At 60.2% G+C, this 55,225-nt stretch carries 56 protein-coding genes and 1 tRNA gene (1 of these 57 running past the window's edge); 26 read left to right on the top strand and 31 right to left on the bottom strand.

Going from position 1 to position 55,225, the window contains the following annotated elements; all coding sequences use genetic code 11:
- Window positions 1-66: 66 nt before the first annotated feature.
- The gene (locus tag ACILSO_RS15135) at window positions 67-885 is read left to right on the top strand and encodes an NYN domain-containing protein (RefSeq protein WP_395738269.1); all 819 of its coding nucleotides are present in this window, start codon (window positions 67-69) and stop codon (window positions 883-885) included.
- On the opposite strand, the gene ACILSO_RS15140 is transcribed toward ACILSO_RS15135, so the two are convergent.
- Window positions 886-2,109, bottom strand: coding sequence for a bifunctional folylpolyglutamate synthase/dihydrofolate synthase (locus tag ACILSO_RS15140; RefSeq protein WP_395738270.1), 1,224 nt, complete (start codon window positions 2,107-2,109; stop codon window positions 886-888).
- 86 nt (window positions 2,110-2,195) lie between these two features.
- On the opposite strand from ACILSO_RS15140, the gene ACILSO_RS15145 reads away from it, so the two are divergent.
- Window positions 2,196-3,812: an ArnT family glycosyltransferase gene (locus ACILSO_RS15145; protein ID WP_395738271.1), complete on the top strand. Its 1,617-nt coding sequence runs from the start codon at window positions 2,196-2,198 to the stop codon at window positions 3,810-3,812.
- Window positions 3,809-4,414 carry a phosphatase PAP2 family protein gene (locus ACILSO_RS15150; protein ID WP_395738272.1) on the top strand — a complete coding sequence of 202 codons (606 nt, stop codon included), beginning with the start codon at window positions 3,809-3,811 and terminating at the stop codon, window positions 4,412-4,414. The genes ACILSO_RS15145 and ACILSO_RS15150 overlap by 4 nt, the downstream gene beginning before the upstream one ends.
- Before the next feature lie 14 nt (window positions 4,415-4,428).
- Here the strand turns inward: ACILSO_RS15150 and bioD are convergent, their stop codons facing one another.
- From bioD to cdaA, 4 genes are read right to left on the bottom strand one after another with little or no spacing between them, the layout of a single operon-like run.
- Window positions 4,429-5,052 (bottom strand): dethiobiotin synthase, encoded by a 624-nt coding sequence (gene bioD / locus ACILSO_RS15155; protein WP_395738273.1) that lies wholly within the window; start codon window positions 5,050-5,052, stop codon window positions 4,429-4,431.
- Window positions 5,052-6,413 carry a phosphoglucosamine mutase gene (gene glmM, locus ACILSO_RS15160; protein WP_395738274.1) on the bottom strand — a complete coding sequence of 454 codons (1,362 nt, stop codon included), beginning with the start codon at window positions 6,411-6,413 and terminating at the stop codon, window positions 5,052-5,054. The genes bioD and glmM overlap by 1 nt, the downstream gene beginning before the upstream one ends.
- Window positions 6,414-6,447: 34 nt before the next feature.
- A complete protein-coding gene (locus ACILSO_RS15165) occupies window positions 6,448-6,759 on the bottom strand; it encodes a hypothetical protein (protein WP_395738275.1) in 312 nt (103 codons plus the stop codon).
- Entirely contained in the window at window positions 6,737-7,543 is an 807-nt protein-coding gene (cdaA, locus tag ACILSO_RS15170) for a diadenylate cyclase CdaA (RefSeq protein ID WP_395738276.1), read from the bottom strand. The genes ACILSO_RS15165 and cdaA overlap by 23 nt, the downstream gene beginning before the upstream one ends.
- Before the next feature lie 105 nt (window positions 7,544-7,648).
- Here cdaA and priA point away from each other — a divergent pair, with 105 nt between their 5' ends.
- From priA to ACILSO_RS15215, 9 genes are all read left to right on the top strand, one after another.
- Complete coding sequence (gene priA, locus ACILSO_RS15175) at window positions 7,649-9,982, top strand: primosomal protein N' (protein ID WP_395738277.1); 2,334 nt, start codon at window positions 7,649-7,651, stop codon at window positions 9,980-9,982.
- A 74-nt stretch (window positions 9,983-10,056) separates the two neighbouring features.
- Complete coding sequence (locus tag ACILSO_RS15180) at window positions 10,057-10,551, top strand: hypothetical protein (RefSeq protein WP_395738278.1); 495 nt, start codon at window positions 10,057-10,059, stop codon at window positions 10,549-10,551.
- A gap of 11 nt (window positions 10,552-10,562) precedes the next feature.
- Window positions 10,563-11,099 carry an STAS domain-containing protein gene (locus tag ACILSO_RS15185; RefSeq protein ID WP_395738279.1) on the top strand — a complete coding sequence of 179 codons (537 nt, stop codon included), beginning with the start codon at window positions 10,563-10,565 and terminating at the stop codon, window positions 11,097-11,099.
- 39 nt (window positions 11,100-11,138) lie between these two features.
- Complete coding sequence (locus ACILSO_RS15190; RefSeq protein WP_395738280.1) at window positions 11,139-12,587, top strand: GAF domain-containing SpoIIE family protein phosphatase; 1,449 nt, start codon at window positions 11,139-11,141, stop codon at window positions 12,585-12,587.
- Window positions 12,588-12,617: 30 nt separating this feature from the next.
- On the top strand, window positions 12,618-13,184 hold the full coding sequence (locus ACILSO_RS15195) for a nucleotide exchange factor GrpE (RefSeq protein WP_395738281.1): 567 nt from the start codon (window positions 12,618-12,620) through the stop codon (window positions 13,182-13,184).
- Window positions 13,185-13,202: 18 nt separating this feature from the next.
- On the top strand, window positions 13,203-14,357 hold the full coding sequence (gene dnaJ, locus ACILSO_RS15200) for a molecular chaperone DnaJ (RefSeq protein ID WP_395738282.1): 1,155 nt from the start codon (window positions 13,203-13,205) through the stop codon (window positions 14,355-14,357).
- Window positions 14,358-14,363: 6 nt separating this feature from the next.
- A complete protein-coding gene (cyoE, locus tag ACILSO_RS15205) occupies window positions 14,364-15,266 on the top strand; it encodes a heme o synthase (RefSeq protein ID WP_395738283.1) in 903 nt (300 codons plus the stop codon).
- Window positions 15,267-15,277: 11 nt separating this feature from the next.
- Window positions 15,278-15,991 (top strand): SCO family protein, encoded by a 714-nt coding sequence (locus tag ACILSO_RS15210; RefSeq protein WP_395738284.1) that lies wholly within the window; start codon window positions 15,278-15,280, stop codon window positions 15,989-15,991.
- 3 nt (window positions 15,992-15,994) lie between these two features.
- Window positions 15,995-16,429 (top strand): DUF420 domain-containing protein, encoded by a 435-nt coding sequence (locus ACILSO_RS15215; protein WP_395738285.1) that lies wholly within the window; start codon window positions 15,995-15,997, stop codon window positions 16,427-16,429.
- Window positions 16,430-16,555: 126 nt separating this feature from the next.
- Here the strand turns inward: ACILSO_RS15215 and ACILSO_RS15220 are convergent, their stop codons facing one another.
- The 7 genes from ACILSO_RS15220 to ACILSO_RS15250 all read right to left on the bottom strand — a co-directional run bounded on the left by ACILSO_RS15220 (window position 16,556) and on the right by ACILSO_RS15250 (window position 22,250).
- Window positions 16,556-16,864 carry a putative quorum-sensing-regulated virulence factor gene (locus ACILSO_RS15220; protein WP_395738286.1) on the bottom strand — a complete coding sequence of 103 codons (309 nt, stop codon included), beginning with the start codon at window positions 16,862-16,864 and terminating at the stop codon, window positions 16,556-16,558.
- Window positions 16,865-16,927: 63 nt separating this feature from the next.
- Entirely contained in the window at window positions 16,928-17,812 is an 885-nt protein-coding gene (locus ACILSO_RS15225) for an alpha/beta fold hydrolase (protein WP_395738287.1), read from the bottom strand.
- 19 nt (window positions 17,813-17,831) lie between these two features.
- Window positions 17,832-18,872, bottom strand: coding sequence for a 3-deoxy-7-phosphoheptulonate synthase (locus ACILSO_RS15230; RefSeq protein WP_395738288.1), 1,041 nt, complete (start codon window positions 18,870-18,872; stop codon window positions 17,832-17,834).
- Between the two features lie 34 nt (window positions 18,873-18,906).
- Window positions 18,907-20,286 carry an APC family permease gene (locus ACILSO_RS15235; RefSeq protein WP_395738289.1) on the bottom strand — a complete coding sequence of 460 codons (1,380 nt, stop codon included), beginning with the start codon at window positions 20,284-20,286 and terminating at the stop codon, window positions 18,907-18,909.
- Between the two features lie 112 nt (window positions 20,287-20,398).
- The gene (locus ACILSO_RS15240; RefSeq protein ID WP_395738290.1) at window positions 20,399-20,779 is read right to left on the bottom strand and encodes an Hsp20/alpha crystallin family protein; all 381 of its coding nucleotides are present in this window, start codon (window positions 20,777-20,779) and stop codon (window positions 20,399-20,401) included.
- 48 nt (window positions 20,780-20,827) lie between these two features.
- Window positions 20,828-21,265 carry an Hsp20/alpha crystallin family protein gene (locus ACILSO_RS15245; protein WP_395738291.1) on the bottom strand — a complete coding sequence of 146 codons (438 nt, stop codon included), beginning with the start codon at window positions 21,263-21,265 and terminating at the stop codon, window positions 20,828-20,830.
- Window positions 21,266-21,476: 211 nt separating this feature from the next.
- Entirely contained in the window at window positions 21,477-22,250 is a 774-nt protein-coding gene (locus ACILSO_RS15250) for a TerC family protein (RefSeq protein ID WP_395738292.1), read from the bottom strand.
- 119 nt (window positions 22,251-22,369) lie between these two features.
- Here ACILSO_RS15250 and ACILSO_RS15255 point away from each other — a divergent pair, with 119 nt between their 5' ends.
- Entirely contained in the window at window positions 22,370-23,392 is a 1,023-nt protein-coding gene (locus ACILSO_RS15255; protein WP_395738293.1) for an NAD-dependent epimerase/dehydratase family protein, read from the top strand.
- A gap of 8 nt (window positions 23,393-23,400) precedes the next feature.
- Complete coding sequence (locus ACILSO_RS15260; RefSeq protein WP_395738294.1) at window positions 23,401-23,919, top strand: hypothetical protein; 519 nt, start codon at window positions 23,401-23,403, stop codon at window positions 23,917-23,919.
- 99 nt (window positions 23,920-24,018) lie between these two features.
- On the opposite strand, the gene ACILSO_RS15265 is transcribed toward ACILSO_RS15260, so the two are convergent.
- Together ACILSO_RS15265 and pyrR are read right to left on the bottom strand one after the other, a co-directional pair.
- On the bottom strand, window positions 24,019-24,945 hold the full coding sequence (locus ACILSO_RS15265; RefSeq protein WP_395738295.1) for an aspartate carbamoyltransferase catalytic subunit: 927 nt from the start codon (window positions 24,943-24,945) through the stop codon (window positions 24,019-24,021).
- Entirely contained in the window at window positions 24,942-25,493 is a 552-nt protein-coding gene (gene pyrR / locus ACILSO_RS15270) for a bifunctional pyr operon transcriptional regulator/uracil phosphoribosyltransferase PyrR (protein ID WP_395738296.1), read from the bottom strand. Before pyrR ends, ACILSO_RS15265 begins: the two co-directional genes overlap by 4 nt.
- Before the next feature lie 135 nt (window positions 25,494-25,628).
- On the opposite strand from pyrR, the gene ACILSO_RS15275 reads away from it, so the two are divergent.
- Genes ACILSO_RS15275 through ACILSO_RS15285 form a run of 3 tightly spaced genes read left to right on the top strand, consistent with a single transcriptional unit; the run spans window position 25,629 to window position 27,897 of the window.
- Window positions 25,629-26,291 (top strand): hypothetical protein, encoded by a 663-nt coding sequence (locus tag ACILSO_RS15275; protein ID WP_395738297.1) that lies wholly within the window; start codon window positions 25,629-25,631, stop codon window positions 26,289-26,291.
- 11 nt (window positions 26,292-26,302) lie between these two features.
- A complete protein-coding gene (locus tag ACILSO_RS15280; protein ID WP_395738298.1) occupies window positions 26,303-27,325 on the top strand; it encodes a murein hydrolase activator EnvC family protein in 1,023 nt (340 codons plus the stop codon).
- Between the two features lie 41 nt (window positions 27,326-27,366).
- Window positions 27,367-27,897: an RDD family protein gene (locus ACILSO_RS15285; RefSeq protein WP_395738299.1), complete on the top strand. Its 531-nt coding sequence runs from the start codon at window positions 27,367-27,369 to the stop codon at window positions 27,895-27,897.
- 11 nt (window positions 27,898-27,908) lie between these two features.
- Here ACILSO_RS15285 and ACILSO_RS15290 read toward each other — a convergent pair whose 3' ends face one another.
- The 6 genes from ACILSO_RS15290 to hemL form a co-directional block, all read right to left on the bottom strand.
- Entirely contained in the window at window positions 27,909-29,126 is a 1,218-nt protein-coding gene (locus tag ACILSO_RS15290) for a redoxin domain-containing protein (protein WP_395738300.1), read from the bottom strand.
- Between the two features lie 8 nt (window positions 29,127-29,134).
- Window positions 29,135-29,458, bottom strand: a complete 324-nt coding sequence (locus ACILSO_RS15295) for a putative signal transducing protein (protein ID WP_395738301.1) — start codon at window positions 29,456-29,458, stop codon at window positions 29,135-29,137.
- 46 nt (window positions 29,459-29,504) lie between these two features.
- Complete coding sequence (locus ACILSO_RS15300) at window positions 29,505-31,031, bottom strand: hypothetical protein (protein WP_395738302.1); 1,527 nt, start codon at window positions 31,029-31,031, stop codon at window positions 29,505-29,507.
- Between the two features lie 17 nt (window positions 31,032-31,048).
- Window positions 31,049-31,396 carry a cupin domain-containing protein gene (locus tag ACILSO_RS15305; protein ID WP_184339700.1) on the bottom strand — a complete coding sequence of 116 codons (348 nt, stop codon included), beginning with the start codon at window positions 31,394-31,396 and terminating at the stop codon, window positions 31,049-31,051.
- Between the two features lie 46 nt (window positions 31,397-31,442).
- Complete coding sequence (locus tag ACILSO_RS15310) at window positions 31,443-31,727, bottom strand: hypothetical protein (RefSeq protein ID WP_395738303.1); 285 nt, start codon at window positions 31,725-31,727, stop codon at window positions 31,443-31,445.
- A gap of 475 nt (window positions 31,728-32,202) precedes the next feature.
- Window positions 32,203-33,489, bottom strand: coding sequence for a glutamate-1-semialdehyde 2,1-aminomutase (hemL, locus tag ACILSO_RS15315; protein ID WP_395738304.1), 1,287 nt, complete (start codon window positions 33,487-33,489; stop codon window positions 32,203-32,205).
- A 106-nt stretch (window positions 33,490-33,595) separates the two neighbouring features.
- Here hemL and ACILSO_RS15320 point away from each other — a divergent pair, with 106 nt between their 5' ends.
- Window positions 33,596-34,321: a hypothetical protein gene (locus ACILSO_RS15320; protein ID WP_395738305.1), complete on the top strand. Its 726-nt coding sequence runs from the start codon at window positions 33,596-33,598 to the stop codon at window positions 34,319-34,321.
- Between the two features lie 13 nt (window positions 34,322-34,334).
- Here the strand turns inward: ACILSO_RS15320 and ACILSO_RS15325 are convergent, their stop codons facing one another.
- The 3 genes from ACILSO_RS15325 to ACILSO_RS15335 are packed head-to-tail and all read right to left on the bottom strand — an operon-like array spanning window position 34,335 to window position 36,354.
- A complete protein-coding gene (locus ACILSO_RS15325; protein ID WP_395738306.1) occupies window positions 34,335-34,733 on the bottom strand; it encodes a hypothetical protein in 399 nt (132 codons plus the stop codon).
- Window positions 34,730-35,593: a tRNA glutamyl-Q(34) synthetase GluQRS gene (gluQRS, locus tag ACILSO_RS15330; protein WP_395738307.1), complete on the bottom strand. Its 864-nt coding sequence runs from the start codon at window positions 35,591-35,593 to the stop codon at window positions 34,730-34,732. The genes ACILSO_RS15325 and gluQRS overlap by 4 nt, the downstream gene beginning before the upstream one ends.
- A 2-nt stretch (window positions 35,594-35,595) precedes the next feature.
- Window positions 35,596-36,354, bottom strand: a complete 759-nt coding sequence (locus ACILSO_RS15335; protein WP_395738308.1) for a hypothetical protein — start codon at window positions 36,352-36,354, stop codon at window positions 35,596-35,598.
- 38 nt (window positions 36,355-36,392) lie between these two features.
- On the opposite strand from ACILSO_RS15335, the gene ACILSO_RS15340 reads away from it, so the two are divergent.
- From ACILSO_RS15340 to ACILSO_RS15365, 6 genes are all read left to right on the top strand, one after another.
- Entirely contained in the window at window positions 36,393-37,148 is a 756-nt protein-coding gene (locus ACILSO_RS15340; protein WP_395738309.1) for a Nif3-like dinuclear metal center hexameric protein, read from the top strand.
- 3 nt (window positions 37,149-37,151) lie between these two features.
- On the top strand, window positions 37,152-37,754 hold the full coding sequence (locus ACILSO_RS15345; protein ID WP_395738310.1) for a DNA-3-methyladenine glycosylase: 603 nt from the start codon (window positions 37,152-37,154) through the stop codon (window positions 37,752-37,754).
- 138 nt (window positions 37,755-37,892) lie between these two features.
- Window positions 37,893-37,979 (top strand) — tRNA-Ser (locus ACILSO_RS15350).
- Window positions 37,980-38,083: 104 nt separating this feature from the next.
- A complete protein-coding gene (locus ACILSO_RS15355; protein WP_395738311.1) occupies window positions 38,084-39,862 on the top strand; it encodes a DUF6538 domain-containing protein in 1,779 nt (592 codons plus the stop codon).
- A gap of 160 nt (window positions 39,863-40,022) precedes the next feature.
- The gene (locus ACILSO_RS15360; protein ID WP_395738312.1) at window positions 40,023-41,084 is read left to right on the top strand and encodes a hypothetical protein; all 1,062 of its coding nucleotides are present in this window, start codon (window positions 40,023-40,025) and stop codon (window positions 41,082-41,084) included.
- A gap of 179 nt (window positions 41,085-41,263) precedes the next feature.
- A complete protein-coding gene (locus ACILSO_RS15365; protein WP_395738313.1) occupies window positions 41,264-42,808 on the top strand; it encodes a hypothetical protein in 1,545 nt (514 codons plus the stop codon).
- A gap of 215 nt (window positions 42,809-43,023) precedes the next feature.
- Here ACILSO_RS15365 and ACILSO_RS15370 read toward each other — a convergent pair whose 3' ends face one another.
- A complete protein-coding gene (locus tag ACILSO_RS15370) occupies window positions 43,024-43,911 on the bottom strand; it encodes a kappa-carrageenase (protein ID WP_184208837.1) in 888 nt (295 codons plus the stop codon).
- A gap of 93 nt (window positions 43,912-44,004) precedes the next feature.
- Between ACILSO_RS15370 and ACILSO_RS15375 the strand changes: the two genes are divergently transcribed.
- Complete coding sequence (locus ACILSO_RS15375; protein WP_395738314.1) at window positions 44,005-44,691, top strand: recombinase family protein; 687 nt, start codon at window positions 44,005-44,007, stop codon at window positions 44,689-44,691.
- Window positions 44,692-44,900: 209 nt separating this feature from the next.
- Window positions 44,901-45,506 carry a hypothetical protein gene (locus ACILSO_RS15380; protein ID WP_184208840.1) on the top strand — a complete coding sequence of 202 codons (606 nt, stop codon included), beginning with the start codon at window positions 44,901-44,903 and terminating at the stop codon, window positions 45,504-45,506.
- A gap of 250 nt (window positions 45,507-45,756) precedes the next feature.
- Here ACILSO_RS15380 and ACILSO_RS15385 read toward each other — a convergent pair whose 3' ends face one another.
- The 7 genes from ACILSO_RS15385 to ACILSO_RS15415 all read right to left on the bottom strand — a co-directional run.
- Window positions 45,757-46,572 carry a LuxR C-terminal-related transcriptional regulator gene (locus ACILSO_RS15385; protein WP_395738315.1) on the bottom strand — a complete coding sequence of 272 codons (816 nt, stop codon included), beginning with the start codon at window positions 46,570-46,572 and terminating at the stop codon, window positions 45,757-45,759.
- 327 nt (window positions 46,573-46,899) lie between these two features.
- Window positions 46,900-48,918, bottom strand: a complete 2,019-nt coding sequence (locus ACILSO_RS15390; RefSeq protein ID WP_395738316.1) for a dynamin family protein — start codon at window positions 48,916-48,918, stop codon at window positions 46,900-46,902.
- A 24-nt stretch (window positions 48,919-48,942) separates the two neighbouring features.
- Entirely contained in the window at window positions 48,943-50,433 is a 1,491-nt protein-coding gene (locus ACILSO_RS15395; RefSeq protein WP_395738317.1) for a hypothetical protein, read from the bottom strand.
- A complete protein-coding gene (locus ACILSO_RS15400; protein ID WP_395738318.1) occupies window positions 50,430-52,895 on the bottom strand; it encodes a dynamin family protein in 2,466 nt (821 codons plus the stop codon). The genes ACILSO_RS15395 and ACILSO_RS15400 overlap by 4 nt, the downstream gene beginning before the upstream one ends.
- Before the next feature lie 40 nt (window positions 52,896-52,935).
- Window positions 52,936-53,160: a hypothetical protein gene (locus tag ACILSO_RS15405; RefSeq protein ID WP_395738319.1), complete on the bottom strand. Its 225-nt coding sequence runs from the start codon at window positions 53,158-53,160 to the stop codon at window positions 52,936-52,938.
- A 67-nt stretch (window positions 53,161-53,227) separates the two neighbouring features.
- Window positions 53,228-55,129 carry a protein kinase domain-containing protein gene (locus tag ACILSO_RS15410; RefSeq protein ID WP_395738320.1) on the bottom strand — a complete coding sequence of 634 codons (1,902 nt, stop codon included), beginning with the start codon at window positions 55,127-55,129 and terminating at the stop codon, window positions 53,228-53,230.
- A gap of 8 nt (window positions 55,130-55,137) precedes the next feature.
- Window positions 55,138-55,225: the final stretch of an RNA polymerase sigma factor gene (locus tag ACILSO_RS15415; protein ID WP_395738321.1), read on the bottom strand. 629 nt of this gene lie beyond the right edge of the window; the window shows 88 of its 717 coding nt (coding positions 630-717); its start codon lies beyond the right edge, outside the window; its stop codon occupies window positions 55,138-55,140.

Genomic DNA, 55,225 nt, shown 5'->3' on the forward strand with positions numbered 1-55,225 from the left:
GGCCGTGAGCCTAGCTCAACGACATCAAGGGTTGACCAGTCATGCGTATGAAGGGAGTCTGCCACCATGGCATCCCCCACCGACCGCACTCATACCATCGCAGTTTTTTGTGACTTTGAAAATCTCGCCATCGGAGTGAAGGACGCGCAGTACGACAAGTTTGACATGAGCAAGGTGCTCGACCGTCTGCTGCTGAAGGGAAGCACCGTCGTGAAGAAAGCCTACTGCGACTGGGAGAGGTACAAGAGCTTCAAAGGCGCCATGCATGAAGCGTCGTTTGAACTCATCGAGATCCCGCACGTGCGCCAGTCAGGCAAAAACTCCGCCGACATCCGCATGGTGGTGGATGCGCTCGACCTCTGCTACACCAAGCCCCATGTGGACACCTTCGCCATCGTCAGCGGCGACTCTGATTTCTCCCCGCTGGTGAGCAAACTGCGCGAGAACAACAAGACCGTCATCGGCGTGGGTGTGAAGCAAAGCACCAGCGGCCTGTTCATCGACAACTGCGACGAGTTCATCTTCTACGACGACCTCGTGCGCGAAGAGGAAAAGACGCGCAGGCGCTTCGCCCGTGCCAAGCCAGCGCCTGCCACCGCCGCCAGACCTGCCGCGCAGGAGAAAAAGGCCGGCGGCGATCCTGAGAAAGCCATGCAGATCGTGGTGGAGACTGTCGAGGCCATGCTCAGCCGCAGCGGCAATGATACCGTCTGGGCGGGCCCGGTGAAGCAGGCCATCCGCAGGCGCCAGCCACAGTTTGACGAGCGCTTTTACGGCTTCAGCTCCTTCAGCGTGCTGCTGGAGGCAGCCGCAGACCTCGGCCTGATGAAGCTCGAGAAAAACGAAAACGGCTACCGCATCAAGATGATCACGCCGGAGGAGTAGTCACTGCGCACTGCGCTCGAAAGCCGCCGTCTTGTTTTCGAACAGCGCGAGCGCCTCGCCCGCCAGATAGAGCGATCCCGCAATCAGCACGCGTGCGTTCGGCTTCGTTTCCTGCAAGGCATCGCTGATGCGGGCATGCGTGGTCACAGGGCGCGGCTCGCACCCCAGCCCCTGCCAGATTCCCGCCAGAGCTTCCGCAGCCAGCGCGCGCGGCGAATCAAAGCCTGTAAAATGCCAGCGCGCGGAGATGGGTGCCAGTTCACGCATCACGGCCGCGGTGTCTTTGCCGGCAACTCCACCGAAGATGATGTCAGCTTTCTGTTCTCCAAACTGCTCGCTCCACGTTTGGGCAAGCACCCGCGCGGCGTCCACATTGTGTGCCCCATCGATGATGCATCCGCCGGCTTTTTGAAAACGCGCGGGCCATTGCACCTCGCGCAATCCGCGTGAGATCACATCGTCATCCAGCACAAAGCCCGCGGCCTTCAGCGCAGCCACCGCCATCGCGGCGTTCCATCGCTGATGCGGCCCCGCGAGTCCTGTCTTGCCATCCCAGGGTGAATCAACCACAGTCAGTCGCGCACCTCGTTCTTCCGCGGCTCTCGCAATGACATCCATCACCTCCGCATCCTGCCGCATCGTCACCACCGGCACGCCAGGCTTGATGATGCCAGCCTTCTCCACCGCGATCTTCGCCAGCGTGTCTCCCAGCATCTCCATGTGATCCCAGCCGATGGGTGTGATCACGCTCACCTCGGGAGTGATCGCATTCGTGGCGTCCAGTCTTCCCCCGAGACCTGTCTCCAGTACGACCCACGGATTCCCCCGCTGTGCAAACCACTCCAGCGCCAGGGCCAGCGTGAGTTCAAAGAACGTGGGATGCGGCTCCCACCCCGCCACCCGCTCTCGCAGCCGGTTCACGCCTGCCGCGATCTCCTCCGGCGTGATCATCCGTTCCGCATCGCGAATACGTTCGCCGAAATGGATCAAATGAGGCGACGTGAACAAGCCGGCATTGATGCCCGCAGCTTTCAAAATCGAGTGCATGTCGGCGCAGGTCGAACCCTTGCCGTTCGTGCCGGCCACGTGGATGAACTTTTGCCCCGTCTTGGGCAGACCCAGTTGTCCCAGCAGACGACGCACGTTGTCCAGCCCCAGCTTGATGCCGTAAAACTGCGTGCTGTAGAGCCAGTCGATTTCTTTTTGCGCGGTACTTTGGGTCATGGGGTGCGGATAAGTGTCCACGAAAGGGCCAGGAAACAAGATCAACCCCCTGGATTCTCATTTCCCACCCGGCAGTCACGGCTATCATGCACACGATGGCTGTGAACCCCGCTTCTGACTCCCCGACCTGGATTAAACGCTTCTGGTGGCTGCTGGCTGCTGTTTTCATCGCGCGCGTCGTCCTGATGCTCCTGTTCGTGGCCCGGGTGGATCTGATCGGAGACGAAGCCTACTACTGGGACTGGGGCCGCAGGCCAGACTGGTGCTACTACAGCAAGCCGCCCATGATCGGCTGGATGATGGGCATCATCGGCTGGATCACAGGCAATGCCGAGTGGGGCATCCGGTTTGCCTCCCTGCTGCTGGGGACGGTCACGCTGGTCATCATCCACCGCATCGCACTGCTGTTGTTTGACGCCCGCACCGCCTTTCTCACAGCCGTGCTCGTGCTGCTGACCCTTGCCAATGCCGGGCTGAACCTGCTGTTTACCATCGATGCGCCGCTGCTGCTGTTTTGGACGCTGGGACTGCTGCTCTTCTGGCTTGCCGCGCAGAAGCCCGAGTCAGCCATGCGCTGGCTCGCACTGACCCTCGTGATCGGCTTTGGCACGCTGAGCAAGCAGATGATGCTGGCCTTCCCGGCCCTCATGCTGGTCTTCGCCTTCGCTTCGCGCGAGGACCGCGCGCTTCTGGGCAATCCGCGCATGTGGCTCGCCATTTTCTGCGGCATGTCCTTCATCATTCCCGTGCTGCTGTGGAATCAGGAGCACGGCTGGATCACCCTGGAGCACACCAAGCACCACTTCGACGCCAAGAAGGATCTAGACTTCGAAGACTGGCTGGGCCGCACGGGCGAAAACATCGGCCTGCAGGCACTCATTTACACCCCGGTGACGTTTGTCGCACTGTTGGTTGCGATGATCGTGGCGGTGAAACAGCGAAAGCAGCTGACACGCCCCATGCGTTTCGTCCTGCTGGCTTCGGCTCCAGGGCTCGCCTGCTTTGCGCTGCTGGCTCTGCGTCAGCGCATCAATCCAAACTGGCCCGCCGTCTTTTTCGTGCCGGCTTTCATTCTGGCCGCTGCATGGCTGCGTGGCATGGCACCGTTCGTGGCGCATCCGGGCTGGGAGCGCTGGTCCTTGCGCATTGGCAGAACCCTCACTTACACCTGCTACATCCTTCTCATCGGCCTCATCTCCGCACCGGATTCCTTCTGGGATGCAGCGTTCCAATTTTCCCGCTCCCGGTTTGGCGATCAATTCACGGACAAGGCACTGGGCTCCATCCACAAACTCGAAGACATGCTCGGCTGGCGCGAGGCCGGCATTGAAGCGCAGGAGTTCTTCGACTTGCTCCCGGAGCCCGAAAACACGTTTGTCATGGCACTGGGCCATCGCTACAGCGCGGCGGAAATGGGTTTTTACATGCCGTCGCACCCGCACGTCTATCGCTGGGAGCCGAGCGGCGCGGTGATGTCCCAGTATGAAATCTGGCCCGGGCCGGAGGAGCGCATTGGCTTTGATGCGCTCATCATTGATCCAGGCCACGCCGAGGTCCTGCTGCAAAACCCCGTCTTCACCAACGCCTTCGAAAAACTGGAGTATCGCGGCAACATCCGCATTCCGCTGGGCATGGGCACGCGCGAACTCAGCGTCTATCTGGGGCGAAACCTCAAGAGCTGGAAACCCATCCGCGCGCAATGAACGCCTGGGACATCAGCCTGCTCCATCAAATCAACACCGCATGGTCGCATCCGGTGCTCGACTGGCTCATGCCAGCGCTCTCCGCCATCGAGGCATGGCTGCCGCTCATCATCGTGGCCGTGCTGATCACGTTCTGGCGTGGCGGCAGGCGCGCGCGCGTCATGCTGCTGTGCGTGGGAGTCGCCATCGGACTCGGCGACGGCGTCATTTCCAACACGCTGAAAAAGACCATCGGCCGCGTGCGCCCGCGCGATGCCCGGGGAGACGTCATCATTCGTGATCTCGGCAACGGCTCTCCCGCCTTCATGCGCTTGTTTACCAGGCCCGTGGTCAAATCCAGCGAACCGAATGGCGCCACCCATGGCAAGTCCTTCCCCTCCAGCCACACGGTCAATCTCTTCGCCGTCGCAACCGTCATCGCCTCCTTCTACCGGCGCGCGGGAGCGCTCATGTATCTGCTTGCCGCTGCGGTGGCGTATTCGCGCATTTACTGCGGCGCGCACTGGCCCAGTGACATACCGCCCTCCATGGCGCTGGGCGTACTGGTGGGTCTCGCGGTGGTCGGCGCTGCACGCCGAACGTTCTTAAAAAATCTGACCTGAAAAACACCCGTGTTTCAGAGCGGCCAGTCCATCTCCGTCTCGCCGTGCATGATTTCGCCCAGCACCGGCACATCCAGGAAATGCTCCAGCACCATGCGGTTGCTGATGCTGGCGGCGTCACGCTCCTCCTGCACATAGTTGAGTATGACGCCAGCGCACGTCATTCCCCGGGCCTGAATGTTGCGCACGGTCAGCAGCGTGTGGTTCAGGCAGCCGAGCTTGTTGTTCACCACCACGATCACCGGCAGCGCCAGACGCTGGGCGAAGTCCGCCATCGTGGAAAACTCATTCAGCGGCACCTCCCAGCCGCCCGCACCTTCGACGAGCACATGATCATGCCGTTGCGCGATTTCCTGAAACCGCTCGATGACATCATTCAGCTCAAACCGGCGGTTCTCCATCATCGCCGCTGCATACGGCGCGGCGGGCACCTTGAACCAAACCGGATTCACCTCCTCCACAGTGAGTCCTTCGCTGCTGGCATTGGCCAGATGAATGGCATCATCCCGCTGACCGCAGACGAATGGTTTGAAGCCTGCGGCGGTTTTGCCCTCACGCTTCAAAGCCTCCAGCAGCAGGCAGGTGACGTAGGTCTTGCCTGCGTCAGTATCGGTGCCGGTGATGAAGTAGTGCGACATCAGCCGATCTGGGCAAGAACTGCAGACGCGATCTTGTCCGCCTGTGCTTCGAGGTATTCCACGTCACGTCCTTCCACCAGCAGGCGGATGAGCGATTCGGTGCCCGAGTAGCGCAGCAGCACACGGCCGTAGTCACCGAGCTTCTTCTCCGTCTCCTTGATGATCTTCTGCGCCTCGGCGAGTTGATCGACCGGAGGCTTGGTGCGCACACGAAGATTGCGCGAGCACTGCGGGAATTTTTTCAGGCACTTGCGCAGCTCGCTCAGCGGCTCGCCGGTTTCCTTCATGATGCGCAGAACCTGCAGGCCCGAGATGAGCCCGTCTCCAGTGGTGGCCCAGTCGCCAAAAATGATGTGTCCGCTCTGCTCGCCGCCGAAGTTCAGCCCGCGCGCGCGCATTTCCTCAAGCACGTAGCGATCTCCCACACCGGTGCGGATCACCCGTCCGCCCAGGCGGGAAACGAGATCGTCGAGACCGTAGTTGCTCATCACCGTCACAGCCAGGGTGTTCTGCTTGAGCGTGCCTTTGCGGAGCATGGACTCCGCCGCGATGGCCATCAGTTCATCCCCGTCCAAGGCGATGGCCTGCTCGTCGCACAGCGCGCCGCGGTCCGCATCTCCATCATGGGCGATGCCCGCCTGCGCCTGGCACTGGCGCACGATGCGCTCGATCTCTTCCGAATGCGTGCAGCCGCATTCTTCGTTGATGTTAAAGCCGTCCGGTTCGGAGTGGAAAACCTGCACGTCAGCACCGAGCTGCTCCAGCGCAAGAGCACTGGTGAAAGAAGAGGCTCCATGCGCATTGTCCAGCGCCACGCGCATGCCATCCAGGCGTATGCCGCCCATGGAGGCGACTGCATGCGCCACGTAGCGGTCCACGCCATCGGCCAGTTTGGTGATGCGGCCGATGCCACGGCCTTCCGGACGCGGCGTGTCTTCCGTACCGAGCACCAGTCGCTCGATGGCGGACTCCGTCTTGTCGTTGAGCTTGTGCCCGTCGCCATGCACCAATTTGACGCCATTATCCTTGAAGGGATTGTGGGAGGCGGAAACGATGATGCCGAAGTTCGCCCCGAGCTGGGCGCTGAGCATGGCCACCGCCGGGGTGGGCACCTGGCCCGCGAGGATCACGTCCACACCGGCGGAATTCAAACCGGCGGCGATCGCTGACTCCAGCATTTCTCCGGAGGCCCGGGTGTCACGGCCCACGACAACCTTGGGGCGTTCTCCCCCCTCCTGTTTGCCGCCAAGCACGACGGCAGCCGCCTGCGCGAGCCGCATGACGAACTCTGGGGTCATTGGGTGACGATTGGCCACGGCACGAACGCCGTCGGTGCCGAAGAACTGACGCTTTTCAGACATAGGACGGCGGCTTTAGCGCAGGACTTCCTAAGTGTCAAAGACCGGCGGCACCGCCGATGGCCTCCGCCGGCTTGCCCGCCGGTTTCGTGGAGGCATTGGGCGGGGAAAGGGTGGGTTCCAGCTCGGAGGGCACCTGGACCGGCGGCGGGATCACGGGCGTCAGCTGGGAAGGCGCGGGCGAGGAGGAAACCGGGATCCGCGGCGGCGGCGGCATGGTATAGGTCGGCGCATAGCGGGCATCCTGCGCCTTGATCATGAACCAGAACAAAAACGCCAGAACCAGAGAAATGATTTTCTCCCGCCAGTTCAGGGTGAAAAGCTCCTTAATTTGATGCCCCCAGTTCATGACTGCCCTCCGTTGCGGTTTCCTCTGCGCCGGCAGAACCGCCAGTGAGGATTTCATTGATGCGCTGGCGCAGCTCCTCAGGTTCCAGGTCGTGCTCCAGCTTGCCCTGGAAGCAGAGGGAGAGCGCACCCGTCTCTTCAGAAACCACCAGCGCGATCGCATCCGTCTCCTCGGAGATGCCCATGCCGGCGCGATGGCGCAGACCGATGGCACGGTCCTGGATCTCCCTCTGGCTCACGGGAAAAACGCAGCCCGCCGCCGAGATGCGCCCCTGGTCAATGATCGCCCCGCCATCGTGCAGCGACGTCTTGGGCTGGAAAATCGTGGTCACAAGCTCGTTTGAGATCACCGCATCCAGCTCCACTCCGGACTCCGCATACGGCTTGAGGTCAATGCCCCGTTTCAGGGCAAACAGCGCGCCGCAGCGCCGGGAGGAGAGCTGCTGCATCGCCTCCATCAGCACATCCAGCGCTTCGGGATCGGGACGATTGAAGGAAAAAATGCGGCTGCTGCCCAGCTCTGCCAGCACACGGCGCAGCTCCGGCTGGAAAATGATGACCAGTGCGATGGCCAGGAAGACCGAAAAGCGCTGCAGCAGGCTGCTGATGACCGAAAGCTCCAGCAGCAGCGAGATGAGCGCCAGGCTCAGCAGCAGCACCAGCAGACCCGTCAAAATGCGCGCGCCACGTGTAGCGCGGAAGAACAGATAGCCATGATACGCCAGCGCGGCGAGGATCAAAATCTCCACGCCGTCGCGCCAGTGCTCTGTCAGAAAGTTCCACATGCCGTTCGCTCCGTGCTGCTGCGGGGAAACACTCGCACGGGGCGGATTGTTTCTCAAAAGAAGAATCGTTTTGGCCTGTGATTGACGACGGCTAGGGTGCGGCGCATGCCCCCCTCCAGTCCGAATCCCGCTTCCCAGCCCGGCCAGACCGATCTGTTCGGCACGCCTGTGGCCGCGGTCGTCTCGGAGCAGCCGGTCAGGCGGGTCGCCCGCGTGCAGCTCGAAGGGGCTGCGGCCATGGAGCTGGACTACGCCATTCCGGAGAATCTGGCGCACTCTGTCGTTGTCGGCTCACGCGTGATGGTGCCGCTGCAAAACCGGCGCATGAATGCGGTCGTGCTGGAGCTGCTGGACAAGTCACCGCACCGCGGCCGGCTCAAGGAAGTCGCCAGCGTGGTCGCGAAGCGGCCCATGTTCACACCGGCCCTGCTCAGGCTGGCACGCTGGATCGCCGAATACTATCTCGTCTCCGTCCACACCGTGCTGCGCACCATGCTGCCCCAGGCCGTGCGGGACAAGCCGGGCAGCTTCGTCATGGACAGCCACCTCAAGCTGCTGCGCGAGCCGCCGCCGGACGAATTCGAAAAACTCCGACATAAAGCGCCCATGCAGGCCCGCGTGCTCGACATCCTGCGCAGCTGCCGTGGGGAGGCGACTCTGAGCCAGATCCGCAAGGACCTGCCGCGTGCCGCGTCCATTCTCCCCCCCCTTCTGAAAGCAGGCTGGATCTCCCGCAGCGAGGTCCGCGTGGAGCGCGACCCGTTTCACGACGAGGCCTTCCTGCCCAGCCAGGCACTCACGCTTACCGCAGAGCAGCAGGCGGCGTTTGACCGCATCGTCGCTGCGATCGATTCGACCGAACAGCCCAAACCCCTCCTGCTGCACGGCATCACCGGCAGCGGCAAAACCGAAGTCTATCTGCAGGCCATCGCCCGCGTGCTGGAGCAAGGCAAAACAGCCCTCGTGCTGGTGCCGGAGATCGCCCTGACGCCTCAGACCATCGAGCGCTTCAAGGCGCGCTTCTCCGACCGCAGCGAACGCATCGCCGTGCTGCACAGCCATCTCAGCGATGGCGAGCGCCACGACGAATGGTTCAAGATTCACGAAGACAGGGCGGACATCGTCATCGGCGCCCGCAGCGCCATCTTCGCCCCTCTGGAGCGCCTTGGCATCATCATCGTGGATGAGGAGCACGAGCCCTCTTTCAAGCAGGACGAAACCCCGCGCTACCATGCGCGGGATGTCGCCGTCGTGCGTGGTGGCGTTGAGAAATGCGTGGTCCTGCTCGGCAGCGCCACGCCCAGTCTGGAATCCTTCGAAAATGCGGCGAGCGGCAAGTATGAACTGCTCAAAATGCTGCAGCGTACCGATGGCCGCACCCTGCCGCTGATCCGTATTGTGGACATGCGCATGGAGCGCCGCAAAGGCACCGGCACCACCGTGGCCAATGCCGGCATCCTCTCTGAAAAACTGCGCGCGGCCATCACCTCCCGGCTGGAAAAAAAGGAGCAGACCATCCTGTTTTTAAACCGCCGCGGCTTCAACACCTCCCTCACCTGCGTGGCCTGTGGCGAAACCATCCAGTGCCAGGACTGCAGCATCCCCATGACGCTGCACAAGCATGAAAACCGCCTCGTCTGCCATGTCTGCGGCTCGCGGCGGCTCCCTCCGGCCAAATGCCCCTTCTGCCATGAGCCGGGCATGAAATTTGCCGGATATGGCACCGAACGTGTCGAAGTGGTGGTGCGCGAAGTTTTCCCCCAGGCCCGCATCGCCCGGGTGGATACAGACACCATCCAGCGCAAAAACCAGCTTCGCGACCTGCTGCGAGATTTTCGCGCCCAGAAGCTGGATCTCATCATCGGCACGCAGATGATCGCCAAAGGCCTCGATTTTCCCAACGTGACCCTCGTCGGTGTGCTGAATGCCGATCTCGCGCTGAATCTGCCGGATTTCCGTGCGGCCGAGCGCACGCTGCAGCTCCTGGTGCAGGTGGCAGGCCGCGCCGGGCGTGGCGAGGTCAAGGGCGAGGTCGTCGTGCAGACCTACGCCCCGCACAGCCCGGCCGTTCAGTTTTCACGGCACAACGATTTCGAGGGCTTTGCGCAGCAGGAGCTGGAGCAGCGGCGCGCCTTTCACTACCCGCCTTACACCCACGTCGTCATCCTCGCCAGCCGGGGAAAACACCAGGCGATGGCGGAATTTGCGCTGCAAACCCTGCACCGCCGCCTGATGGAGGGCCTGGCGGAAGACGTGCTCATGGGTGAGCCCGCCCCCTGCGCCATGGCCAAGGCTCACGGTCAGTTTCGTTTCCAGCTCCTGCTGCGAACCGCCAAAATCCGCCCCCTTTGCCGCCACATCCAGCAGGTCATGCAAGCAACTAGCCTGCCAGAAGATGTGATTGTGACGTGGGATGTGGACCCCGTTTCACTTTTGTAAATAATTCTTTGGCTGCGCAAAGAATCCAAGGGAACGTTGACATCAAGCGTCCCGATTCAATATTCCCCTCCTTCATGACGACAGAGAAACGCACCTCCTGCCTCCGCCTCGGATGCCTTGCCATCCTTGCTTTTGCGCTTTCTGCCTGTTCGAGCACCGTGGTGGGCCCTGGAGGAAAGATCTCCAAGGTGAAGTATTACCACCTGATGCCATTCTTTACGCCGCAGACGACGAACACGACGATTCTGTTTGAGCGCCAGCACTTCATTTATGGAGCGGTGACCAAAAAGGAAATTGTGGACCGCTTCGGCCATTATTACGCCTTCTTCTGGAAGGCGAACGACCGCACAGGGCCGCTGACCGTCCGCTTCGAATATCAGCAGGCGCAGTCCGGACTTGCCAAACACGTCCAGGAACTGGTCGTGGATGATGTGCGTCGCAGCAATGTTTCCAAATTCCAGGTCGTCGGCCCAGAATATCAAAAAAGTGGTCGCGTGATCGCATGGCGCGTAAGCATCCTGCGAGGCAAGGAAGAGCTGGTCAGCCAGCAATCCGCGCTCTGGAACTAACCCCGCAACGCATGACTCCTCCCACTCATATTCTTGTCGGCACCATCGGACGCGTGTTCTGGATGAGGGTGGATGGCCGGGGAACCTTTCAAAACAGCCTGCAGGCCAAAAAAGCGCTTCAGCGCGTGATCGAGCAGGGAATGAAAAATCTCGTCGTCGATCTCGAACGCTGTCCGATGATGGACTCCACCTTCCTCGGCATGCTGACGGGAGCCGCCTTGAACCTCCGCGAGTCCGGCAGCGGATCCCTGTGCGTGGTCAACGCCAATCAGCGCAATCTGCAGCTGCTCACCAGCCTCGGCCTCGACCACATTCTTGAACTGGACCGTGACGGGAAGCTCTGGGAGGCCGAACGCAAGGCCGTCTGCGATGCCCTGCAGAACTGCGGCGAAAACATTGCCGAATGCAAGGAGGCGCAGACCCAGCATGTGCTCTCCGCCCACCAGGCCCTGGCCAATGTCAGCGCCGCCAATGAAAGCCGCTTTCACGATGTGATCGAATTTTTGGAAAAAGAGCTGGAGGCTGGCACATCTGCTGTTCCTGCCTGAGGGCGTCCCCCCGGATGAGCCGGGCCGCCCATTGAAAACATGACCTCCGCCCTCATTGTCCTGATCGTGCTGCTGATGACGGCGGGACTCGTAATGCTGGCAAAAATTGCTCGTCAGCAGAGCCATGCCCTTGCGGAGCTTCGCGCCGAGGAGGAGGCCATCGTGGCCGAGGAACGGCGCATGTTTAATTACCTGCATGATCTCGGCGAGGCCATCTGGCGTGATGACCAGCAGGCCTCCATGTACCGGCTGATCGTGGAGGGCGCCATACGCGTGACTCAGAGCACCGGCGGAGCCCTCTACCTCTTTGACGAAGCTTCCCAGCAGCTTGTGCCCCGCCACTATTCCGACTTTTGCGCCCCCCTCATCGCTTTGCCGGAGCGCGTCCGTCAGCAGATGAAGGAGAACTCCGCCACTCTTCTGAGCACCCTGCGCATGAACGCAGAAACGGTGAAGGCAGGACTGCTCGGCGGCATCTTCACCCAGCAGAAGACGGAGCTGCTTGCAGACATCGGCCTGGATCCCCGCCTGGGCGAGCACCTCGTCCCCTCGCAGCAGAACGTCACCGCCATGATCGGCCCCCTCAGCTTTGGCACGCGCAGGCTCGGCGTGCTGGCCGTCACCTCGCCCAAGGAAGGCCGCAGCTACAACGCCAATGACTTCGAGGTCTTCAATTCCCTCATCGAGCAGTCGGCCTTCGCCCTGGCCAATGCCATGTCCCATCAGGAGGCGGCGAAAAATCGCATGGACCAGCAGGAACTGCAGAACGCCAGCCAGATCCAGAAGGTTCTGCTGCCGGAGGCAGACCCGCAGGTGCCCGGCTTCATCATTGCCGGCAAAAACATTCCCGCACGCACCCTCAGCGGCGACTATTTTGACTATCTCCCCCTGCCGGACGGCCGTTTTGGCGCTGTCATTGCCGATGTTTCCGGAAAAGGCCTTGGCGCCGCCATGATCACCGTCATGTGCCGCACCCTCATGCGGGCCAAGTCTCAAACTTCCGACTCTCCCAGCGCGGTTCTGGCCGCTGTGAACCGCCAGATCGCCCCGGACATCCGCGAGGACATGTTCATCACCATGTCCTACGTCGTGATGGAGCAAAATGGCCCAAAACTTACCCTCTCGCGTGCCGGTCACAACGCCGCGCTGCTCTGGCGCAAGGCCACCGGCAAGGTCGAAACCCTTCACCCCCCTGGACTCGGCGTCGGCATCGACAAAGGTTCGGTCTTCGAGCGCGTCACCAAGGACGCGGACTTCGAGATGCTGCCGGGAGACACCCTGCTTCTCTACACCGACGGCGTCAACGAGGCCATGGACCCCAAAGGCATCGAATTTGGGGAGGAACGCGTGGAGGAAGAACTAGCCAAGCATGCCCCCAACGGGCCCAAGGCCGTCATCGGCGGGATCATCCTGGATTTGGAGCACTTTTTGAAAGGCCGGCGCTCCCATGACGACATCACCTTGATTGCGATCCAGAAGACGGCATAGTCGCGGCCCCCCAAAACACCGCGAAACCCTATGACCGAGCCGAGTCCCGATACGACCCAGCAAGCCGCTTTTGAAGAAGTCCCCAACTCTGAAGCCACCGCTCCAGTGGAGGACACCACACCTCAAGACCCCATGACTGTTCTGGCCTTGGAGGCCGAGCGCTGGAAAGACATGGCCTACCGCAGCCAGGCTGAGCTTGACAACTTCCGCAAACGCTCCGCCCGGGAGGCCCAGGAAACCCGCGCCTACGCCAACGCCGACCTCCTCCGCGCCCTCTTCCCCATCCTCGACAATTTCGACATGGGCCTCGAAGCCGCCCGCGCCGAGTCGGAAAAGTCCATGATCTTCATGGGCATGAGCATGGTCAGCCGCCAGCTGCAGGATTTCCTGCGTGAGAGCGGCGTGCAGGAAGTCGAGGCCCAGGGCAAGGTGTTTGACCCTAACCTCCATGAGGCTGTCGCCCAGGAGGCAAGCCCCTCCGTGCCCGAAGGCACCATCCTCCGGGTCACCCGCCGCGGCTACAAACTCAAAGACCGCCTCCTGCGTGCTGCCAGTGTCATCGTTTCCAGTGGCACCCAGCCTCCCGCGCAGGCGTAAACTCCTCTCCACACTGCTATGGCCGACAAACGAGATTATTATGAAGTCCTAGGCGTCTCCCGTGACGTCTCGGCCGAGGATTTGAAAAAAGCCTACCGCAAGCTCGCGGTGAAATATCACCCGGACAAAAATCCGGACGACAAATCCGCCGAAGGTAAATTCAAGGAAGTGGGAGAGGCCTACGACGTGCTCAGCGATGAGCAGAAGCGTGCCGCCTATGACCGCTACGGCCACGCCGCCTTCGCGGGTGGCATGGGCGGCCCGTCCGCCGGTGGCGGCGGCTTCCACGATCCGTTCGACATCTTCCGCGACGTCTTTGGCGGCGGCGGCGGTGGCGGCATTTTCGAGCAGTTCTTTGGCGGTGGAGGCGGCGGCGGTGGCCGTCGTCGCGATGGCCCCCAGCGTGGCAGCGATCTGCGCTACGGCATGGAAATCACCCTCGAAGACGCCGCGCACGGCGTGGAGCGTGAGATCGAGTACGAGCGCAGCGCCTCCTGCAAAACCTGCTCAGGTTCCGGTTCCGCCAGTGGTGGCGGTAAAAAAACCTGCCGCACCTGCGGTGGCGTCGGCCAGGTCATCAGCTCCCGTGGCTTCTTCCAGATTCAGCAGACCTGCCCGGACTGCAGCGGCAGCGGCGAGACCATCAGCGATCCCTGCCGCTCCTGCAGCGGCACCGGTCGCTCGAAGGAACGCACCAAGGTGCGTGTCAAAGTGCCTGCTGGCATCGAAGACGGCTCCCGTCTGCGCTCCACCGGCAACGGCGATCTCGGCATCAAAAACGGCCCTGCCGGCGACCTCTACATCGTCGTCCAGGTCAAACCGCATGAGATCTTTGAACGCGAGGGCAACGACCTGCACTGCGATGTTCCGCTGTCCTTCGCCATCGCCGCTCTCGGTGGCGAACTCACGGTGCCCACCATGGAGTCCAAGGCGTCGGTCAAAGTTTCTGCCGGCACCCAAAACGGCACCACTTTCCGCCTGCGCGGCAAAGGCATGAAAATCCTCGGCGAAGACCGCCATGGCGACCTCTACGTTCACGTCCAGATCGCCGTGCCCACCAAGCTCAATGCCGAACAGCGCGAGAAACTCGACGAATTCGCCAAGTCCCTCGGCGAGCAGACCTCCCCCATGGAGGAAAGCTTCTTCGAGAAGGCGAAAAAGTTCTTCCGCTAACCGCTCATGACCACCCGCGACCTCCTGACCCTGACGAAGTTCCGCCTCAGCGCGCTCGTCATCGTCACCACGCTGGTGGGCTTCTGGCTGCGTGCGCCCAAGGGCTTCGATTTCTGGCTGCTCTTCCACACCATCGTCGGCAGCACCCTCGCTGCTTTCGGCGCGGCCGTGTTCAACCAGCTCATGGAGATCGAGCCCGACTCGCGCATGCAGCGCACGGCGGACCGCCCCCTGCCCTCCGGCCGCGTGAGTCCTTCGGCGGCCTTCGGCATCGGCTGGCTGCTCAGCGCCATGGCGCTCATCCATCTGACCATCCGGGTGAACATGGAGGCTGCGGCGCTTACCGCGCTCACCCTCGCGGTGTACCTTTTCATCTACACCCCGCTCAAGCGCCAAAGCGCCACCAACACCCTCGTGGGCGCGGTCTCCGGCGCGCTTCCCCCCCTCATCGGCTGGGCTGGTGCTGCAGGGCCGCTGCCAGCCGGTTCCGCGCCACACTTCCGCTGGGAGCTCATGTACGAGCCGGGGGCCATCTACCTCTTCCTCCTGCTCTTCCTCTGGCAGCTTCCCCACTTCCTCGCCATCAACTGGATGTACCGGGACGAGTACCGCAAAGGTGGTTTCGTCATGCTGGCGAATGATGACGAAGAAGGCACCCGCACCAGCTTTCATGCGCTCGGCTACTCCATTGCCACCCTGCTGCTGATGTTCTACCCGGTCTACGCAGGGGTGGCCCATGCATGGTGGTTCCTGCCACCGGCCATCCTCCTCACCGGCTGGCTTTGCCTGCTGGCCCTGCGCTTCAACCGCCAGCCGGAGCGGCCCGCCGCACGTAAACTTTTCTTCTGCACGCTGATGTATCTCCCCGGCATTTTGACCGTATCCATCCTTGCCTGGAAGCACGCGTAAACCGCCCCGCCATGAACGAATCCCCCCCCGCCAAAGCTCCGCTGAACCCCTGGTCCATCTGGGTGCCGATCATCATCGCCGTGCTCGGCCTTGTCGTCTTTTACAACTACCTCATCTACCGCTCCAAGATTGACAATGATGTGAACCGTCCGCCCATCTACGGCCGCCTCGAAACTGATCTCGAACTCACCGAGCGCAGCGGCAAGACCGTCCACCTCGAAGAATTGAAGGGCAAGGTCCTCGTCATTTCCTGGGTCTTCACGCGCTGCCCCCGCGGCTGTGCCGCCGTCATCGGCAAGCTCAAAAAACTGCACGCGGAGTTTGGCAACGAGCCCGGCCTCCAGTTCATCAGCTTCACTCTCGATGCCGACGACACGCCGGAGATGATGAAAAAATTCGCCGCCGGCCTCGACATCAAGGACGACGCCAAATGGTGGTTTGTGAATGGCGAGAAGGAAGCAGTGCGCAAGTTCATGACCACCAAGGTCCAGTTCCGCCCCGTGCAGGATCTGCCGGAAAAAGACCGCCTCTCTCCGGATGACAAATACATCCACGATCTCCGCGTCGCCGTCATTGACCATCGCGGCCATGTCCGCGGCCTTGAGGACATTCTGAACGCCGACCCGGACGCCCAGAAGTTCTGGGATGAAAAGATCCGCAAGGATCTCCGCTACCTGCTCGACGAACAGAAAAAGTTCCCCTACATCCCGCCCGCGGCCCAGTAACCCATGGACGTCACCGAACTCCCCAAGCTCTACACGATTTTCAATGGCTGTGCCCTCGTGCACATCCTCCTCGGCCTGACGATGATCAAGATCGGCCAGCGGAAGCCGCACATCGTCAGCATGATCATTGCGCTGCTCTTTTCCACCGCCTTCCTCGGCTGCTACCTCTACTACCACTACCACGCCGGCCACGTGAAGTTTGCCGGCACCGGCATGACCCGCCCCATCTACTTCTTCATCCTCTTCACCCACATCCCGCTGGCGGTGCTGAGCCTGCCCCTGATCATCATGACCGTCGTGCCCGCCCTGCGCGGCCGCTTTGACAAACACAAGCGCATGACCCGCTGGACCGTCCCCGTCTGGCTCTATGTCTCCGTCACCGGCATCATCGTCTATCTCATGTGCTACGTCTGGTACGGCCCGCCCATCCGCGCATAAGCCGCCGTGTGCCGTGTTTTGGAGTGCGGTCGCGCAGTGAGGAACGAACGAAGCTACCGCTTTCCGCAGGCCGCTAACCTCGCTCAGACCACAACGTGGGCGAACACCCATCGGACCAGTGCGGTCTCACTCCTCAAACTTCCACGACTTCTGCTTCACCGGCTTCAGGTCCGTGCGCCCGTATTTCTTCCGAAACACGTCAAACACCACATCGGACCCGTCCGCCTTCATCTGGTGCACCATTTGCAGCAGCTTCCCCAGCCGCCCCTTCGGAAAACCGGCTTTGTTCGCAAACCATCCCAGATACTCCGCCGGGATGTCGTAGATCGGCACCCCGTTCGGCGGAAAATGCTGCGGCCCATACTTCCCGAACGGCATGAACGTCCGTCCGATCTCCTCAAAATCGGCGCGCATGCGTTCGGCCAGGTCGTCCATGCCACACACTAGTGCGGGCAAACCTCCCCGCGAGCGCCTTCTTTCTCAGCAGCAGCATTCGCGCTACTTCGCAGCCCCGCGCGCCTCATCCAGCAAAACATCCACGATCTTCTCCGCGCCAAGCATCGGCAGTGAATAATGCCCGTCCTCCTCAAACACCGTCAGCTTTGCATTCGGCATCTTCCTCACAAACCGCTCAATCATTGTCACCGGGATGTTCTTGTCCCGGCCACCATGCCAGTACCGCAACGGGAAGAGCACCTTGCTGAAATCGATGCCCCAGTCGCTCGAATAGATGTTCCCATCCGTGCTGACAGAACGCACCGATGAAGTCACCCCCACTCGACCGCTCGCCATCAGAATCCGATACAGCTCCGGCTGGTGCAGCGCGAATTGATCCCGCTCACACATTTTCCCCACAAACGCCGCCATCAGCGGTGCATCCACCGGCAGCCGCATGAACTGCCCCGCCGCAGCCAGCCCAGGACCGAGCAGCGGCGGCACATGGCGCTGCCCCCACAGCGCGAGTCGATACGTCCACATCAGATCCTGCGTGCCCACCTCTCGCAGTGGCGGCGCGCCGCAGATTACGCCCGCACTCAGCAGCCGCTCGGGCATGGCATGGGCACAGGCCAGCACGTAGGGACCACCTCCGGAAACACCCAGCCCATGAAACTTCGTCCAGCCTAGGTGGGCCGCGAGTTCTGCCATGTCCGCAGGCCAGTCCAGCAGCTTGCGCTGCGGCTGAAACTCCGAAAGCCCGATGCCCGGGCGATCTGGCGCCACGACCCGCAGCCCCCGCTTCTTTCCCACCTCATGCAAAAACTCGCCCTGCAAACGCGACCCGGGCCAGCCGTGAAAATAAAACATCGGCACACCCGCAGGATCACCAAATTCCGCATAGGCCAGCTTCCTGCCGGACGAGAGCGTGAAGAGCTGGGCGTTCATGGCAGGAAAAGTCAGCCTGTCACAGCAACGCACACGCCTCGCGCAGCAGCATGTCTGTCGTCTCCCAGTCAATGCACGCATCCGTGATCGACTGCCCGCGCACCAGCTTGTCCAGCGGCTGCGGAAACTTCTGGTTCCCGCCCACCAGATTGCTCTCCAGCATCGCGCCGATGATCGCTTTCTGCCCTGCGGCGCGCTGGCGCACGATCTCGCGGAACACATCCGGCATCCGGCGGTGATCTTTCGCGCAGTTGCCGTGGCTCGCATCGATCATGATGGCCGGCTTCAGCTTCGCCGCTTCCAGTCCGTCGATCGTCTCCACCACATTGTCCGCGCCGTAGTTCGGCCCATCCTCACCACCCCGCAAAATGATGTGGCAGTCCGGATTCCCGCTCGTCGTCACCGCAGAGGCGACCCCGTCTTCGCTCACGCCCAGAAAAGTCTGCGGCTGCATCGCCGCCTTGATCGCATTGATCGCTGGCGTGATGTGCCCAAACGTGCCGTTCTTGAAACCTAGCGGCATCGACAAACCGGACGCCATCTGCCGGTGCGTCTGCGACTCCGTCGTGCGTGCGCCAATGGCGCTCCAGCTGATCAGGTCCGCAATGTACTGCGGCGTGATGGGGTCCAGCAGCTCCGTCGCCGTCGGCAGTCCCAGATCCAGCACATCGCGCAGAATCTGCCGCGCCAGCTTCAGCCCCGCCGGAATGTCGCAGCTACCATCCAGCCGCGGGTCCATGATCAGCCCCTTCCAGCCCACCGTCGTGCGCGGTTTTTCAAAATAGACGCGCATCACCAAGCACAGCCGGTCCTTCACCTCCTGCGCCAGTGCCGCCAGCTTCCGCGCATACTCCAGTCCTGCCTCGGGATCATGGATGGAGCACGGCCCAAGGATGACGAGAAAGCGTGAATCCTTGCCCGTGAGAATGTCCCGGATCTGCTGCCGCGACTGTGCCACAAAGGCGGTCTGCGCCTCCGTCGGCGCGATGTCGCTGATCATTCCGCGTGGCGAAGGCAGCGGAATGTTGGAGGCAATGTGAAGGTTGGCGGTCTGACTCATGGGAACGTTTCCATACAGCCGGAACGGCCCCACTTCAATCTTCCTGCACCACTGGATTCTTTGGCTTCAAAATAAAGTAGAGCACCACGCTGATCAGCACCACCGCCCCCGCAATCAGCGGAGCCGTGCGCTGCGCTTCATCCGTGCTTGTGATGGCACTTTGCACCCGCACCACGATCAGCGAGGCGCATACCAGCGCACCCAGCACCGGCACAAACGTCGGAGGCTCAAAGCCTCCCTTCGGCTCATCGGAGCGACGCTTCAGAATGATCAGCGAGATGTTCACCACCGTGAAAACGATCAGCAGCAGCAGCACCGTGGACTCCGCCAGTTGCTTCACACCCCCGCTTAGGATCAGCACCGAAACAATGCCAAACAGCACAAACACCGCCACATGCGGCGAGTGCCGAGTGGGATGCAGTTTGCCAAGAACCGCCGGCAGCAGCCCCTGGCGGCTCATTCCATAGAGCAGGCGCGATCCCATCAGGTAGTTCAGCAGCGCCGTATTCCCGATCGCAAAGATCGTGATGAAGGCATACACCGGCTTGATCCCCGTGAACCACGGTGCTGCCCTCCGGGCCACCTCCATCAGAGGTGCATCGCTCTTCGCCAGCTGCTGCCAGGGCACCACGGACACCGCCGTGATCGCCACCGCCAGATAGATCATCGTAGCCAGCACCATCGCGCCGATCAGCCCCAGCGGCACATTGCGCCCCGGGTTTTTCACTTCTTCGCTGACATTCAAAATATCCTCAAAACCGATGAACGAATAAAACGTCAGCACCGCACCCTGCATGATGAGCGCCATCGTAATGCCAGAGCCTGTTCCGCCCGCCACCGTATCCCCCGGAGATTCCAGGTAGTTCACCCCACCCCAGAAGCGCACGCCTATGATGATGATGAAGATCAGCCCGCTGGCCTCGATCACTGTGCACAGAATGTTCAGCCACATGCTCTCCTTCAGGCCGCGGTAGATCACACAGCCCACGAGGCTTACCACCCCGATGGCGCACAGCTTCACCAGCATGTCCGTCGGCTGCCAGCCGATGAGCTCCTTGATCTGTCCGATGATCGCCTGAGCCCCGGTGGCCATGCTGGTAAGTCCGCTCATCATCACCGCGATGCCGATGATGTAGCTCAGCAGCGGCTTGCCCAGCCCGCGCTGCGTCACATACGCCGCGCCGCCCGCCTTGGCATACCGCCCGCCTACGCATGCATACGTCAGGCCCGTCAGCAATGCGCCCACCATGGCCATGATGAAGGCCAGCCACATGGCATTGCCCAAGCCTGCCGCCGCCTTGCCAATCAGCGCGTAGATCCCCGCGCCTAGCATGGAGCCCAGACCATAAAACATGATCTGCCAGGGTCCGAGAGTCTGCTGCAGTGAAGGCTGGGGAGGGGAAGAGTCGGCCATATCCACGCTACTAGCCGAGATCGTGCCGCGCTGGAAGCCAAAAAGAGGCCGCCCGCCTCGCACATTTCGGCGAGGCGGGCGGCAGGTGGTTTTCAGGCGCTGACCGGTGGGATTACAGCACCGGAATCTGGCGCGGTTTCGCCACTTCCTTCAGCGGCAGGCGCAGCGTCAGCACGCCATCTTCGAGCTTGGCCGTCATCTTCTCCTCGTCCACCGGCGTGTTGAGGCGCAGGCGCAGGAGGTAGCTGAGCGGGGAAAGCTCGCGGTGCAGCGTCTTCATGCCTTCCGGCACGGTGGTGTTGCGTTCGCCGCGGATGGTCAGGATGCTGTCTTCGAGATCGATCTTCACGCCGCCCTTCGGCACGCCTGGCAGCTCTACGCGCACTTCATACGCCTCGGCATTGCCGTTGACGTTGTAGAGCGGCTTGCGCAGAGATTCGGTGACGCCGGTGGTGGAAGGAGAGCAGGTGCGGGGGGTGCAGGTGGTGTTCATAGTCATTTTAAAAGTGGGGTGTTTGGCTTTGGTTGGGTTGGGGATGGTTCAGTTCAGGGCGATGGTGCGTGGCTTGCTGCGTTCCTGTTTGGGCAGCGTCAGGGTCAGGATGCCGTCTTCGAGCTTTGCGGAGATAGCTTCGGCGTTTACGCCGTCCGGCACGGAGACGGAGCGCGTCATGCTGAAGGAGCTCTCTTTTTCGCCATCCTTCTCGCGTTTCTCTGCAGAAACGGTGAGCAGGCCGTTGTTCAGCTCGATTTTGACATCTTCCTTCTTCACGCCCGGCACTTCAAAGCTGGCGAAGTAGTTGTCTTTGTCTTCATGCACATCCACGGCCAGCTTGTCTCCGGACACGCCGGGAAACACCTCGCCGAGGTTGTTGAGGAAGTTGCTCAAGGTGGGCAGGCCAGCCAGAGGATGGCGGAACCATCCATCAAAGTCAGCGATGCGGTTGAGGCCGAAGGGGTTGGTGCGGATGAGTTTCATGGTTTTGGCAGGGTTGATGATTGAGTTTTGGGAGTTGGTTTTTCGTTCCACCCAATACTTATGCATCAGCCATGCCAGACTCTATTTTACCCACTCAATCCATTGAAAATGAATTAACTAAAAATTCGTTCAGCCCATCAACCACTTACCAATGTGTGCCAGAATCGGCACGCTTTGTGTCATCACTGTGCCATTTCGTGCCAGTCGGCAATCAGGCGGCCTCTTTCTTTTTCTTGGCCTTCAGATTCAGCAGTTCCACCGCCATCGAAAAGCCCATGGAGCAGTAGATGTAGCCCTTCGGAATCTCAAAGTGGAAGCCTTCACCGATCAGAGCGGTGCCAATGAGAATCAGGAAGCTCAGCGCCAGCATTTTCACCGTCGGATGCCGCGCCACAAAGTCGCCCACGGCTTTCGCAAACAGCATCATGAAGCCTACGGAGATCAGCACCGCCGTCACCATGATGGAGATATGCTTCACCATGCCCACGGCGGTGATCACCGAGTCCAGCGAGAACACGATGTCCAGCAGCGCGATCTGCACCATCACCGCGCCAAACGCCGCGCCTTTGCCCACGCTGTTGCGCACCTCGCCCTCGGGATCGCCTTCCAGTTTCTCATGGATCTCCTTCGTGCTTTTGTAGATCAGAAACAGGCCGCCAAAAATCAGCACCAGATCTTTCCCGGTGATCGCATGGTCAAACACCTCAAACAGCGGCTTCGTCAGGGACATCACCCATGTGATGGAAAGCAGCAGCAGAATGCGCGTCAGCATCGCCAGCCCCAGGCCCATGAAACGTCCGCGCGGCCGGTCCGCCGCCGGCAGCTTGCCCACCAGGATCGAAATGAAGACAATGTTGTCGATGCCCAGCACGATCTCCAGCACGCACAGCGTCAGCACCGCGATCCATGCCTCAGGGCTGGAGACCCAGGAAAAGTCGAGCACATTCAGGTTGGCGGTTACAGCGTGGGCGGCATTGGCGATCATCGGGCCACGATGCTAGCGGGAATTGCCTCCTCGGCAAACTCTGGGATGATTTTCCGGCCAGTCTCAGCTTGTTCACCAAAATCTCTTCCATTTTTCAAATCGCGGTCATAGATGCGCGCATGTCGCCCACAAGCCTCGAAGAGCTCGAAGAACGCCTCAGCCGCCCCACTCCCGCGGTGATCGAAATGATGAGCCGCCTGCCCGGGGACATTGTCATTCTGGGTGCGGCTGGCAAAATGGGCCCCTCCCTGGCTCGCATGGCCAAACGTGCCAGCGATGAGGCAGGCACCAGCCGCCGCGTCATCGCAGTTTCACGCTTCAGTTCACCTGGCGCGGCGGAGGAGTTTCAGCGGCACGGCGTTGATGTCATCGCCAGCGATCTCCTCGCCGCCAACGCCGTGGCCTACCTGCCCCATGCGCCCAATGTCATCTACATGGCGGGCATGAAATTTGGCTCCACCGGTCAGGAACCCATGACCTGGGCCATGAACGCCTGGCTCCCCGGCCTTGTGTGCGAGCGCTACCACCGCAGCCGCATCGCCGCCTTTTCCACCGGCAACGTCTATGGCCTCGTCCCCGTCGAGCGCGGCGGCAGCCACGAAGAAGACGCCCTCAATCCCCGGGGCGAATACGCCATGAGCTGCATGGGCCGTGAGCGCATCTTCGAATACTTCAGCGAGACTCGTGGCACCCCCGTCTCCCTCATCCGCCTGAACTACGCCTGCGATCTTCGCTACGGTGTCATGGTGGACATCGCCCGCCAGGTCTGGAGCGGCGAGCCCGTGGACGTCACCATGGGTTATTTCAACACCATCTGGCAGGGCGATGCCAATGCCCTCTCCCTCCTCAGCCTCGCCAAAGCCCGCAGTCCTGCCTGGCACGTCAACCTCACCGGCACCGCCACCCTCAGCGTCCGCGAAGTCGCCAAACGCTTCGGCGAAATTTTCGGCAAACCCGTCCAAATCACCGGCCAGGAAGCCCCCGACGCCCTCCTCAGCAATCCCTACCGCAGCTTCGTTGATCTCGGCGTCCCCTTCGTCCGCGACGAAGAACTCACCGACTGGGTCGCCCACTGGATCTCCCACGGCGGCGAATCGCTCGGAAAGCCCACGCATTTCGAGTCTCGGGATGGGAAGTTTTGAGATTCACCATGAGCTACTGGTCTCAACTCAAAAAGTGGCTCGGGGCAAAACCCGCCGACTATTCAGAGACCTTTCCTGACGTGTTGCAGACTGAATCGCTAGGTTCTCTTCGTCTTTCGCTTTCGACTCTCCATGGCAATGGAAAACCTTTGTTCACAATCTGCGTCTATAAATCTGACTCGAGCGAGGGTGCAATCGGCGCCTCTTTTCACCCGGATACTTCCAAAGAAGCAGATCCTACAAGCTGGCGAGAGACGTTCGACCATCGATATCGTGAATTCGAAGAAGGCTGGCTAGCTATTTTGAATAGCAGAAAAGAATCGATATTCCAACGCTCTGAGGGATGGCTACCACCCGAAGGTCATGTTGGTGACTTTTTTTCATCACTTCAACTCGGGCGAATTCTGGTTTCTTCAGATTCATCGGTGACTATCGCGTTTGAATCATCGCCAGCCTTGGAACACCACGATTTGAGCGTGACCTTTGACCATCAGAATAATGTTCAAGAGGTGGCGATTGAAGGGTGACTTTATATCACAGGCAGCCCCCTCTCCGGCCAATTTAAAATTCCCAGTTTTCAGTTCTCAGTTTACAATCTCTGCGCTCCTTCCAACCACCCAGCGCTCTCACTCCGCCGCCCCCGGCCTCAGCCAGTACAGCACGCTCATCCGCACCGCGATGCCATTCTCCACCTGCTGGTTGATCAGGCACTTCTCATAATTCATCCCCGCGTCCGTGATCTCCACGCCGCGGTTCACCGGACCGGGGTGCATCAGGTGCAGCCCGCGCTCGCGCAGCACCTTCACCCGCTCATCCGTCAGACCGTAGTTGCGATGGTACTCCGCCGAGCTCGGCACAAACGGTTCGTCAATGCGCTCTCCCTGCACACGCAGGAGATAGATCACATCCGGCTTCCATTCAAAGGCATCCGTCCAGTTGCCAAACTGCGGGATCTCCCGCGGCACCTCGCGTGGCATCATGGAGCCGGGAGCCAAATACGCCACCTGCATGCCCAGCCTGCGAAAAATCAGGCTCGTGCTCCGCGCCACGCGCGAGTGCTGGATGTCTCCCACGATTAGCGCGCGGCATCCGCGCAGGTCCTTGTGGATCTCCCGCAGCGTGAAGGCATCCAGCAGCGCCTGCGTCGGGTGCGCATGCCACCCGTCGCCGGCATTGATCACACTGGCTCGCGTGTTTTTGGCGATGAGATTCGGCGTGCCGGACTGCTTGTGCCGCACCACGATGTAGTCCACCCGCATGGCCTCCAGCGTCTCCACCGTGTCCAGCACCGACTCCCCTTTCACCACGCTGCTCGACTCGATGTCAAAGTGCGTCACGTCCGCAGACAGTCTGCTTGCCGCCACCTCAAAGCTCGAACGCGTGCGCGTGGAAGGCTCGTAAAACAGAGTCAGCACCGTCTGCCCCTTCAGCGTCGGCACCTTCTTCACGCTGCGCTTGAAGAGGTCCTTGAACGGCACGGCATTGTCCAGCACGAAGGAGATTTCCTCATCCGTGAGCGAGGCGATGTCGAGAAGGTCTTTGCGCGGGGTCATCTTGCGGGGGCTTGGGTTTGCACGGTGCAGGCGTCCTGCCCGTCCACTTCTTCAAATCTCACAGCCACCCTCTCGTCGGGCGCCAGGGTCACCTTCAGGGCGGAGAAATCCGGCTGCACGGGAAATTCGCGGCCGCAGCGGTCCACCAGCACGGCCAGCTGCACCCGTTTGGGGCGCCCAAAATTCATCAGCTCGTCCAGTGCCGCACGCACGCTGCGCCCAGTGTAAATCACTTCATCACACAGCACGACGTTGAGGTCGTCGATGTCGAAGGCAATGTCAGACCCCTCCAGCTTCGGCAGCATTTGAAACGTGTTCAGGTCGTCACGGTATTGGGTGATGTCGATCGTGCCGATCAACACCTTCGGCCCGCCTATTTTTTCCATCTCCGCCGCGATCCGCTTCGCCAGCGGCACGCCCCGCGTGAACACCCCCACGAGGCCGATGCTCCCGGCCCCCGGATTGGCCGCCACAATGCTTTCCGCCAATGCCCGCACGCCATCGGCCATCTGGGCCTTCGTGAGGAGCGTGCGTACTTGGTCTGGCATGGTTGCGTGGTGCGCGGACAGTCCGGCGATTCGCGGTGTTGTCAAATCGGGGGATGTCCATGCCGGCATGGAAGTTTCACGCCAGTTTGCGCCTCCAGGGTTGCAAAGCGCGCGCGTCTTTGGTTTGATGCACTCATGCGACTCCTTTTCCGCGCCGTTTTCATGCTGTCCTTTTCCGGTCTGCTGGCCAGTTGTGACACCCTCAGGGAGAACAAGCTCCTCATCACCGCGCACGTGCAGACCAATGAGATCGAGCATCCCCACGAGCTCATGAAGCTCCCCATTTTCGGCCATGAAATGATCTTCAAAAAGATCCCCGAGTTCAGCCAGCGCAGCATCTCGGGCTTCGAACCCTTCCCCGACGAAAAAGCCCCCGGGTATTACGGCGTGCTCCTGCAGCTCGACACCAAAGGCCGCACGGCTCTGGATCTCGCCACCCGCCAGTACCGCGGCATGTACATCCTCACCATGGTCAACGGCCTGCCCATCGACATGGTGGAGATCGACCAGCCCATCACCGACGGACGCTTCACCATCTGGCGCGGGCTTTCCCAGCAGACGATCGAAGAGATGGACAAGTTCTACCCGCGTCTCAAATACATGAAATCCTCCTCCCGTTTGATGGACGACATGCTGCCCTCCACGGACAAGGAGAAAATGAATTCCCGCAGAGATGCCATGGCTCTGGAGGCCGCTGAAAAAGCCGCCGCCCGCGACAAGGAGCGCGGCGTCGTCCGTCCTCCCCCCAAGAAGCCCAACGACCTGCCTTTCGAAGGCTACAAGCTGCCCGGCACCTGAAGTCGATGACCATGATGATGCGTCTCGCGCTTCCCCTGCTTCTGCTCTCCCTGCTCGCTGGCGCACTGCCGGCGCAGCAGCTGCAGCTCCCCACTGCCAACCACTCGCTGTACGGTGCTCCCGCAGACTTTTTCCAGTTTGTGGACCGCGACTTCGAGGGCTCCAAAACCACCCCTTGGGAGGGCGGGCAGTTTGGCTTTGTCCGCGATCCCCGCCGCTTCGGCAGCCGCATCGCCTACGCCCGCTTTCACGAAGGTCTCGACATCAAGCCTCTGCAGCGCGATGCCAGAGGCAATCCGCAGGACGAGGTGGGCGCGATTGCCGACGGCGTCGTAGTTTATGTCGCCGCCGCATCAGGCCTGAGCAATTACGGCCGCTACATCGTGGTGCAGCACAACTGGGGCGGCAGCCCGTTTTTCTCCCTCTATGCGCATCTCGCCTCGGCGCATGTCAGCACCGGGCAGAAGGTGCAGGCTGGAACGCCCCTTGGCATCCTCGGTTATACGGGCAGCGGCATCGACCAGCGCCGCGCCCACGTCCATGTGGAGCTGAACCTCTTCCTCTCCAGCCGCTTTGAACTCTGGCACAACGCCAGCTTCAACACGCCCAACCACCACGGCCTTTACAACGGCCTCAACCTCATCGGCCTTGATCTTCAGTCCCTCTACCTCGCGCAAAAGAAGAACCCGGAACTCACTGCGGCCAGCGCGGTGAAAACCACAGAAAGCAGCTACCGCGTGGCCGTGCCCGGCACTGCCGAGATGGAGATCCTCAAAAACTACCCTTGGTTGCTCGAGGGTCCGCGGCCCGTGGGCAGGCCCGCCGGCTGGGAAATCACCTTCAGCCGCTGGGGTTTGCCTTTGGCGGTCAAGGCATCCACCACCGCAGTCTCAGCGCCCTACGTGACCTGGATCAAAGACACCGGCATCCCCCATTTCACCAACACCCGGGGCTGCGTGTCCGGCAGCGGCAGCACTGGCAAGCTCACCACGGAAGGTCTGCGGTTTGTAAATCTGGTCTGCGGTTTGTTTTAGGCTGGACAGCAAAATGCTGTCTGTCTCACAATTTCCGCGCCATGAACGATCCCATCAATCCTTACGCGCCGCCCCAAGCGAATATTGTGTCCGCCGTTCCAGAGGCATCTCAAAAGCTTGCCTCCCCCTGGCAGCGTCTGGGTGCCAGCCTCCTCGATACCGTGATCATGCTGGCCGTTTTTCTCCCTGTCATGTGGCTGGGCGGATACTTTGATCGCATGATGGAACGTGCCTCCCGTGGCGTCTCATGGAGTCCAGAGCAGCTGCTTTGGGCTCCCGTCGGATTCTGCATCATGCTTGCCCTTAACTGGGTTCATCTCGGCCGCGGCCAGACCATTGGAAAAGGCATCGTAGGTGTGCGCATCGTGCGGAAAAATGGCATGCCGGTCGAGCGCTCTCACATCATCCTCAGGCGTCTTCTGCCTGTGCAGCTCATCGCCCTGATACCCTGCATCGGCGGCATTTTCGCTATTGTGGACTCCCTTTGCATTTTCCGCTCCCAGCACAACACCATCCATGATGACATCGCTGACACCAAGGTCGTGGACCTCAGTGCGCAGCCTGCGTCTTGAGACGGCTCACGTCACGGCTTCGCTTCCGGCTCCGGCTTATAAAACCGGCCCATGTGCTCCAAAATCTTGGCGCGCAGTTCGTCTCCATCAACGGCGCCGTTCTGGCGGAAAATAACCTCTCCTCCCGGCGCCACCACCAGTGTGTGCGGGATCGGACCGGGCCACTCGGCATCTAGCGCCTTGATGAGTTCATCCTGGCTTGCTCCACTGAAGACGTAGGCATTGCCCTTGCGCCCCTCCGCCTTGAGCGAGGGCTTCAGCTTGTCCGGCACCACCGCATTGTGCTTCTCCAGAAACGTCTTCACCTCATCCATCGTCTTGGGATCGTCCATGCTGATGCTGATGAACTCAAAATCCCGCAGGCCAAACTTCCGCGAGGTGGCCACCAGTTCCGGGAACTCCTTCACACACGGCCCGCACCACGTGGCCCACACGTTGAACATCCGCACCTTCTTCGTGTCGTTCTTGCGCAGCGCCTCCACGCCCTTCGCATCGATCAGTTCCACCTCCACCTCGCCCTTCTCCCACTTCTCATTGTCCGCCACCAGCTGCTGCCGTTTGTCGATCCACTTCGTGGAGCACCCGTGCGGCTTCGTCACCTCCACCGGCACCGGCTTGCCCGCCAGCAGCGCCTCGACCGCATTGCGCGCATCCGGAGAGGTCACGGTGCTGTCATCTCCGTAGCGTGAGTCATCCAGCCTCCCCTGGTAGCGCAGCTTGCGTTCCTTGTCGAAAAGGAAGACATGCGGTGTCGCCAGACAGCCATAGGCCAGCGCCGTCTTCTGCGTGTCACCATCATAGAGATAGGGAAACGTAAAACCCTGCTCCTTCGCGTGCAGCTTCATCTCCGGAAAGCTGTCGTTGTACTTCGAGTAGCCCAGCTCATCCGGCCTTAGCGCCGCCGGATCATTCGGATTGATCGCCACCACCTTCAGCCCCTTCCCCTTGAAGTCCTTCTGCAGCTTCTTGATCCGCCCCTCCACCGCCTGCGAAGTCGGGCAGTGATTGCTCAAAAACGCGATCATGAGCAGGTCCGCGTCCTCGTAATTCTTCAGCGTGTGCTTCTCCTCATCGATGCCGATGAGATCAAAATCCGGTGCCGCATCCCCGATCTTGAGTTCGTTAAATCCCTCCGGCCCCGCCGGCTTCTTCCCCTTCGGCGTTTCAGCATTCACAATCACCGGCAGCCACGTCGCCGCCAGCAGAAGGGTGTAAGCAAGCTTCTTCATAAGTCAGTTCATTCAGGTTTCGCCGCCTGGCATTTCCAGCACTCTTCAAACGAGCCAGGATTTGATTCTTTGCACCCGGCGCAGATCCATTCCCCAGCATCACTCGCGCTGCCAAAATGCTCCCGCAGCAGTGCCGCCGCCTCCTCCGCGCGTGCATCATCCACCACGCACAGCTGCGGCTCGTTCAGCATCGTCTCCGAAAATCCAAACATCTTCGGCCCCAGCGTCCGCGTGTTTTCATTCTGCACGAAACTCTCGATGCCCGCCGACTCCAGAATGCTCTTCGCAAAGCCGACACGCGTCGAATCTGGATCTGCAAAAACAGGAGTCATGCCGCAGAATCAAGCATTCTCTCCCCTCCTTGACCAGTGCTCAGGTTCAGTTTTTCCACACCCAGTCTCCGAGGTAATCTTCCCTGTTCACACGTTTCGCTTCTTTGCCATCCGGGCGTTTGCCACCGTCATCCTTGCCATCCCACCCGATCGACCAAAGCGCGAAAGCTTCCTCCCCTTCCACCCGGTACTTCATAGGCGCGGCGTCCATGATATCCTGCGGCACCGCAGAATAAAATTCCGGCACAACGTCCCCCAGTGCCGCCGGCAGCTTCCCATGCGCCAGCCGGTAGCGCTCAATAGCAACCGCGGCGACACACTGCCGTCTCAAAGTTTCGCAATAAATGGCCTCTTGAATAATCAGACGGAACGGGGGAAAGCCGAGTGCACTCCAGACATGATGCGGCGAAGTCATTCCACGACGTTCGTCTAACAAACCTGCCATTTCGTCACAGCCACGAATCATCCCGCGTCCATCACGGCTCATCACCGGCTCAATCAGATACTTGGATCCCAGCCGCAACACAGTGGCCTCATTGTGATCAAACCAGCCTGGCGGAATGAAGTAAATGGCGGCTGATGCATGCCACGCTGGCTCCGTTTGATCCTTCAGCACTTGCAATTGCGAGAAAGCGCTGAGGCAGTCGTCACGATGCCCCTTATACCATTCGATGCTCTCCATCTGCAACACCATCTCACCGCGTGTGGTTTGAAACAGAAAACGTCTGAAATCCAGTCGCTCCAGATCCGTCTGCACCCGCGCCAGTTGCTCAGAGGAAGCCGTGTGGCGATGAAGCATCAGCCAGATGGAGTTCGACTCTAAAACGGCCGTTGAGATGGCGCACAACAGGCTGAGAAACAAAGGCTCCTCGCCCAGCGCCTGGGTAAAGCGCATCGAGGCCTGAATGGAGCGCACCGCACTTTCCGGATCGCCAGCTTCCACGGCCATCTGCGCACGCAATGCCAGCCCTTTGGCGGCTGCAATGACCTCGCTCAGGTTGGGTGAAGGACGCTTGTAAGGTGCGCCTGTGAAATTGAGCGCTGCGGAATGATCAAAGCACGCCTCGGGCCGGTTCACCGCAGCATCACTCAGCTCTTTGAGCAGCGGGTGCAATCTGTCAATCGCCGCCAGAACTTGTGCCGCATCAGCATCCGGCGCTGTGTCGATGTAGGAGACTTCAGAAAGGTAGGCTGCCGCGTTTTTTACATCCAGAGGCTCGCTCGTTGCGCAGCCGCCATATAGATTCGGGTGCCGTGCCTTGGGATGCTTTTCAAAGGATCCATACATCCAGTCCAATGAACGAAGTTTACCATGAAGCGACGGCTCCTGCTCTTTTCGGGGAGTCGAAATGCCATCCAGCTGCTCAATGGCGAAAAAGTTTTTCTCCGCCGGAATGGGTGCTGCATGCAGCGCCGCAAATTCGAGCACCCCTCCCTTCCCCATAAAGTCCTCTTTGGCCTTCGCTAGAGCACGTGCCCCCGTCCAGTTTTCCACCGCGACCACGACCAGTCCCAGCACCACCAAGCCTGCCACCAGCTTGGCAAAAAAGCGACGAGACAGAAAGCGCTTCATCGTCCGCAGAATGGATGTCACACCTCAAATTCATCCGCCGGATCAAACGGCGGCATCGGCACATTGATGATTTTGAGTTTTCCCACCGCCCGGTGCACACACCCAGGCCGGATCATCACCGTCGTCATCGGCTTCAGCGGCACGATCTGCCCGTCCACCTCCAGATGCCCCTCTCCCTCCAGCACAATATAGATCTCCGTCATCTTCTTGTGGTAGTGCGCCTTCGAGTCCGCATGGATGTCCGTCAGGTGCACTGTCGCCAGTGTATTCCAGTCCTCCTTAAACGCCCTCCTCGCCTGCCCGCACGGACACGGCGTCGGCGTGATTTCATCCAACTGGGCAACGGCAAAACGAGGTTCAGACATGGTGTGCATGCTACTGGCGGCGCTGCGCTTTGGCAAACGCTACGGCTTAACCACGGGCAGCGACACCCTCTATACGTGCTCGAGCCCTGGCCATGATCCGCTCAACGAATGCGTCACGATCATCGATCACTACAAACGGCCCCTTGTCCCGCTCTTCAAGAATGTCCTCCAGCGCCTCACGCCTTGTATCCACTGTAGCCGGTTTCTCATTCTCCAGGCACATGACGACGTAGTCCGCCAAGAAGCGCTCAATAGATCGATTCCACGCCTGCGCCTTGCGATACAGGTCGGCCATGAGTTCATCGGGAAGATCAATGGTAAACTGCGGCATGGGAGAAAACTACCATGCCGTCTCCCGTTCGAAACCCTCTTTTACACCCCCACCCGCACATCCGCTCTCACCGGGGCACAACCAGAAGTTTGAGAGGCACTTCGCGCGGATCGAAGGCTGCGGACATCATCCTTTTGGTCATCCATGTGCATGCTGCAAAAATCGCGACGGTAAGTACAAGACACATTCTTCCAGTCACCGCAGTGCTGTGATGGCGTTCGGGATCGTTCCTGATGCGCCAGAGCAGCCAAACGCATCCCAGCAACGGAACAGGCAGCAGAAGCCAGCCGTGGCTTGCATAGCCACTGCTGAGGAGCCCTGGGCTGGGCTCCAAGATTCCCTGCTCACTCGCGATCAAGTAGATCTTGCGAAAGGATCTCGTGAGCAACCACCCGCTCGCAATTACCACGAATTGAACCACTGCGCATATTCCGATGGTCGTTGTGGTCGGACGCATGGCATGCGGAAAATCAAGTTACAACGCCCCCAGCGCCGCCGCCGCCACCTCCGCCGTCTGCTCCAGGTCATCCCGGCTGTGCGCCATGCTGATGAATCCCGTCTCAAACTGGCTCGGCGCAAAGTACACCCCGTTGTCCAGGCAGTGGTGGAAGAACTTGCGAAACGCCGCCAGATCGCTCGTCTTCGCATCCTGCAGGCTGTGCACTTCCTTCTCCGTAAAGAACAGGCAGAACATGCTCCCACGGCGATACCACCGGTAGTTCAGCCCCTTCTTCTTCAGCACCTCCAGCACGGCGTCCTCCATGATCTGCCCCAGGTTCTCCAGCAGCGCATAGCCGTTCTTCTTCTCCAGCTCGCGCAATTGCGCCAGGCCCGCCGCCAGCGCCACCGGATTGCCGCTCAGCGTCCCGGCCTGATACACCGGACCGATCGGTGCCAGCTTGTCCATCACATCCGCACGACCACCAAAGGCACCCACTGGCAGCCCGCCGCCGATCACCTTGCCAAGGCAGGTCAGATCCGGCGTGATCTTCTCCAGCTCCTGCACTCCGCCACGGGCGAGACGGAAGCCCGTCATCACCTCGTCAAAAATCAGCAGCGCCCCATGCTTGGCCGTGATGTCCCGCAGTTTCTGCAGAAAGCCCGGCTTCGGCAGAATGAGACCCGCATTCGCCGGATACGGCTCCACGATCACACACGCGATCTCGTGCCCCTGCTTCTCAAACAGCTCCTCCAGCGCCGCCTCATCATTGAAAGGCAGCACGCTTGTCAGCTCCGCAAAACTCTTCGGCACCCCGGCACTGTCCGGGTTCCCATGCGTCAGCGCCCCGCTGCCTGCCGCCACCAGCAGGCTGTCCGAGTGGCCGTGGTAGCAGCCGTCAAACTTCACCAGCCGGTCCCTTCCGGTAAACCCACGCGCCAGCCGGATCGCCGACATCGTCGCCTCCGTACCGCTGCTCACCATGCGCACCTTCTGGATGCTCGGCACCCATTCACAAATCGTCCGCGCCATCTCCACCTCATACAGGTTCGGAATGCCAAAGCTCACCCCCTCCTTCGCCGCCGTGTGGATCGCCTCGATCACCGGCACTGGCGCATGGCCCAGAATCGCCGGACCCCAGGTGCCCACGTAGTCGATCATGCTGCGGTCATCCACATCATAGATGCGGCAGCCCTTGGCGCGCTTCACAAAGAAGGGGTCGCCGCCCACGTTGCGGAAGGCGCGCACCGGCGAGTTCACGCCTCCGGGGATGTACTGCTTGGCGAGGTCGAAAAGTTTGGTGGAAAGGGGTCCGTTTGGCATGGCTGGGGGTGGAAAGGAATACGCGGGAGATTTTATGCGTCGAACAAAAGGTTGCTCATAACCGTCTGAGTCGGCTACTCTCAGCCGAATTCCCAACCACCCTGCCATGAAAGCGATCTGTTTGGTTCTCCTTGCCGTCTGCATCACTCAGGCCGCCCAGGCGCAATCCGCCGCCTCCTCCCCGCGCAACCGCTCCTCCCTGCCCACCGTCGAGCCCGGCACCTTTGCCCTCGAGGGCATGACCCCAAAGCCCATCATCCTCAAAGTCCAGCTGGAGGCCCCCGTTTACCCCACCAGCAAGCTGCAGGGCGCTCTCGGCTCCTTCGCCCCCGGCACCGTCGTCACCCTGCTGGCCATGTCTGACACCGCCTACCGCGTCCGCGGCCGCGCCCGCCATGGCGATGTCGCCGGCTGGGTTCGCATGGCCGACATGCTCTCCGCCGATCCCAATCTGAACGCGAACCTCAAAAAACTCTATGAGCGCACCAAGATGGTCGATGATCTCATCCAGCACAAGCAGGTCGCGCTCGGCATGACGAGAGAGGAAGTCCAGTCCTCCATGGGCAAACCCTCCCGCAAGTCCAGCAAAGTCACCGCCGCGGGCAAGGAGGAGCGCGTGGAATACGCCATCTACGATCAGGTCCCGCAGACCAGCACCGGTGTCAACGCCTTCGGCCAGATCGTGCAAACCGTCGTTTACGTCCGTGTGGAAGTCGGCACCCTCAGCATCAGTTTCAAAGACAACGTGGTCGCCGAAATCGAAGAATCCAAGGGCAATCCCCTCGGCGGCGGCGGTGCCCGCACCGTCCCTCCTCCCGTCGTCGGGTTTTGAAACAGGGGATCGATTACTTTGATTGCCTGCCACGCCCCATCGGCCACGCGAACTCCTGCCCCCGCTTGACGGCAGGACTGTCGTACCTTGCCCAACGGATGGCACCATGGCCATCCCACCACATGACTGCAGTCACCAGTAAAACCAGCGGCAGGGGCCATTGCATCCTCACAAACAGGATGGCAAAGACAACGATGCCGGGCAGTACGATGAAACCGCGCCCATTAAAAAGTTCCAGCAACCAGCTGATAGGAGGAATGCACCCGAACATGTCACTCCATGACTCCGTGGCGGTAAACGATGCCAGCAAACTTCCCAGCACCATGGCGCCAAACACCGTGGCCATACGACCCGCGATCGTGTTCATCGCTTCGCGAAGCTGAGCATACGGAAAGTCTTCGAAGTGAATCATGGTAGCTTGACGTGATCTATTTGAATTTTGATCATATTCCTCACTTGTTCGGGGGTCCACCCCTCTGCCCTCAGACTCCTCAGCGACCGCGCATCATCCCGCTTCGCCAGCCGCTTCCCGTTCTCATCCACGATCAGCCCATGGTGCCGCCACTCCGGCACTGGCAGTCCCAGCAGCGCCTGCAGCAGCCGGTGCAGGTGCGTCGCCTCCAGCAGGTCCTCCCCCCGGGTCACCAGCGTGATCCCCTGCAGCGCATCATCCACCACCACCGCCAGGTGATAGCTCGCCGGCGTGTCCTTCCGCGCCAGCACCACATCGCCAAACACCCCCGGCTGCGCTTGGAAAACTCCCCGCCCCCGGTCCGTCCATTCCAAATCTTCGTTCACAAGCCCCATCGCCTTCGCCACGTCCAGCCTTAGCGCATACTGCTCTCCCGCCGCCATGCGCTGCGCACGCTCTTCCGCACTGCGACTCCTGCACGTCCCCGGATACAGCGGCCCGTCCGGCCCCTGCGGCGCATTCCCGGCCCGCGCGATCTCCTCCTGAATCTCCCGCCTCGTGCAAAAGCACGGATACAGCACCCCCAGCCCCTCCAGCTTCGTCAAAGCCACGCGATAATCCTCAAAGTGCTCCGACTGCTTCCGCACCGGCTGCTCCCACTCCAGCCCCAGCCACGCCAGGTCTTCAAAAATCGCCGCTTCATACTCCGCCCTCGCCCGCGTGCCGTCGATATCCTCCAGCCGGATGAGAAACCGCCCGCCCGCCGCCTGCTCATGCGCAAACAGCGCCGCATACGCATGCCCAAGATGCAGCCAGCCAGTGGGGCTCGGGGCAAATCGTGTGACTTCAGCCTTCGTCATGCTCAAGCCTTCTTCGGCTTCACCAAAATGTCCCCGTTGTCACAGATTCCGCGAATCTGGTTCCGATACACATGCATCTCCGGCCTCACCATCCCATGCGTGTAGCCACATTTCACCTTCGTCACCGCCAGCCCCGGAGACTCCTCCCAGCCGCCGCCCATCACATTCAGTCCTGAGCCTTGCAGGTAGAGCTTATGGTCAAAGGTCTCCTTCGCGTGAATCTTCCCGTCGTGAATGTGCATCGTCGGGAAAAACACCGTCCCCGCCAGCGCCGTCGGAAATGAAAACGCCATCGGATGCACCTGCGCATTGCCCGGCTTCAGCTTGAACACCGCAAAGCCAAAGTCCGCATATCCCGGCAGCTTGTCCCAGGTTCCCTCAGCCAGGCGAAAGCGCTCGTCCAGCCGGCTGAAATCCGCCGCCGTCGGCACAAAGCTCGCATCGTAGGCTCCCACCGAGACCACCTCGAGGGACCGGCTCGCCGAAGCGGGAATTGCTGCCGCAAACGTGTCCCCATAGGTCAAACGAGAAGGAAACATCTCCCACAGATCATCAAACACTGAGGCGTACTTCGAGAAGTCAAAAAACTTCACCTCCTTCTCTCCCGTGCCCTTTTTCACCGGCACCGGCAGCACCATGGCCAGATCCCGCGGCACATTCACCGACATCTGATAGATCAGCACCTGGTTCCCATGCTCGCCCAGCCGCGCAAAGATCCGCGTGTTTTTGACCTCCTCGACTTTTCCTGTGAAGCAGCACATGATCCCATGTTATCGAATCGCCTCACCCACTGTCCAGCATGAATCTCGCCGACCTCGTCTCCCATCTCGACACCGAACTGCGCATCTCAGAGATCGCTGATTACTCCAACGCCCTCAACGGCCTCCAGCTTGAAAACCGCAGCGGCCAAGTCACCAAGATCGTCGCCGCTGTCGATGCCACCCTGCCCGTCATCACCAAAGCCGCCGCCGCAGGTGCCGATCTCCTCATCGTCCACCACGGCATGTTCTGGACCGGCCTCCAAACCTGGACCGGCCCCGTCTTCCAAAAAATCAAGACCGCCCTCGACGCCGGTCTTGCCGTCTATAGCTGCCACCTCCCACTCGACTTCCACCCCACCCTCGGCAACGACGCCGTGCTCGCCCGCTCCCTCGGCTTTGAACCCTGCGGCACCTTCATGAAAACCAAAGGCACCGAAAACGGCGCCAAGATCGAAACCGAAATCAGCCGCGACGAACTTGTGCAGCGCCTCGCCACCGCCACCGGCGCCCGCGTTCATCTCTGCCCCGGCGGCCCCGCCACCTGCCGCAAGATCGGCATCATGACCGGCGGCGCAGGCTCCGAAGTCGCCACCGTCGCCAAGGCCGGCATCGACACCTTCATCACCGGCGAAGGCCCCCACTGGAGCTACACCCTCGCCGAAGAGATCGGCGTCAATCTCATCTACGGCGGCCACTACGCCACCGAGACCTTCGGCGTTAAAGCCCTCTCCGCCTACATCGAGCAAAAATTCGGCATCCCCTGGGAGTTCGTCGATCACCCCACCGGCCTCTAAACCATGCCCTACCTCGGCACCTCCTTTTTCCAGCGCGATGTCCTCACCGTCGCCCGCGATCTCATCGGCGTTGAACTCGTCTGGAAAGGCACCGCCGGCATCATCGTCGAAACCGAAGCCTATTCCGTCGAGGGCGACCTCGCCGCCCACACCGCCACCCGTCCCAGCGCCCGCGAGTTCGTCAAGACCCACCCCGCTGGCACCGCCTACGTCTATTTCAACTACGGCATGTACTGGCTCTTCAATCTCCTCGTCAAAGGCGGCTCCCAGGACGGCCTCATCCTCATTCGTGCCCTCGAACCCACCCGCGGCATTAAACAAATGCAGCAGCGCCGTCACCGCGAAAAACTCCACGAACTCTGCTCCGGCCCCGGCAAGCTCGCACTCGCCCTCGGCATCGACGGCACCCACCACGGCCTCCCCATGGCAGGCAAAGGCCGCCCCACTGGCTGCGGCCTCATTCAGCCCTCTTCATCCACCCACGAAATCGCCACCGACATCCGCGTTGGCATCAGCCAGGCCATCGACTACCCCTGGCGCTACCTGTCCCGCCACAGCCCCCACCTCAGCGTCAAACACGGCAAGGTGAAGCTGCCCAAAAAGTAGCCCTCTCGCTCCGTCGAGATGAGCCCGGCACCTTCGCCACGCCATTACCTGCGATTTCCCCTCAAATCTCCGCCCCCGATGCAACCCGCGCCTTGCATTCATCCGCAGACGCACTAGGCTTCCGTCTCGCTGAATCAAGGAGAGGTGGCTGAGTGGTTGAAGGCACCTGACTCGAAATCAGACGTAGTGTAACAACTACCGTGGGTTCGAATCCCACCCTCTCCGCCGCCCCGTTTTCGAGCACCTTAGATGCTTGGACGGCCTTGGGGATCAAGGGGTAAGGTAGTGACATGGAACCCCGAACTGTCACACTTGCCCCCTTCCAAGACATGCCCCGCCAACAGGGTTTGCTGCTTCGCAAACAGCGCTACTATACCAACTTCAAAGTGCCTCTCGAACTCCAAGCCGCCCTTGGAAAGAAGATGCTCCGCAAGGCTTTGAGAACATCCGACTACCGGGAAGCCTGCCGCAAAGTCATTGCCGAACATGAGCGAGCCGCCCAAATCTTTGACCTCACAAGGAACAAACTTCGGGCTTCAAAGGCTCCCCCGGCCAAGGAGGAAAAGCAGCTTTTGACGGTCATTCCTGAAAAGGAAGCCTATCAAATGGCCGTCCGCTACCTCGCCAGCTTTGAACACAAGTTCGAGGAATGGATGCAGGAGGAGGGCCGCTTTCTCTCGGAGCACGAACGCGAGCAAATGCGCTCTAATGTTCAAGATGATGAATACGACTTGGCACGCGGCGAGGTCTTCCAAGGCAAGCCGCTGGACGGCACCCGCGAATTGCAGCGGTTCCTCAAGGCGGAAAACATTGAATGCGCAGTGACAAGCCCCGCTTTCAAGACGCTCCGCCCGGTTTTCTTGCGGGCGCTTTTGGAGTATTACCGCCGCGCTCAAGACATGCTCAAGGGCGAAATCGTGAAGGAACATGATCCCCTTTTCAAAGGCGTTCATCCCTACGCAGAAGCGGCAGCGGAGAAGCCCAAAGGGAAGACTGTGAACGATCTTTTGGAACTGCGGAAGCGGATCATCAAAGACGAAAATCTCAGCCTCAAAAGTGAGGATGCTTCCAAGCTGGCTTGCCGTCTCATCCGCGAATTTTTTGGAGGGCAACGGCAGCTTGCCACGATTCAGCCAGAAGACATTTGGCAACTTTTCGATTTGTTGCGTCGCGTTCCACCAAACGCCACGAAGCGTTACAAGGGAATGACTTTGGCGCAGGCCGTGGAGGCAGCGGACAAAGCGGAAGACCGTAGGCGCTTGAGTCCCAAAACTCTCCGCAATAACCATATTCAAATCATGGCCCTGTTCAATCTGGCGGTGGACTTCAAAATGATCCCTGAGAACCCGGCCAAAAACAGAAGGCTTGGCAAAACTTTTGAAAGTGGCGCTGTTTCGGCCCCCCGCCCACAGTTCACGATTGAGGAACTGAACCGCCTTTTCCGCTCGTCGCTTCACATGGAATGCGCCCAAGGCAAGGAACGCGGCGGGCGCTTTTGGGTTCCATTGCTGTCTCTGTTTCACGGCTTCCGCTGCAACGAAGCCTGCCAGCTTTACACGGAAGACGTGAAGACCGTTGAAGGCATCACCTTCATAGCCATTCGCGAGGAACGGGAAGACGGCAGCAAATGCGAAAAGAAGCTCAAAACAAAACAGAGCAAGCGCGAGGTTCCATTGCATCCTGAATTGGTGCGGCTTGGCTTCATGGATTTCGTTCAAGAACGCAGGCGTGACAGTGCATCCCCTCGCTTGTTCCCGGAACTCACGCCGGGTCACAAGGGCTATTTCTCCGATGCCTTTTCCAAATGGTTCGCCCGCTTCGTGGAATTGACCGTGGGCAGCGGGTGCCGGGCAACCATGCACAGTTTCAGGCACCAGTTTAGGGACGCCACAAGGGCGGCACGGCTCCCCGCTGAGACGGTGGCACGCCTCGCAGGCTGGGAAGACGGTGAAGGCCCGGCAAGCCGTCAAATGAACCATTACGGCAGAGGGGCGGGCTACCTCCGCACACTCGCCGAAGACATCATCAAGATCGAATACCCCGGCCTCGATTTGTCACATCTTCACACGGCAAGGACAAAACCTCAACCAGTCCCCCGTGAGGATTGAAGCAACGCGCTTTTCACAGTTGCGCGTTTTCCGCTGACTCTGTAGTTTCGCATTGCTGGCAGAGATGCCAGCCGAGTCTTGATAACCTCGCATAAGGCGGCGGGCGTGTGCCGCGAAACACGCCGCTTCCCACCATGAAAATGGCCGGGAGGCGGCGGTTATGTCCAGAGCCTCCGGCTTAAAGGCCGTCGCGGTCGTCCTTGTGCGGCTTATCAACTCTCCGGCCACCCGTTCGGATCATCCGGGCGCGGTGGCAGAGATTGATTTTCTGCCCCTCAAACAAATGGACAATACGCAACCGCCAGCCCTCCCCGAAGCCCCAACTCAAACACGAGAAGCAGCGCCTTCAAAGCCGCCTGTCACAAAGAAGGACGAGATTCTTGGCTGCGGTTGCCTCATTATCGTTGCCTTGGGGGTGATGATGCTTTTGAAAAGCTGTTTCTTTGGGGGAGACAAAGCGGATGCAGTCGCAGAGAAGCGGACTTTTGCCATGACTGCCGAGGAATTCCGCACGGCCTTCAACAAGGAACAACAGCGATTGCAAATCGAGTCCTTCAAAGAGGAGACGATTGATGGCGAACCGTGGGTGTCATGCGTGTTCGATGATGGAAGCGACATCAAAATCAACCTTGAACCGAAGACGAAACGGATTTGCACATTGATGTGTGCTTTTACCAAGCACCCGCCAGAGAGAAGTCAGGAATCATATCTGCTCGCCAATACGGTGATTTTTGTTCTGTCCCCGGAAGCGAATACTGGCGAGGCTTGGGGACTGGTGGACCGTCTGACAAAAGAGGCTGACGGCTCTGACGATGTAAAAGGTTCGGGCGAGTCGTTGCGCAACCTTAGCGTATCAATGGTTTCCACTGGCAAATCAGATTCAGGACTTCCACTTGTCATGTTCTTGTTCACTCCTCGCCCGGAGGAGGTCAAGCAAGCGCCAGCAGTCGAAAACAACGACGGCGGCCCAAGCGATGAGATCATCAGAAGGTTTTCATATGCAGGGCCGCGTGGCAAATTTGAGCGCGGTGAAACCATGATTTCTACTGGCGGGCGGGTTCCGGCTGGCACTTTACTTTTCCCGGTTCGCAGCAACCCCGACCCTTACGGCGGGCACTATCGTTACTTCTTCTTCCGTGACGAGTTCGGAGATTGGAAGCTCATGCGGCAGGAGGGGGAGAGCAAAGTTCAGATATTCAAGCCACGGAAAAGCACGGACTGAGTGCCGCATGGCACGCCCCCTCGTTTTCAAAAGCACGGAACCTCCCTCACGGTGGCAGATTGGCGGAGTAGTCCTCACCAGCCGATTTTGAACACATGTGCGAGCCTACTATAGAACAAAGTCACACGAGCAAAAACCATCGAATATGCCATTTTTGAAGCAGTCCCCCTGCTCAAGCCTTGAATTCATCGCCCTTTTCCCTCGCTACGCAGTTCCTTCCCGAAGATGCCGGAGAGGATAAAATTGATTTGGACTTAGGGACGTGGCGTGTGCTTGGCCTGACGCCCGGTGATGAGATGGTGGATGAATTCAAGAGCTACCTGGGTTCCCCACCCGAAGACGATTCAGAGGAGGCGGAAAAAGGCTACCTGAATGATTTCGCATGGGAGTCCGACATCGTTCCGGGTGGCAAGCCGCTGTATGGAGCCTTCTTTCGCCGGATCATTTCTGACAAGAATTCCAACAAGCTAGTGATTCGGAAACAAGCCCTCGTTCACCCGAAGGATTCACGCCGCCAAGAGCCTCCTTTGTGTGGCGGTCACTGCCTTTTCTACGAGGACAAATACCGCCTGCCTATCACGGGAGATCATGTCCATCTTGCCAGATTGAGACTGTCCCTGAATTTGCAACGCTTCATCCGGCATCAGCCGCCACAGGACAACCCCAAAAGGCCGCACACGCCGCGTCTTCAAAGGCGGAAGGGCAAACGCTGTGTTCACGGAGATGAACAATCCTTTGATGAGCAGGACAACTGGTTGCCCTCCACTCCCGAATGGCAGAAGTATGCCAATAGAGAACACTTGCCGAAGTATCTGGAGTTGATCGGGGATCAAATGGGCAAGGAATTGTCCCGCGCCTGCGACATTATTGAAACGAGCGTGCTTCAAAATGACCCGGAAACCGATTGGAAGCACATGGGCTGGGATCGGGAAGACTCATACAGCCTTAGCGAAGTGGAAACGCTCTGGGAGTTCCCCGCAGACAATCCGATTACCACTGTTTGGGAGATCGGAACGAAACTCATGCACCTTTCCAAAGCAGAGGGAACCGCTGCCATGCACAAAATGCAGGTGAAGGAAGCCGGGCGCTTCTACAACTCTCCTTGTTTCAGCATCCCGATAGCCGAAAACGTGCGTTTGAAGCTCTACGCTAAGACCAACAAGCGCATTCGATTCGAGATTGTGCATTCCGAACTCTACAATCAGCGGGCCGCGCTTCTTAAAGAGGCCGGATTGAACCCGGAAGCAGGCGGGCGCTCTTGGGACGATGTTCCGCATCTGCTCAAAGCACTCCGGCAACGGGCGGCGAAGCACATGAACAACGTCATGGAGCATTTGCAAACCGTGCAAACGCCCGAATTGAAGCCCAAGACGCTCTTGGAACTGATTACCGCCGTCTTTGAGGCCATTCCCCCCACGATTTTCAAGCAAACACGCATGGATCGAATTCAAACCATGCTCATCTGGCTCTGCTTTCACAAAGGCTACCGTGGTGGCATCAAGAAAGGGCCGTATTCCGATGCCCTCAAGACGCTGGCGGAGCGCGGAATCATCCGATTTGACCACAAACGGAAGTTTTATGTGCTCACCGACGCCTATAAGGACGCCGCAGACGCCCTTTCCTCGATAGCAGGTGATCCTCTTTTAGCCTTGATGGGCATTGACCTATCCGAATTCGTCCTGCAACCCACCAGCCTCTCGCCTCCCGTCCGTGTCCGTGAGTGACATTCCCCGGCCTTAGCTCTGCCGCCAAGGCTCGCACATGTGTTCAACTTGGCCGTCTCCGCTTCTGAAAGTGTGTTCAAACAATCGTTGCCCGCTTTTTGCCCCGAAATCGCCCGGTTTTCCGTGGGAAGGGCTAATCTGAATGTGTGTTCTCGAAATCACTATTTTATTAAGGCCTACAGCGCGAGGCTGTTGCTTCTGGCAAGAATCGCGCTCTAGGACTTGCGCTCCCACACACGCACATAGTCCACTTCCATTGATGTGGGAAAACCCTTCTCCGTTGCTGCCAGTGGTTGGGGTTTCATCTCTTGCCCCACCCAACCGATGTGCGGATACCTTAGTCCAAGGGAGAGAGTGAGGTTCATCGGCAGGTGCCAGTATTGGTTGGGCTTCCGGGCAACTTCCTTGCCATCGATATACCAGATGATGTTTTCAGGGGTGACATCGCAGCCATAGACGTGAAAATCCTCACGCGGGTCCCAAGGAGCCGTCCAAGCATTCTTACAGAGCGCAGGGTCCGTTCCCGGCCTGACCCAGCGGACCTTCCCGTCTTTGTCTGCAAGTCGCAGATGAAGATTCATGTCGATCTGATTCACGGAGTCGCGCACCTTGGTTTCGCGATTGAGTTCGTTCATTTGCAGTTCGACGAAATCGATCTCGCAATAGCGCACCTCGCCTGTTGAGGTCTTGCCATCGCTGTAAATCCAGAACGCGGGACAGGCCCCAGGGAAGAGGCTACAACCTTTGATTCGCGCCTCGTAATAGCCGTAGGTGCGTTTCAGCTTCGAGCGGAAGATGCCCGACTTGTAAGACAGCGATAGACCGTTCTTCCGTGTATGCGGTTCATAGGTCATGCTCAGCACTAGCTTGCCGTCCTTCTGAACCGCGTTCTTCTCATCCCATGTCCAGGGTCCCCAACTCGCAATATTTGTTGTCCACTTCTTAGGATCGACTGCCGCGCCATCGAATTCATCTGAGAACGCGGGCTTCTGCTCCCACAAACCGGTTTGGCCCAATGGTTTCACAAGATTGGGTTGAGATGGGTCTGCATGAGCGTTCGCGAACAGCAGGAGTGTTGTGAGTGCGCAGAGAATAGTTTTCATAGATGAAAAGAATGGACACCATTCAATTAAAGCCATCAACCGCTTCGCACATGGCATTTCGTCTTCGACACATTCAAAAATAACACTTTCCTTTTGTGTTCACACATATACGAGCATATATGTGTGAACATGGATGGCAAATTTGTAGCTTATTACCGCGTTTCGACAGCGAAACAGGGCCAGAGCGGCCTTGGACTAGAAGCCCAAAAGGCAGCCGTTGAAAGCTACCTGAACGGCGGCAAGTGGAACCTCGTTGGCGAGTTCGTGGAAGTGGAGAGCGGCAAGCGCAAGAACCGCCCGCAGCTAAACGCCGCCCTCGCTCTATGCAAGAAGCAGAAAGCAACGCTCATCATTGCCAAGCTGGACAGACTGGCCCGCAATCTCCACTTCATTTCCGGCCTGATGGAGTCCCGGATTGAGTTCTTGGCAGTGGACAACCCGACCGCTAACCGCCTCACGGTGCAAATTCTCGCCGCCGTCGCAGAAGAGGAAGCACGTGCCATCTCCTCCCGCACCAAAGCCGCTCTCGCCAGTGCCAAGGCAAGAGGCGTGGTCTTGGGCAAACACGGTGCGAAGCTGGGCAAGGCCAATCACGAGCAAGCTGTGAAGACAGCACACAACTTGGAGGCCACGATTGAAGCCCTCAAATCCGAAGGCATCACCGCCGTTCGTGAAGTTGCCACTGCGTTGAATGCTCGTGGCATTGCCACCCCGCAAGGCAAGCAATGGCACAGCACATCAGTTCACCGCCTTTTGAAGCGTCTCGACAATGCCACCTAAAAAGCCTTCCTTTCGCACATGTGTTCAAGCCCCCTTGTTGCAACCGGTGCTCACTTGCCGGGAAGCCTGATCTGCCACTAGTCAGAGCGTCCTTTTTTGCGGCGCATACATGCTTTGAATCGAGGGGGGCACCGTGCTATCCTCTCCGTGCCTTGGTTTGGCTTTGCGTATGGTAGTTCCGGGCATTGAACATCGCCTGATGCCCCACCATGCCCAAGCCCGTTTACATTCCCAAGAATCCTGCCAAAAAGCCCGGCAGACCCACGCTTTTGAACCCCACTAGGCAAGCCGCGCTTCTGGAGGCGATTGAACAGGGAATGCCGCTCAAGCAAGCTGCCGCAGTCGCGGGCATGTCATACGACACGCTCAATCATTGGCAAAAGCGGGGAGAGAATGAAAGTGCCCCGCCTGAATATTGCCAGTTTTACCAGCAACTTCGGCAATCTCAAGCCGTCGCCATGCAGGTGCATGTTTCATCCATCTGTGACGCGGCAAAGCGCGACTGGCGGGCCGCAGCATGGATGCTGGAACGACGGTTCCCGGAAGACTTCGCCAGACAGCAACACCATGAACATGCCGTGTCAGATGCGAAGCCTTGGATGCCTGACCCCGACGTAACGCCTGAGGTTTTGATTCGGATGAAGAGACAGCGGGGGATTGCCGAACTGCTCAAGAAGCTGGGCAGCATCATTCTGGAAAAGAAGCGCCAGCGGGAAGAAGATGCCAAGGCCGAAAGAGAAGCCGTTACGCTGCAAACGCCGCTCGTTTTGAACACAAAGCAGACGAAGCCCAAGCGTGCTCCCTTGCGCGAGTGAGTGAGCAAGTCACAAAACGGTTGCAGTGTCACACCGAAGCGGCACACTGATTCACGATGTCACGGGCCTAAGCCCTTGATTTCCAAGGAAAAGACGGCGTTTGGGTATTCTCCCACCCTCTCCGCCAGCGAATCCCGTGAACCAGAACGACTCCTCCACGGGCAAGTGCACAACGCGACCAACGGGTGAGCACGCCAGAGAGCTGGCCTCCACAGTCTGTGACAAGGCCCCCGTTTGAAAACACGCAGGCCTACGCAGGGGAACCGCCGGCATCGCTCGCGGGTTGTCCGGGATTGGGCAGGATCGTCGCAGGGTCCAGCAGCAGGCGGGCCTGGGCTGCCGCCGCGCTGCGCGTTTCCACTCGCAGCTTCGCGAAAAGGTTCTCCATATGCTTGGCGATGGTGCCAGGCTTCGTGCCGAGAATGGTGGCGATCTCGCCGTTCCTCTTCCCTTCCACCACCCAGCGCAGCACCTCGCACTCGCGCTGGGTCAGGCCATGTTTCCTCCAGGAGCGGAAATCCATCTCGGATGCGCCGCGCAGACTGGTGAAAAGCTGCGCATTTTCAAAGGCGCGCACAAAATGCGGCTGCAGCATCTGCATGAGCTTCTTCTCCTCCGAAGTGAAACCCGTGTCCCGGTTCACCGCAATGCCGAGGATGTGGCCCGGCACAGGCAGGATGATGCCGAGCTGGTCCCGCACACCAAAGTGGCGCACCACCTCCTGATAAAGTCCGGTGCGCTCGAACTGCCGGCGGGTCAGAAAGTCACTGATCGTAAAGACGGTGGAGTCTCCGCCGGCGCTCAGGTAGGCGATGCCCGGATGTTCATGGCAGTGCGCCTGCCAGCGCCGCATGAACTCCTCCCGGGTAAAAGGAATGGCGCCGTCGATAACGTTCAGCGCCTCCCCGGTGGCCAGGTCGATCTGGTCAAACGAAACGCAGGTGGCCGGCAGCAGCTCACGGATCACCCCCATGACGTGCATGGGAAAGTCTGCCACGTCCTTCACCGCATGCAGCCGGTGCAGAACATCAAGCAGGCGTGAAAGCGAAACGGGAAGATCTGCCATGATTAAGAATGACTACGGATGCCGCGCACAAACACGCGTGTAGGATTAAAACAGGAAATTCACAACGCCCCCGGGCCAAGTTTCTGCCTAAAAAAGGCGCGGCGATCAAATGGAGCCTCTTGCGCCGTCACCCCCCCTGCCGCCCTGAATCGCGCACGAAAGACGCTCCCCTCAGGGCAGATTGGCGCCCGCGCTGCCGACGGCGCGCAGGCGCCCCCTTCGCCCTCAGCGAACAAAGTGGTGCGGAACCAGGAGAGCCTCCTCAACTGGAGAACCCTCCGCATTCAAGCGACCCGCCACGGCGCTGGGTTCCACCGGCCCGCCGCGTCAGATACCCGAGCAGATGGTCTCAAGCTTGCGCAGTTCCCCAGCAGCAGCGGACCGGATGCTTTCCAGCTCAGCCGTCCTCGCCACCGCATCGATTTCGCCCCGTTTGTGCTCGTCGATGGCAGCCGCCAGGTTCTTCTCAATTTGCGCCACCTCCGCGTTCATGTTGGCGGTGACCTGATGGCGCAGATCCTCAAAGAACTTTTGCAGTTTCGCCTTCGCCTCAGCGGTCTGCGCGGGCGTGGGGATGGAGAGCAGCGCACGCTGCAGCTGGTCGGCCAGATCCTCCTTCGCGTTGTTCACGATCCTGGCCTTTCGCCACATTGCAAAGATCGCCGAGAAAAACACCGTGCCGCCCAGGGTCAGCATGGCAGCCTTCGTATGCAGCATGATTTCAATCAGCAGGGACCCCAGGATCAGCGCAAGGTTCAGCTCGATCTTCAGATCTCCCACGCCCACTCCGTCCACTTTGGTTTTGCTCAGGATCGTGTCTTCCAGCCAGCGGTCGATCAGCTGGTGCACCTGCACTGGCTCGGATGTCTCCGTGCCCAGGATTTGGTCAATTTCATGCAGCGCCTGCCGGTAAAGCTGGGCCTCTTTTTCGAGGTAGGCCCGGAGCTTCTGGCTTTCATCCCGCATGGTGATGCTCACAGAGTCGCGCTCCCATGCGTCCCGCTCTCTGGCGATCAGCGCCCGCAGCTGCGGCTCGATCTGCCGCTCCATCTTCTTGGCCAGCTTGTTTTCCTCATCCGCTGTTCTGTCCTGCAGCACCTTCCACGTCAGCGAGCCATCGGTCAGCTCAGACATGTTGAGCTTCTCCACCTCCGCACGTGTGTCGATGGCTGCGAGCTGCATGCGCAGCGAGTCCACGATCTTGCCGTGAATCACATCCACCCGCGTGGTCAGGTATTCGCTGATATGTCGTATGATGCCGCGCATGCGCTCCAGTCGCGGCTCGATTTCAACACGCGCGCGCTCCAGCTGCTCCAGCCCCTGCCGCAGCAGCGCCAGTTCGCGGTCAATCGTCTCCTGCACGGAGTCCACATAGTTTTGTCCATCGGCCAGCACCGCCGCGTTTCTGACGGCCACACGGTCATGGGTCAGGAAGCGTTCCAGTGCCTGCTCCAGGGCAGGAATTCCGGACGCCATCAGCTTGGCCATGTCCACCGGCCGCGTTTCGCGGGCTTCCAGCGCGTTCAGGGCGCTGATGCGGAAGAAGCGCTGCTCAAATCGGTCCCTGCCGCCTGCCGAGGTGAACTCCGCAAGCTTCTCACGAAACCGCGCGGTGACCTTGCCCAGCTTCTCGGCATCTCCACGCGCCATGCGCTCCGCCACATCCCACTTGTTCGCCACAAAGAAGATGTCCGTCTTTCCCTGGCGGGTGATCCAGCGCAGGTGCTCCAGGTCCGGCTCCGTCACGGGCTGCCCGCTGTCCAGAAGATAAACGATGGCGTCTGCCTTGCCCACAAAGTCCCGCGCTCGCTCCGTCCGCGCACGGTCATCCTCCGTCCCGGGAGAATCCACCAGCTCGATCCGGTTGCGCACCAGTTCGAGCGGACAGAACACATTCGCATAATCCACATGGCTGAACCGGTCGGAGGCTTTTCTGGCCTTCTCCGTGTCCGAGAGTCCCGCATCGTTCGCGATCTCATCCACGCTCAAAACATAGTTCTCCTTGAACTGCGCGATGGACATCGTTTCCGGCTGGCGTCCATCCACGAAATGTACTACCACCTTGGGTGTCTCGGCAAAGCGGATCGCAGTCACCACCGCCGTGCTGGGAATGATCTCCTGCGGCAGCACATCCAGTCCCATCATGGCGTTCAGCAGCGTGGACTTGCCCCGGTTGAAGCTTCCCACCACCAGAAGCGTGAACATGTCCGCCTCCACCTGGGATGCCCGGGCCAGGATTTTCGGCGCGATTTCATCCAAGGCAGGCAGCCGGGCGACAACTTCGCCGAGGTTTCGGAGCGTGGTTGCAATAGACTGATTGAGCGCTTCGGCGCTTTGGTAGTTCATGGTTTGGATGGGGAGGGGAAACAATTAGGACTCAAGGTCACGGATCATTTTCTGGCATTGGGCCTGGACGCCCATCTGCGTGAGGGACAGGTGCAGGCGCAGCGCTTCCAGGACTTCGTTGGTGAAGGCGCTATAGTTCAGCACCTGCACTTCAGGGCTCCTGGCCGCCACGGCCGCCGGCGCTCCATGACTCTGTTTCACGAACGCTCTGCCGAAGATTCCTCCGAGGGCAAAACCAGCCACCCCGCCAATCATCAGGCCGAGGCTCTGCGCCAGCTGCTGTCCCAGCGGCACGAAGGATGCCAGTGCGTAAAAGGCGAATCCAGTCACAAGCATGAATGCAATGCGGATCATGAAGGGATGCAGCAGCAGGCAGCCGGCTGTCTCTCCACCCGCCCCCTTGGCAGCTGTCACACGCACGTCCAGCTGGCTGACAGACCGTTCCACCAGGCTGCTTAACAACGCGCTGGCTCCGGGCCGGAGCTTCTCGAAATAGTCCAGCCTGTCCCTCGCCTTGCTCACAGACAGCAGGATCGCAGGCGGCACATTCCCCAGGGAATTGTGGTGCGTCCATTCGCGCACAAACGCTATGACATGCTGCCGCGCTGCCGCTGCGGTTGCTGGCTGCCCCTGGTCCTGCCCGAGCTGGCTTTCCAGCCGCTCCCTCACCTCTGTCAGTGAGCGTTCAAATCCAGCCAGGAGTTCTGCCTGCTCCGCTTCCGTCACCGTCGCCAGCGGCCGTTCTCCGCGGCTGCCCACCTCTTGGACGATGTCATTGAGAACGGTCAGCACCGCGGCCCGCTGGGCCTTGTCGAGGGCTGCATTGGCCGCCCCCTCGGAAATCTCCACGACGGCGGCGGGTGTTTTGACCACCAGATGATGATCCACACTCCCGTCCATCAGCCATGCATGGGCCCCCGCCCAGCGTTCTGTGCCAAATCCTTGGGACTCCATCTGGCTTTTGGCGCGCTGGAGTATTTTGGCAAGGTCGTCTGCGCTCGCGGTCTCCCCGGGCAGCACCACGGCCAGCACACGCCCCGCTCCGGCGAGCTTGGCCGCGGAACGCAGAGTGAGCTGTTCCTGCTGGGGCAGCAGCTGCCCGAACCTGCTGACTGCCACCACCTGCGGAATCCAGCCCAGGGCCATGATTTTGCTTTCGAGCTTTGGCGCTATCGGCCCTGCTTTGCCTGTCACAATCAGTCGATGCTTGGCAGGCAGCTTGTTGGAGACAAAGGTCGGCCAGTCATCCGGCATCGTTCCCTTTTTCAAGGCTTCGGCGGCGATGACGAGCGGTCCCTGCCCGGCCTGCTTCAGAGCCTGCAAGGCCTTCTCTCCCAGCCAGTGCTCAATCAGCATGCCCAGCCCGCCTTCCACGTCTCCCACCATCAGCGTCTGCTCACGGGTCACCTCCTTGACGCCCTGCCGGCTTAATTCCTCGACGATCCCTTCGCGCGTTTTTGCAAGGTCGGCGATCGAGCGCAGTTGGTTCCAGTCGATGGGCGCAGGGGGTGTCATGGCAGCGGCGGCGGCTTGGAGGATGGGGGAAGCGGCGGAGGGAGTGGCGCACCAGACACCAAACGGGCAGGTGAACTATGAGGGGCAAGGTTGGATGCGGGTTGCGCATTGGGCAATGCCGGAGGTCCATTTCTTGATGCCGCCTCATCTTTTTTTTGATCTCCACTTCCTTTGCCCGGCTCAGGCGGCCCCTTTTTGGCCTCCGGAGGTATTTCCTGCCGCTTGCGCGCTGGCAGGGATTTCTGCACAGCGGCAAGCGCGGCGTCCAGGCATTCCAGGTTCAATTCTGCTTCCGACAGCCGCTCCCCGCGCGCGGTGCGTTCTGTCAGCACCCGTTGCGCATCCCCATGTCTCGAAGATCCACGCTCTGTAAACGAGAGCTGCGCTCCATCCCGCAGCCTCTGTTCACGCGCTTTGATCGCGATCAGCTCCTGCTTTGAAGACGCCCCATCCAGAAAGACGCTGACCTTGTGGTGCCAGCCATGCGAGATGATCGTTTTGACGGACTGCGCCCAGTGGGCATGAATTTTTTCCCTCAGCGCCACGATCGCCCCGTTCCAGACATGCCGGAACTGCCGGTTGAAATGCTGCATGTAAGTTTCGCGGTAGGCTTTCCCCCCAAAAGTACGGTTCCAAAAACCCGCCTCCTCATGGGTGAATGAAAACGAAACCTCGAACCAGCCTCGCTTGAGACGCTCCGGCGTGGGCATCCCGTGCTTGGAAGCCAGTTCCTGCAGAATGTTGTTCGTCGCCTCCGCCGCATTATCGAAGGCTTCTTTCAGCTTCGCCTTCCCCCGCCGCGCCGCCACCATGGGCAGATCTTTGAGCGGCCTGCCCTCCAGGTCATGATGCAGCACCATCAGCAGGTGACTGTTGGAGACGTTCTCCACCGCCCCGTCCAGCACCGTTTTCCGGGCCTCCGCCTCAGTCTCAAACCTCCTCAGCCACAGCTCGGCCTCCCTCACCCGTTCGCTGTGTACCGCAGCCTGGGCATCCGCCTCGGTCCGGTGGCCGGCCATCGCAGGTCGCACCTCTTCCTGGATGGTGTTCAGCAGAGCCTGCAGCCTGCGGATGCGTGCTTTGTAGGTCGCGCCGCGGATCGTCTCGCTGGTGCTCAAATCCGCGATCAGTTTGGACAATCCCGCAAACCCATCGCAGGTCTCCCCGGGGTTGTCCTGGGCCTCGCGTGCATCGACTTCAAAGAAGGGCGGCATGTCGGCATCATGCTGTTTCATCAGCATGAGGTTTTCAGGAAAGCGCTCGCTCAGCAGCCGCGCCGCGCGTGCACGCACGTTGCCCCGGTCCTTCTCCCCCAGCTCTCCCATGAAATTGATCACGGGGATCAGCTGCACATACGGGTGCTGCTTCACGAGCTTCTCCGTCAGCGCCAGTTCCGAATCCCGCAGCAGCCGCGCTGCATGGCACACCCAGACCACCACGTCGGCATGCCGGAAGGCTTTCAATGTCCTCTCGATCTGCTCGACTCTTCCTTCTCCTGAACCAGGATCGAAGGAACCCGGCGCATCCGCGAGTGAGACGCCGTTTCGCAACAGCGGACAATCAATCCCGATGACCACCTCCGCGATGTCTGACCGCGTCAGACCCTGCTCATCCAGCGTGGTGAACTCCTTCAGATCCGCCACATCAATGCCCACCTCCGTGCCATCGGCCAGCCTCACCGTCACCGTGTGTTCCGCCGCCTGGACCAGCCGTGTGATCTGGCCCGTGCTCGGCACCACGTCCTCATGCAGCAGGGACCTCCCCACCAGGGCATTGAGCAGGGAGGATTTGCCCACGGAAAATTCTCCAAAGAGCACCACTTCCAGAGTGTCCGCGTCGAGCTTGCGCAGTTCCTCAAGAACCTCCGCTGCATGCTCGGACCGGCCGGCATTTTTCAGGCACTCCAGCAGATCCTTCTCCAATGGCGGCCCCTTCCACCACAGCGCCACTTCCTTGCCCGCCTTCACACTGATCTCAGCGCTTTGTTTCGCGAGCGTCTGCAGCAGTTTTTTGGATTTGACCCTGGCCTGCGCCGCCAGCTCCGCCCCCTTGACCTTGGCTTGGGCAGCAAGTTCCGCCCCCTTGGCTTTGACGATCGGCGTCCACTCTTCAGCCAGCGCCTTGCCTTTTTCCTGGGTGGCTGCAGCAGCCGTCCCCAGCTGCTGCAGCGTCCATTTGCTGGCCTCCAGCGCCTTCTGTCCCACCACCTTGCCGTTCTCCTTGACCACCGGCAGCCAGCGCGCCGCCGCATCCTTCGCCAGCGCCAGCACCTTGGAGGCCTTCCCGGGCAGGCGCCGGTACTCCACCACCTCCAGTTTCAGACTGGCTGCTGGCGGCGCCTCGGCGGGCACGAGCTCCAGGCTGAGCGTAGCGGGCGCTTCGGCTGGCACCACCTCGGGCGGCTTCACCTCCACAGCACCTGGAGCGGGCGGCGTGTCGTTCTGAGGAGTGGAGTCGTCCATGAGAGAGTGTGGGTTCAATGGGGTCGTGAGGTGCGGCCGGTCAGCCCGCACGCTTCCAGCGCTCGATGCCTTCCTCGATCGATTTGCCGCCGTTCTTCAAGCCATCGGAGGCCAGTCTTGCCGCTGCATTCATCATGTGATGCTGCCTGCAGTAACTGCCGATGATGCCATGCCCTGTGGCGGTGACAATGCTGCCCACCACGCGTGCTGCGCCGTAGGCGATTTTTCCTGCTGCTGCGAGTTTCTCTTTTGTTTGTTCGTCCATAGTAGTTGTTACTGGGTTCATGGAGGACCTCGTCAGGCGGCTGGAAAGGTTGCACACAAAAAGGAATTTATTTTTGGGCGGCAGGTTTTTCGGATGCCCGCGTGCTGTCCAGTTCGAGCACACAGCGGAACATCAGGCCGTCTTCGGTGGTTTCAGATGCCGGGGCTTTTTCATAAATCTCGGAGTAGCGGCGGGTGGTCGGGAGTGCGAGGTCGCTCCAAATGATCGCACGGTCTCCTTTCATAAAATCGGCGCGTCGCAAATGCCGGAAGAGCACCCCTTTGATCTCGCTCGGCGCGTCTCCGCACCACTCAGACCGGTTGTCGTTCAGTTCGTCGATCCCGGTGGAATTCTTCACTTGGACGGTGCTGAGATGAACACCGTCATAAATGGCGTCCACCTCGCTTTTGTTTCTCGTCAGCACTTCATCCACATTCATGTGTCCCGATGGAGCGACGGCCGCCGTCCATTCGTCCGCCAGCGGCAGCCGGTAATGCCGGTGCTCACGCTCGGACAACCAGTCACAAAACTCCTGGCCGTCCTGGAAATTGGCCCTCGTCACCGGGCGGTGCTCGCCCTTCAGGGTCGTGACCGCCTTGGCCCAGCCGCGCTTCCCCGCTTGCAGCGGATCGGCCGTGAAGACTCCGAATGCCGCCCGCTCTGTCGGGCGCACGGCGATCAGAATTCTTCTACCAGGCACGGGCACAAACTCCATGCCAAGGCTGTTGACAAACGGCCGTGAGGCGGTGGCATTTTCGGGCGTCACCGGCAGGCTCAGACGCCAGCCCCAGGCAAGTCCCAGCACGCCCATGATCACCAGCCTCTCCCTCCACGCCACCAGCCGCAGCTGGGTGGCGCCGCCAATGAGCAGGCCAAACAGGCAGTTCTCCCAGCCCAGGCTTTTCACCGCAATAAAGACCCCCGCTGCCATGGCCAGATAACGATAAGGAAGAGAAAATGCAGTCCGCGGCGCCGCAGTTTCGGGCTTCAGCGGAGGTGGCACCGGAGGCGGTGGAGGTGGGACGCTGCTCCCAGGGCCTTCGGTCTTCGCGCTCGTGTTGACGGGCGGCCGTTTCGTCGGCGTTTGCGGCAGCGGTGGCGGACGGCTGGTGCTGCGCACGCCCTTCAGCACCGCCGCCAGGTCATCCATGGTTTGAAATCTTTCTTCCGGCAGCTGCCGGGTGGCTTTCAAGATCGCATCCACCAGGCCACGCGCCAGCTTGGTGCTGGACTCAGGCTCAAGGCTCATTTTTTCCGTGAACATTTCGCAGAGAGTCACTCCCAGTGAATAGATGTCCGCCCGATGATCCACTGGCAGCCTGCATCCTTGCTCAGGTGCCTTGTAGCCCGGCGAACCTGCAACCGTTTGTCCGGAACTCTCTTCCGGAACGGACGCAATCCCAAAATCAATCACCTTCACCTGGTGTTCCGACGTGATGATGATGTTGGCAGGCTTGATGTCCCGGTGCGTGATCTTGACCCGGTGCACCGCAGCCAGCGCCTCGCACACCGCGATGCCGATGCCGAGTTTTTGATCGTCGGAAAGCGATGCCATCACCTTCGAGAGCGGTTTTCCCTCCACCTTCTCCATCGCAAAATAAGGCACCCCCAGGACCTGGCCCACTTCGGTGAATCTGACAATGTTAGGCTTGTCGCGCAGCCCATAGATGGCCCGCGCCTCCACCACAAAGCGCTCCACATCCTCCGCCGTGCGGTATTTGGGCGCAGGCAGCTTGATCACCATCCATTGCGTCAAAATCTTGTGGTAGGCTTCAAACACGCATGACATGCCCCCGCCTTCCATCGGCCGCACCTGGTCATACTTGTCCTTCAGCGCTTCTGCCAGCACCCCGGCCGTGATCTCGATCTCCGACAACGGTGTCGGTCCTTTCTGCCTCGCCGCACGAAACAGTTGTCCGGCATCGACTCCTTTCAGATCAAAGGTGGCGGCATCCTCTTGCTCGTTCATTTGAGATCTTAATAGGGAGTTTCCAGGCAGTCGATTTCGGCATCAATTTCAGACTCCGTCGGCTCCACCAGGGTGTCCGCCACCAGCGACCGCAGG

Source organism: Prosthecobacter sp., assembly GCF_044226605.1.
GTDB lineage: Bacteria > Verrucomicrobiota > Verrucomicrobiia > Verrucomicrobiales > Verrucomicrobiaceae > Prosthecobacter.

Bases quoted from the DNA above. Each gene is read 5' to 3' on its own strand.
- ACILSO_RS15210 (WP_395738284.1), top strand. From the start codon at position 15,278: ATGAACGAATCCCCCCCCGCCAAAGCTCCGCTGAACCCCTGGTCCATC.
- cyoE (WP_395738283.1), top strand. From the start codon at position 14,364: ATGACCACCCGCGACCTCCTGACCCTGACGAAGTTCCGCCTCAGCGCG.
- ACILSO_RS15265 (WP_395738295.1), bottom strand. From the start codon at position 24,945: ATGACCCCGCGCAAAGACCTTCTCGACATCGCCTCGCTCACGGATGAG.
- ACILSO_RS15280 (WP_395738298.1), top strand. From the start codon at position 26,303: ATGATGATGCGTCTCGCGCTTCCCCTGCTTCTGCTCTCCCTGCTCGCT.
- ACILSO_RS15300 (WP_395738302.1), bottom strand. From the start codon at position 31,031: ATGAAGCGCTTTCTGTCTCGTCGCTTTTTTGCCAAGCTGGTGGCAGGC.
- ACILSO_RS15245 (WP_395738291.1), bottom strand. From the start codon at position 21,265: ATGAAACTCATCCGCACCAACCCCTTCGGCCTCAACCGCATCGCTGAC.
- ACILSO_RS15385 (WP_395738315.1), bottom strand. From the start codon at position 46,572: ATGGCAGATCTTCCCGTTTCGCTTTCACGCCTGCTTGATGTTCTGCAC.
- ACILSO_RS15145 (WP_395738271.1), top strand. From the start codon at position 2,196: ATGCACACGATGGCTGTGAACCCCGCTTCTGACTCCCCGACCTGGATT.
- ACILSO_RS15190 (WP_395738280.1), top strand. From the start codon at position 11,139: ATGACCTCCGCCCTCATTGTCCTGATCGTGCTGCTGATGACGGCGGGA.
- ACILSO_RS15410 (WP_395738320.1), bottom strand. From the start codon at position 55,129: ATGAACGAGCAAGAGGATGCCGCCACCTTTGATCTGAAAGGAGTCGAT.
- ACILSO_RS15285 (WP_395738299.1), top strand. From the start codon at position 27,367: ATGAACGATCCCATCAATCCTTACGCGCCGCCCCAAGCGAATATTGTG.
- ACILSO_RS15355 (WP_395738311.1), top strand. From the start codon at position 38,084: ATGCCCCGCCAACAGGGTTTGCTGCTTCGCAAACAGCGCTACTATACC.
- ACILSO_RS15150 (WP_395738272.1), top strand. From the start codon at position 3,809: ATGAACGCCTGGGACATCAGCCTGCTCCATCAAATCAACACCGCATGG.
- ACILSO_RS15185 (WP_395738279.1), top strand. From the start codon at position 10,563: ATGACTCCTCCCACTCATATTCTTGTCGGCACCATCGGACGCGTGTTC.
- ACILSO_RS15380 (WP_184208840.1), top strand. From the start codon at position 44,901: ATGCCCAAGCCCGTTTACATTCCCAAGAATCCTGCCAAAAAGCCCGGC.
- ACILSO_RS15290 (WP_395738300.1), bottom strand. From the start codon at position 29,126: ATGAAGAAGCTTGCTTACACCCTTCTGCTGGCGGCGACGTGGCTGCCG.
- ACILSO_RS15235 (WP_395738289.1), bottom strand. From the start codon at position 20,286: ATGGCCGACTCTTCCCCTCCCCAGCCTTCACTGCAGCAGACTCTCGGA.
- ACILSO_RS15390 (WP_395738316.1), bottom strand. From the start codon at position 48,918: ATGAACTACCAAAGCGCCGAAGCGCTCAATCAGTCTATTGCAACCACG.
- ACILSO_RS15310 (WP_395738303.1), bottom strand. From the start codon at position 31,727: ATGCCGCAGTTTACCATTGATCTTCCCGATGAACTCATGGCCGACCTG.
- pyrR (WP_395738296.1), bottom strand. From the start codon at position 25,493: ATGCCAGACCAAGTACGCACGCTCCTCACGAAGGCCCAGATGGCCGAT.
- bioD (WP_395738273.1), bottom strand. From the start codon at position 5,052: ATGTCGCACTACTTCATCACCGGCACCGATACTGACGCAGGCAAGACC.
- ACILSO_RS15240 (WP_395738290.1), bottom strand. From the start codon at position 20,779: ATGAACACCACCTGCACCCCCCGCACCTGCTCTCCTTCCACCACCGGC.
- glmM (WP_395738274.1), bottom strand. From the start codon at position 6,413: ATGTCTGAAAAGCGTCAGTTCTTCGGCACCGACGGCGTTCGTGCCGTG.
- ACILSO_RS15250 (WP_395738292.1), bottom strand. From the start codon at position 22,250: ATGATCGCCAATGCCGCCCACGCTGTAACCGCCAACCTGAATGTGCTC.
- ACILSO_RS15230 (WP_395738288.1), bottom strand. From the start codon at position 18,872: ATGAGTCAGACCGCCAACCTTCACATTGCCTCCAACATTCCGCTGCCT.
- ACILSO_RS15180 (WP_395738278.1), top strand. From the start codon at position 10,057: ATGACGACAGAGAAACGCACCTCCTGCCTCCGCCTCGGATGCCTTGCC.
- ACILSO_RS15320 (WP_395738305.1), top strand. From the start codon at position 33,596: ATGAAAGCGATCTGTTTGGTTCTCCTTGCCGTCTGCATCACTCAGGCC.
- ACILSO_RS15295 (WP_395738301.1), bottom strand. From the start codon at position 29,458: ATGACTCCTGTTTTTGCAGATCCAGATTCGACGCGTGTCGGCTTTGCG.
- ACILSO_RS15195 (WP_395738281.1), top strand. From the start codon at position 12,618: ATGACCGAGCCGAGTCCCGATACGACCCAGCAAGCCGCTTTTGAAGAA.
- ACILSO_RS15340 (WP_395738309.1), top strand. From the start codon at position 36,393: ATGAATCTCGCCGACCTCGTCTCCCATCTCGACACCGAACTGCGCATC.
- ACILSO_RS15215 (WP_395738285.1), top strand. From the start codon at position 15,995: ATGGACGTCACCGAACTCCCCAAGCTCTACACGATTTTCAATGGCTGT.
- ACILSO_RS15370 (WP_184208837.1), bottom strand. From the start codon at position 43,911: ATGAAAACTATTCTCTGCGCACTCACAACACTCCTGCTGTTCGCGAAC.
- ACILSO_RS15140 (WP_395738270.1), bottom strand. From the start codon at position 2,109: ATGACCCAAAGTACCGCGCAAAAAGAAATCGACTGGCTCTACAGCACG.
- ACILSO_RS15345 (WP_395738310.1), top strand. From the start codon at position 37,152: ATGCCCTACCTCGGCACCTCCTTTTTCCAGCGCGATGTCCTCACCGTC.
- hemL (WP_395738304.1), bottom strand. From the start codon at position 33,489: ATGCCAAACGGACCCCTTTCCACCAAACTTTTCGACCTCGCCAAGCAG.
- gluQRS (WP_395738307.1), bottom strand. From the start codon at position 35,593: ATGACGAAGGCTGAAGTCACACGATTTGCCCCGAGCCCCACTGGCTGG.
- ACILSO_RS15255 (WP_395738293.1), top strand. From the start codon at position 22,370: ATGTCGCCCACAAGCCTCGAAGAGCTCGAAGAACGCCTCAGCCGCCCC.
- priA (WP_395738277.1), top strand. From the start codon at position 7,649: ATGCCCCCCTCCAGTCCGAATCCCGCTTCCCAGCCCGGCCAGACCGAT.
- ACILSO_RS15395 (WP_395738317.1), bottom strand. From the start codon at position 50,433: ATGACACCCCCTGCGCCCATCGACTGGAACCAACTGCGCTCGATCGCC.
- ACILSO_RS15260 (WP_395738294.1), top strand. From the start codon at position 23,401: ATGAGCTACTGGTCTCAACTCAAAAAGTGGCTCGGGGCAAAACCCGCC.
- ACILSO_RS15325 (WP_395738306.1), bottom strand. From the start codon at position 34,733: ATGATTCACTTCGAAGACTTTCCGTATGCTCAGCTTCGCGAAGCGATG.
- dnaJ (WP_395738282.1), top strand. From the start codon at position 13,203: ATGGCCGACAAACGAGATTATTATGAAGTCCTAGGCGTCTCCCGTGAC.
- ACILSO_RS15400 (WP_395738318.1), bottom strand. From the start codon at position 52,895: ATGGACGACTCCACTCCTCAGAACGACACGCCGCCCGCTCCAGGTGCT.
- ACILSO_RS15335 (WP_395738308.1), bottom strand. From the start codon at position 36,354: ATGTGCTGCTTCACAGGAAAAGTCGAGGAGGTCAAAAACACGCGGATC.
- cdaA (WP_395738276.1), bottom strand. From the start codon at position 7,543: ATGTGGAACTTTCTGACAGAGCACTGGCGCGACGGCGTGGAGATTTTG.
- ACILSO_RS15275 (WP_395738297.1), top strand. From the start codon at position 25,629: ATGCGACTCCTTTTCCGCGCCGTTTTCATGCTGTCCTTTTCCGGTCTG.
- ACILSO_RS15305 (WP_184339700.1), bottom strand. From the start codon at position 31,396: ATGTCTGAACCTCGTTTTGCCGTTGCCCAGTTGGATGAAATCACGCCG.
- ACILSO_RS15220 (WP_395738286.1), bottom strand. From the start codon at position 16,864: ATGGACGACCTGGCCGAACGCATGCGCGCCGATTTTGAGGAGATCGGA.
- ACILSO_RS15405 (WP_395738319.1), bottom strand. From the start codon at position 53,160: ATGGACGAACAAACAAAAGAGAAACTCGCAGCAGCAGGAAAAATCGCC.
- ACILSO_RS15360 (WP_395738312.1), top strand. From the start codon at position 40,023: ATGTCCAGAGCCTCCGGCTTAAAGGCCGTCGCGGTCGTCCTTGTGCGG.
- ACILSO_RS15135 (WP_395738269.1), top strand. From the start codon at position 67: ATGGCATCCCCCACCGACCGCACTCATACCATCGCAGTTTTTTGTGAC.
- ACILSO_RS15225 (WP_395738287.1), bottom strand. From the start codon at position 17,812: ATGAACGCCCAGCTCTTCACGCTCTCGTCCGGCAGGAAGCTGGCCTAT.
- ACILSO_RS15165 (WP_395738275.1), bottom strand. From the start codon at position 6,759: ATGAACTGGGGGCATCAAATTAAGGAGCTTTTCACCCTGAACTGGCGG.